This window comes from Clostridiaceae bacterium, assembly GCA_012840395.1.
Taxonomy (GTDB): domain Bacteria; phylum Bacillota; class Clostridia; order Acetivibrionales; family DULL01; genus DULL01.
In genome coordinates this window covers 1-57,671 of the sequence record DULL01000063.1, presented here as the reverse complement: position 1 = coordinate 57,671, position 57,671 = coordinate 1, and the positions used below count along the sequence as shown (strand labels likewise).

General features: G+C 36.8%; 50 protein-coding genes and 1 tRNA gene (1 of these 51 running past the window's edge). 18 read left to right on the top strand and 33 right to left on the bottom strand.

Annotation, left to right across the window (positions count from 1 at the left end; genetic code table 11):
* Positions 1-174, bottom strand: partial view of a helix-turn-helix domain-containing protein gene (locus GXX20_07740; protein HHW31546.1) — the 5' portion only. 375 nt of this gene lie to the left of the window's left edge; the window shows 174 of its 549 coding nt (coding positions 1-174); it begins with the start codon at positions 172-174; its stop codon lies beyond the left edge, outside the window.
* A 1,223-nt stretch (positions 175-1,397) separates the two neighbouring features.
* Here GXX20_07740 and GXX20_07735 point away from each other — a divergent pair.
* A complete protein-coding gene (locus GXX20_07735) occupies positions 1,398-1,826 on the top strand; it encodes an Hsp20/alpha crystallin family protein (GenBank protein ID HHW31545.1) in 429 nt (142 codons plus the stop codon).
* A 171-nt stretch (positions 1,827-1,997) separates the two neighbouring features.
* Here GXX20_07735 and GXX20_07730 read toward each other — a convergent pair whose 3' ends face one another.
* The 6 genes from GXX20_07730 to GXX20_07705 form a co-directional block, all read right to left on the bottom strand.
* Positions 1,998-3,080: an endospore germination permease gene (locus tag GXX20_07730; protein ID HHW31544.1), complete on the bottom strand. Its 1,083-nt coding sequence runs from the start codon at positions 3,078-3,080 to the stop codon at positions 1,998-2,000.
* On the bottom strand, positions 3,080-3,292 hold the full coding sequence (locus GXX20_07725; protein HHW31543.1) for a hypothetical protein: 213 nt from the start codon (positions 3,290-3,292) through the stop codon (positions 3,080-3,082). The genes GXX20_07730 and GXX20_07725 overlap by 1 nt, the downstream gene beginning before the upstream one ends.
* Before the next feature lie 4 nt (positions 3,293-3,296).
* On the bottom strand, positions 3,297-4,481 hold the full coding sequence (locus GXX20_07720; GenBank protein ID HHW31542.1) for a Ger(x)C family spore germination protein: 1,185 nt from the start codon (positions 4,479-4,481) through the stop codon (positions 3,297-3,299).
* Positions 4,478-6,052, bottom strand: coding sequence for a spore germination protein (locus GXX20_07715; protein ID HHW31541.1), 1,575 nt, complete (start codon positions 6,050-6,052; stop codon positions 4,478-4,480). Before GXX20_07715 ends, GXX20_07720 begins: the two co-directional genes overlap by 4 nt.
* A 193-nt stretch (positions 6,053-6,245) precedes the next feature.
* Positions 6,246-7,496 carry a hypothetical protein gene (locus GXX20_07710; GenBank protein HHW31540.1) on the bottom strand — a complete coding sequence of 417 codons (1,251 nt, stop codon included), beginning with the start codon at positions 7,494-7,496 and terminating at the stop codon, positions 6,246-6,248.
* A gap of 337 nt (positions 7,497-7,833) precedes the next feature.
* Positions 7,834-8,406: a TetR/AcrR family transcriptional regulator gene (locus GXX20_07705; GenBank protein HHW31539.1), complete on the bottom strand. Its 573-nt coding sequence runs from the start codon at positions 8,404-8,406 to the stop codon at positions 7,834-7,836.
* A 303-nt stretch (positions 8,407-8,709) separates the two neighbouring features.
* Between GXX20_07705 and GXX20_07700 the strand changes: the two genes are divergently transcribed.
* Together GXX20_07700 and GXX20_07695 are read left to right on the top strand one after the other, a co-directional pair.
* Positions 8,710-10,767, top strand: a complete 2,058-nt coding sequence (locus tag GXX20_07700; GenBank protein ID HHW31538.1) for an MMPL family transporter — start codon at positions 8,710-8,712, stop codon at positions 10,765-10,767.
* A 15-nt stretch (positions 10,768-10,782) separates the two neighbouring features.
* Positions 10,783-12,393: a hypothetical protein gene (locus tag GXX20_07695; protein HHW31537.1), complete on the top strand. Its 1,611-nt coding sequence runs from the start codon at positions 10,783-10,785 to the stop codon at positions 12,391-12,393.
* A gap of 132 nt (positions 12,394-12,525) precedes the next feature.
* Here the strand turns inward: GXX20_07695 and GXX20_07690 are convergent, their stop codons facing one another.
* Positions 12,526-13,335, bottom strand: coding sequence for an ABC transporter permease subunit (locus GXX20_07690; protein HHW31536.1), 810 nt, complete (start codon positions 13,333-13,335; stop codon positions 12,526-12,528).
* Positions 13,335-14,240, bottom strand: a complete 906-nt coding sequence (locus GXX20_07685; GenBank protein HHW31535.1) for an ABC transporter ATP-binding protein — start codon at positions 14,238-14,240, stop codon at positions 13,335-13,337. Before GXX20_07685 ends, GXX20_07690 begins: the two co-directional genes overlap by 1 nt.
* A 316-nt stretch (positions 14,241-14,556) precedes the next feature.
* On the opposite strand from GXX20_07685, the gene GXX20_07680 reads away from it, so the two are divergent.
* Entirely contained in the window at positions 14,557-15,249 is a 693-nt protein-coding gene (locus GXX20_07680; protein HHW31534.1) for a 2-phosphosulfolactate phosphatase, read from the top strand.
* A gap of 55 nt (positions 15,250-15,304) precedes the next feature.
* Here the strand turns inward: GXX20_07680 and GXX20_07675 are convergent, their stop codons facing one another.
* On the bottom strand, positions 15,305-18,034 hold the full coding sequence (locus GXX20_07675) for an ABC transporter permease (protein ID HHW31533.1): 2,730 nt from the start codon (positions 18,032-18,034) through the stop codon (positions 15,305-15,307).
* Positions 18,031-18,714, bottom strand: a complete 684-nt coding sequence (locus GXX20_07670; protein HHW31532.1) for an ABC transporter ATP-binding protein — start codon at positions 18,712-18,714, stop codon at positions 18,031-18,033. Before GXX20_07670 ends, GXX20_07675 begins: the two co-directional genes overlap by 4 nt.
* 270 nt (positions 18,715-18,984) lie before the next feature.
* Between GXX20_07670 and GXX20_07665 the strand changes: the two genes are divergently transcribed.
* The 4 genes from GXX20_07665 to GXX20_07650 all read left to right on the top strand — a co-directional run bounded on the left by GXX20_07665 (position 18,985) and on the right by GXX20_07650 (position 21,926).
* The gene (locus tag GXX20_07665) at positions 18,985-19,656 is read left to right on the top strand and encodes a response regulator transcription factor (protein ID HHW31531.1); all 672 of its coding nucleotides are present in this window, start codon (positions 18,985-18,987) and stop codon (positions 19,654-19,656) included.
* Between the two features lie 2 nt (positions 19,657-19,658).
* The gene (locus GXX20_07660; GenBank protein ID HHW31530.1) at positions 19,659-20,666 is read left to right on the top strand and encodes a HAMP domain-containing histidine kinase; all 1,008 of its coding nucleotides are present in this window, start codon (positions 19,659-19,661) and stop codon (positions 20,664-20,666) included.
* A gap of 238 nt (positions 20,667-20,904) precedes the next feature.
* Positions 20,905-21,597, top strand: coding sequence for a branched-chain amino acid transporter AzlC (locus GXX20_07655; GenBank protein HHW31529.1), 693 nt, complete (start codon positions 20,905-20,907; stop codon positions 21,595-21,597).
* Positions 21,594-21,926: a branched-chain amino acid transporter AzlD gene (locus GXX20_07650; GenBank protein HHW31528.1), complete on the top strand. Its 333-nt coding sequence runs from the start codon at positions 21,594-21,596 to the stop codon at positions 21,924-21,926. The genes GXX20_07655 and GXX20_07650 overlap by 4 nt, the downstream gene beginning before the upstream one ends.
* A 147-nt stretch (positions 21,927-22,073) precedes the next feature.
* Here the strand turns inward: GXX20_07650 and GXX20_07645 are convergent, their stop codons facing one another.
* A complete protein-coding gene (locus GXX20_07645; GenBank protein HHW31527.1) occupies positions 22,074-22,484 on the bottom strand; it encodes an S-layer homology domain-containing protein in 411 nt (136 codons plus the stop codon).
* An 88-nt stretch (positions 22,485-22,572) separates the two neighbouring features.
* On the opposite strand from GXX20_07645, the gene GXX20_07640 reads away from it, so the two are divergent.
* From GXX20_07640 to GXX20_07630, 3 genes are all read left to right on the top strand, one after another.
* Entirely contained in the window at positions 22,573-23,364 is a 792-nt protein-coding gene (locus tag GXX20_07640; GenBank protein HHW31526.1) for a hypothetical protein, read from the top strand.
* On the top strand, positions 23,361-24,899 hold the full coding sequence (locus GXX20_07635; GenBank protein HHW31525.1) for an S-layer homology domain-containing protein: 1,539 nt from the start codon (positions 23,361-23,363) through the stop codon (positions 24,897-24,899). Before GXX20_07640 ends, GXX20_07635 begins: the two co-directional genes overlap by 4 nt.
* A 97-nt stretch (positions 24,900-24,996) precedes the next feature.
* On the top strand, positions 24,997-25,152 hold the full coding sequence (locus GXX20_07630; GenBank protein HHW31524.1) for an S-layer homology domain-containing protein: 156 nt from the start codon (positions 24,997-24,999) through the stop codon (positions 25,150-25,152).
* 245 nt (positions 25,153-25,397) lie between these two features.
* On the opposite strand, the gene GXX20_07625 is transcribed toward GXX20_07630, so the two are convergent.
* From GXX20_07625 to GXX20_07595, 7 genes are all read right to left on the bottom strand, one after another.
* Complete coding sequence (locus GXX20_07625) at positions 25,398-26,618, bottom strand: patatin-like phospholipase family protein (protein ID HHW31523.1); 1,221 nt, start codon at positions 26,616-26,618, stop codon at positions 25,398-25,400.
* A gap of 135 nt (positions 26,619-26,753) precedes the next feature.
* Complete coding sequence (locus tag GXX20_07620; GenBank protein HHW31522.1) at positions 26,754-27,950, bottom strand: hypothetical protein; 1,197 nt, start codon at positions 27,948-27,950, stop codon at positions 26,754-26,756.
* On the bottom strand, positions 27,947-28,102 hold the full coding sequence (locus tag GXX20_07615) for a hypothetical protein (protein HHW31521.1): 156 nt from the start codon (positions 28,100-28,102) through the stop codon (positions 27,947-27,949). The genes GXX20_07620 and GXX20_07615 overlap by 4 nt, the downstream gene beginning before the upstream one ends.
* 191 nt (positions 28,103-28,293) lie before the next feature.
* Positions 28,294-29,415 carry an exo-alpha-sialidase gene (locus GXX20_07610; protein HHW31520.1) on the bottom strand — a complete coding sequence of 374 codons (1,122 nt, stop codon included), beginning with the start codon at positions 29,413-29,415 and terminating at the stop codon, positions 28,294-28,296.
* A 98-nt stretch (positions 29,416-29,513) separates the two neighbouring features.
* Complete coding sequence (locus GXX20_07605; GenBank protein HHW31519.1) at positions 29,514-30,380, bottom strand: carbohydrate ABC transporter permease; 867 nt, start codon at positions 30,378-30,380, stop codon at positions 29,514-29,516.
* A 16-nt stretch (positions 30,381-30,396) separates the two neighbouring features.
* Positions 30,397-31,362 carry a sugar ABC transporter permease gene (locus tag GXX20_07600; GenBank protein ID HHW31518.1) on the bottom strand — a complete coding sequence of 322 codons (966 nt, stop codon included), beginning with the start codon at positions 31,360-31,362 and terminating at the stop codon, positions 30,397-30,399.
* A 160-nt stretch (positions 31,363-31,522) separates the two neighbouring features.
* On the bottom strand, positions 31,523-32,956 hold the full coding sequence (locus GXX20_07595) for an extracellular solute-binding protein (GenBank protein HHW31517.1): 1,434 nt from the start codon (positions 32,954-32,956) through the stop codon (positions 31,523-31,525).
* A 600-nt stretch (positions 32,957-33,556) separates the two neighbouring features.
* On the opposite strand from GXX20_07595, the gene GXX20_07590 reads away from it, so the two are divergent.
* Complete coding sequence (locus GXX20_07590; protein HHW31516.1) at positions 33,557-34,615, top strand: LacI family transcriptional regulator; 1,059 nt, start codon at positions 33,557-33,559, stop codon at positions 34,613-34,615.
* A 226-nt stretch (positions 34,616-34,841) separates the two neighbouring features.
* On the opposite strand, the gene GXX20_07585 is transcribed toward GXX20_07590, so the two are convergent.
* The 7 genes from GXX20_07585 to GXX20_07555 all read right to left on the bottom strand — a co-directional run bounded on the left by GXX20_07585 (position 34,842) and on the right by GXX20_07555 (position 41,653).
* A complete protein-coding gene (locus tag GXX20_07585) occupies positions 34,842-35,060 on the bottom strand; it encodes a hypothetical protein (GenBank protein ID HHW31515.1) in 219 nt (72 codons plus the stop codon).
* The gene (locus GXX20_07580) at positions 35,057-36,163 is read right to left on the bottom strand and encodes an endospore germination permease (GenBank protein HHW31514.1); all 1,107 of its coding nucleotides are present in this window, start codon (positions 36,161-36,163) and stop codon (positions 35,057-35,059) included. Before GXX20_07580 ends, GXX20_07585 begins: the two co-directional genes overlap by 4 nt.
* 1 nt (position 36,164) lies before the next feature.
* Positions 36,165-37,352: a Ger(x)C family spore germination protein gene (locus tag GXX20_07575; protein HHW31513.1), complete on the bottom strand. Its 1,188-nt coding sequence runs from the start codon at positions 37,350-37,352 to the stop codon at positions 36,165-36,167.
* A gap of 16 nt (positions 37,353-37,368) precedes the next feature.
* Entirely contained in the window at positions 37,369-38,982 is a 1,614-nt protein-coding gene (locus tag GXX20_07570) for a spore germination protein (protein ID HHW31512.1), read from the bottom strand.
* 242 nt (positions 38,983-39,224) lie between these two features.
* Positions 39,225-39,318 (bottom strand) — tRNA-Ser (locus tag GXX20_07565).
* A gap of 162 nt (positions 39,319-39,480) precedes the next feature.
* On the bottom strand, positions 39,481-40,866 hold the full coding sequence (locus GXX20_07560; GenBank protein ID HHW31511.1) for a xanthine permease: 1,386 nt from the start codon (positions 40,864-40,866) through the stop codon (positions 39,481-39,483).
* Between the two features lie 292 nt (positions 40,867-41,158).
* Positions 41,159-41,653: a hypothetical protein gene (locus GXX20_07555; protein ID HHW31510.1), complete on the bottom strand. Its 495-nt coding sequence runs from the start codon at positions 41,651-41,653 to the stop codon at positions 41,159-41,161.
* Positions 41,654-41,936: 283 nt separating this feature from the next.
* Between GXX20_07555 and GXX20_07550 the strand changes: the two genes are divergently transcribed.
* From GXX20_07550 to GXX20_07535, 4 genes are all read left to right on the top strand, one after another.
* The gene (locus tag GXX20_07550) at positions 41,937-42,632 is read left to right on the top strand and encodes a hypothetical protein (GenBank protein HHW31509.1); all 696 of its coding nucleotides are present in this window, start codon (positions 41,937-41,939) and stop codon (positions 42,630-42,632) included.
* Positions 42,633-42,861: 229 nt separating this feature from the next.
* A complete protein-coding gene (locus tag GXX20_07545) occupies positions 42,862-43,659 on the top strand; it encodes a LysM peptidoglycan-binding domain-containing protein (GenBank protein HHW31508.1) in 798 nt (265 codons plus the stop codon).
* A gap of 394 nt (positions 43,660-44,053) precedes the next feature.
* Positions 44,054-44,674 (top strand): DUF218 domain-containing protein, encoded by a 621-nt coding sequence (locus GXX20_07540; GenBank protein HHW31507.1) that lies wholly within the window; start codon positions 44,054-44,056, stop codon positions 44,672-44,674.
* A 99-nt stretch (positions 44,675-44,773) separates the two neighbouring features.
* Complete coding sequence (locus GXX20_07535) at positions 44,774-45,277, top strand: hypothetical protein (GenBank protein HHW31506.1); 504 nt, start codon at positions 44,774-44,776, stop codon at positions 45,275-45,277.
* Between the two features lie 2 nt (positions 45,278-45,279).
* On the opposite strand, the gene amrS is transcribed toward GXX20_07535, so the two are convergent.
* The 6 genes from amrS to GXX20_07505 all read right to left on the bottom strand — a co-directional run bounded on the left by amrS (position 45,280) and on the right by GXX20_07505 (position 52,960).
* Positions 45,280-46,182, bottom strand: coding sequence for an AmmeMemoRadiSam system radical SAM enzyme (amrS, locus tag GXX20_07530; GenBank protein ID HHW31505.1), 903 nt, complete (start codon positions 46,180-46,182; stop codon positions 45,280-45,282).
* 80 nt (positions 46,183-46,262) lie between these two features.
* Positions 46,263-47,672, bottom strand: coding sequence for an AmmeMemoRadiSam system protein A (gene amrA, locus GXX20_07525; GenBank protein HHW31504.1), 1,410 nt, complete (start codon positions 47,670-47,672; stop codon positions 46,263-46,265).
* Positions 47,673-47,730: 58 nt separating this feature from the next.
* On the bottom strand, positions 47,731-48,555 hold the full coding sequence (locus tag GXX20_07520) for an inositol monophosphatase (protein HHW31503.1): 825 nt from the start codon (positions 48,553-48,555) through the stop codon (positions 47,731-47,733).
* Between the two features lie 95 nt (positions 48,556-48,650).
* A complete protein-coding gene (locus GXX20_07515; GenBank protein HHW31502.1) occupies positions 48,651-50,471 on the bottom strand; it encodes an ABC transporter ATP-binding protein in 1,821 nt (606 codons plus the stop codon).
* 137 nt (positions 50,472-50,608) lie between these two features.
* The gene (locus tag GXX20_07510) at positions 50,609-52,405 is read right to left on the bottom strand and encodes an ABC transporter ATP-binding protein (protein HHW31501.1); all 1,797 of its coding nucleotides are present in this window, start codon (positions 52,403-52,405) and stop codon (positions 50,609-50,611) included.
* A gap of 123 nt (positions 52,406-52,528) precedes the next feature.
* Positions 52,529-52,960 carry a MarR family transcriptional regulator gene (locus GXX20_07505; GenBank protein ID HHW31500.1) on the bottom strand — a complete coding sequence of 144 codons (432 nt, stop codon included), beginning with the start codon at positions 52,958-52,960 and terminating at the stop codon, positions 52,529-52,531.
* A 364-nt stretch (positions 52,961-53,324) separates the two neighbouring features.
* Here GXX20_07505 and mscL point away from each other — a divergent pair, with 364 nt between their 5' ends.
* Positions 53,325-53,741, top strand: a complete 417-nt coding sequence (gene mscL, locus GXX20_07500; protein ID HHW31499.1) for a large-conductance mechanosensitive channel protein MscL — start codon at positions 53,325-53,327, stop codon at positions 53,739-53,741.
* A gap of 40 nt (positions 53,742-53,781) precedes the next feature.
* Here the strand turns inward: mscL and GXX20_07495 are convergent, their stop codons facing one another.
* Positions 53,782-55,539 (bottom strand): hypothetical protein, encoded by a 1,758-nt coding sequence (locus GXX20_07495; protein HHW31498.1) that lies wholly within the window; start codon positions 55,537-55,539, stop codon positions 53,782-53,784.
* Between the two features lie 390 nt (positions 55,540-55,929).
* Between GXX20_07495 and GXX20_07490 the strand changes: the two genes are divergently transcribed.
* The gene (locus tag GXX20_07490; GenBank protein HHW31497.1) at positions 55,930-57,405 is read left to right on the top strand and encodes a hypothetical protein; all 1,476 of its coding nucleotides are present in this window, start codon (positions 55,930-55,932) and stop codon (positions 57,403-57,405) included.
* The last annotated feature ends 266 nt before the right edge of the window (positions 57,406-57,671 follow it).

The window sequence follows — 57,671 nt, the reverse complement described above, 5'->3', positions numbered from 1 at the left end:
ATCTTTTATTGCAATTTTGTATCTGCGTGTCTTTTTTCCAGAATCAATGCAAGGGATGAAACCATTTTTTATATAATATAGTGCTGTGTTTTTACTTATATGACATATCCTATAAAACTGATCTTTCGTTACAAATTCAGGATACTTACTTAATAGGAAGCTATAATCAGGCATTCCGAGCACCTCGCTTCACCATAAGCATGTCAAAGAGCTGCTCGTACTGTTTGGCTTGCTCTTTATGTATGCTTGATTTCCTTGTTATACTTCGATAGTATGTGCTGGTTAAAAAATCAAGAAATGCATCTTTCGTTATAAGAGACCCTTTACCTCGGTTAAGTGATTGTATCCGCTTATTTTTATAAGTAAGAGGCTTCAGTTCATTACGTAATATCCAATTGTTCACTGTCGTCTTTCCATACCCGGTAAAACGCACTATATCAGAAACCAAAAGCAATTGAGGAAAGTCACGTAGTTGCTTTTGATAATAATTGCGTAAATTTTTAACAAACTCATTTTCCAATTCACAAAAACACATCTTTTTATATTGGTATAGAAGGATGTCTGTAATCTTTATCCGTTGTCTTCTTCCTTCTGGTGTATTTACATATTCAAAGGGAATAAGGCCTTTTTTTGAATTGAGTAGGCAGTTGATGTGCAAATACCCAAGATTTTGCACATCTCTTTTTGCGTGACATATTCAGGATAATGGTCAATTACCGAACGACAATATTCATTATAATTCATTTACTTCACTCACTTTCTAAAATTTATCAACGGCAAGTGGTGAAGTATGTTTTAGTCCTTAAAGATTATAGAACTTTTGAGTTCTATCCGAGTTCTATCCAAAACAGGTTTCGGATAACAAATTTTTGTGATTTTTCGTCATGCTTGATTTTCATTGCAAGCACAAAGAAAACTCCCTGAGGCTCTTATCTACCAAGGTTTTCCGGTGTTTTTATCTACATGCATTTACTGCCAACCTCCACTAAGTTCTAAGTTTATCGGAGCTCTCGAAAACCAGTATACCGCAAGGTATCTAGGGTTCAAATCCCTAACCCTCCGCCATCATGGAGCTGATAATACTAAACATTAGCAGCTCCTATCTTTTTAAGAGGCAAAGACTTTTCCATAATCTTTGCTGTCCGATGTGAAAGCTATTATTTTTTATGGCTTAATTTTTTAAATAATTTTTAAATAATGACTTAGCCTCACAGAAAGGATTTGGCCAAAAACGTCTTCAATCAGTCAAGGAATGATTTATAAAAAAACTTTTCCAAAATTGTCTGTTAATACAATGATAATAGAGGAATAATTTCTTAGCCAAACTATAAAGAATAAAATTTTTTCGTAAGGAAAACATAAATATGAACACAAATCATATTATGGGGAGTGATGATATGAGTCTTGTGCCATGGAATCCATTCAGGGAAATTGACAATTTCAGCAGAGATATAAGCAATTTTACCGATTTTTCATCCTTAAGATTTTTGGGTGGGATGAGTTCACCGAGAGTTGATGTATTTCAGACAGATACTGAGGTAGTGGTTAAAGCTGAAATTCCTGGTATATCCAAAGAAGATTTGAATGTATATGTTGACGAAAACTCCATAAGGTTGTCGGGGCAGTATAAGCGAGACAATGAATTCAAGGATGAAAATATTTTCAGGTCGGAAAGATACTATGGAAAATTCTCCAGAACTATCCCTTTGCCTGTGGAAATAAAATCTGAGCAGGCAAAAGCCGAATATAAAGATGGTATTTTATCAATAACAGTTCCTAAAGTAGAACCGACAAAAGCTAAAGGAAGAAGAATTAATATTAATTAGTGTAAAAACAAACATGAAGCTATTTCCTTCGTTCAGGGATTCACAGGAAATATTAAAATCTGCGGTTTTTAGTGTATAAGTTAAAGCTGAATTCTATAATTCAGCTTTAACTTATTCTTGAATATACTGCCGTGTTTTTTGTATATTAAAGAGCCTTCTTCATCGTTTCAGTTATACATTCTTTCTTTTAGATGCTTTCTTTTTCTTTAATGATAAAAAAAGCAGTGCCAATGGAATCACAATCTGAAAGGGAATAGAATACAAAAACCATACCTTTTCAGTCCAAGTGAAAAGCTCAAGTACACTTTCAAATGACCATATTGAAAGTACAATACAAAAAATAGTGATTGCTCCGGTCAGTTTCCTATAATCACCAATTCCTGCGATCTGGCTTAAAGCTCTTGCGGCTGCGTATATGCAAACTGAAATTTTAATTCCTCCTCCAATTAACAGGTTTATGTCTACCAACGGCTCTACATTCAAACCAGGTATAAGCAGTGAAGTCAAATGAGGAATAAAAATAGAACGCTCCATCAAATCGCTTCCCAGAACAAAGATATCTCTAAAAAATGTGACAAGTACCAATAATATTGATATTACTGCCGATACAAACACAACTTTTTTTAGCTTTTCCTTTTTATTTAAATGTGGAAACAGCATTAGGAATGCAACGGTTTCCCCAAAGGGAAAGGATAAATAATCAAAAGAGGCTTTAATCACAGGTGTTATGCCGTTTCCCAGAACAGGAAGGAAAGCTGTGAAATCATGGGTAGTTATAAGCGACAGGCTTATAACGATTACTATTAAAGGTATTATAAGCACCAGCAGTTCGCCTAACCTTCCCATCACTTCTATTCCACTGTTGACTGCATATACCAAAACAACTGCAAATAATCCTATTACCACAACCATGGGCGTTTCCGGAAATGTCGTAGTGCAAATAAACTCGCCGAAATCCCTGAATACCAGGGAAGCAAGATGTATGAAATACCATATATACAAAAGGGCAAAAAAATTGCCGGCAACTTTTCCCATCTTTTCCTTCAAAATATCTACCAGAGTTTTTGATGGATTCAAGGATGTTATAGTGGCATAACACAGCATCAGCAAAGTGCCAGTTGCTCCTCCAAGGAGTATGGCCAGCCATGCATCATTTTTCGCTCCCTGTGCAGGACTCAATATTACCGTACTGCCAAAAAGAAAACCCGATAAAAGCATAGATAGCTGAATGCTAGATATTCTAACTTTTTCCATTACTTCAAAACTCCCATCATCTTTAATGCTGCTTCTATCCATTGTGGGGGACTTGAAGGTCTTATCCCTGCTGCCAGAAGCAAACTGATTGCCAGGCTTGTTGCTAAAAATAAAATATATATTACATATACCTTTGCCTGTTCCTTTTCCCGTATAAACCTTTGAAAGTCTTTAAAAACTAAAATTGCAAACAATACTATAACTACTATCATTATGTCATTCATCCTTATTTATAGGACATTTAATAATACCTGTCCGCATTATATTCGCAGTCACCTGAATATCTACAGGAAGCTTGCTAAAAATATCATTCCAGTCTTTCTCTACTTTTTTCCAATACTGCGGGTGGTATTTGCGCACATACACACCAAAACCAAATATATCGCTGGAATACTCTTTTTGGGCCTTCTCCACCGTCATCATTATTTCTTTTTTTATTTCTTCTTCCAGGTTCTTCTCCAGTACATAAAGCTTATCCGGAGAATCCAATTTTCCTTTTCCCTTGTATTCTCCTACACTGGCCTTAGTTTTCACCTTTACTGTGAGCATGTACGGTTTACCATTCTTAAATACCACATTGACTTTCCCTTTTGACCCTATAATCTCAATCGCTGCTTTGCCATTGTCTGCAGGAACATTAACAATGGCACTTTTCACTTTATCAGTTGCAAACATATATCCCATTGTTTCATGTTGTCCCAGCCATCCCGCCAGTCTTCCATCCTTAATGACAGCGATGCCTTCTGTCCTGACCTCTTTTTCCCCAGCTATAGATATTCCTCCAATGACAGGTACTATCCCTCTTTCGCCAATATCTTTAAGCAAATCAACCAGTATAGTTTTTTTCACTGTCCCACGTAAATTGGTGTTATCTATCGTTCCTTTTATATACAAGATAGGTATAGAATCTATATCAGTTTCTATTTCAAGAATTTCTTTCGGTGTTGCATCTTTTGCAACTAGAATGTCCATTCCGTAATCCATTTCATTCTCTCTCTGAAAAAAATCCAGAACCTCTTCAATGCCATCTTGCAAAAGCCTTTCTCCGAAAATAAGGACTTGGGCTGTGCTAAGAAACATCTTTTTGCCAGCAATAGCAAGTACACCTCTTAGAGCCTCAGAAACCGTTTCGCCTTCATAGGACACAACAAACACGGGCTTTTGCTGCGAACCATTGCCTTCTCTATTATTAGAAACTGTAGACTGAATTGCGGCAGGTTCCACTACCTGTATGGTCAAAAGTATTTTGCCATCTTCTGTCCTGTCTAGTCCCAGACCTGCCACAATATTTATATTAACCAGATCCCGATTGTTCCAGCAGCCGGTTAGCAGTGAAGGAAATATAAGCAGAAAGGCAACTACTGCCATTCCAGACCTTATCTTCCTCTTTATGTTCATCACTGTGGTTTTTTCACCTCCTGGCGTTTTGTCCCTTTCTTACTTCTTGAGTATTCCTGCCTCAATATTTTCGGCCTTGTAACCATGGCCCAGATGGGCACCACAACAATGGAATCTTTAAGATCGTTGGCTGTAAGCGGTGAAAAGGGAGCCATATAAGGAACTCCAAAAGAACGTAGCTGACAGAGGTGTATAATAACAGCCACACCCACAAAGGAAATTCCAAGAAAGCCTAAAAAATTAGCTGCAGCCAAAAATACAAAGCGCAGCAGCATGGTTGCCCGGATAAGCGGAGGGACAACAAAACTGCAAATGGCAGTAAGAGCAATTATGATCACCATTAAATTGCTGGCAATTCCTGCTGAAACCGATGCTTCACCCAATACAATTGCACCCACTATGCTTAATGCCTCTCCTATAGGTCTTGGCATACGGACACCCGCCTCACGGAGGAACTCAAAAGCTACAATCATTAATACTGCTTCAGTAAAAGGAGAAAAAGGAATTCCCTGCCGTGAAGCCGCAAGTTTTATCATCAGCTTAAAGGGAATTAACGTGTGGTGAAAGCCAACCAGGGCTACATATATACCTGGCAGCAAATTTGATACCAAAAGTGCAAGAAGGCGCAGCAAGCGCATAAAGGATGCAAAATAGGCATGGTCATAATAATCATCCGTATTTTGTATGGATTCTATAAAAAGATACGGGATAGTTAGGACATAGGGAGTACCATCGCATAATATACCTACACGCCCCTCCAGTAACTTCCCCGCCAGCTTGTCACTTCTTTCTGTATTCCCAACTGTAGGAAATACCGACAAGCGGCTGTCGGAAATGTATTGTTCAATAATTCCGGTATCAAGTATTGCATCAGTTTTTATCTTTTTAAGTCTCTCCCTCACTTCCCTGACAATATTCTCATTGGCGATTCCCTTTATATAGCAAATGCAAATATCAGTTTTTGTCTGCTTCCCGAGCTGCACTTTCTCCAGTTTAAGATTGGGATTTTTGATCATTTTCCGAATAAGAGCTATATTCGTATTCAGGTTCTCAACAAAGCCTTCCCTTGAACCCCTGATGGAAGTTTCTGTAACAGGTTCATCCACCTGCCGTCCCTTGGGTTCTTTTACTCCAATCATCAGAGCTTTATTTTCCCCGTCAAGAAAAAGCAGGGCTTCACCGGATATGATGCCGTCTATGGCCTGCTGCATATTATTGATTTCTTTTATGTCATTATTTATGACTATACATTCTTTTAGCATCTCATATATGTGTGCTTCGCACATTTCTGTATTTGACAAGAATTCAAGAATAGGATGAATTACATCCTGGTTTAATAGCCTTTTGTCAACAAAACCATTTATATATGCTACAAGTATTTTTGTCTGACTTTTTCCACTACATGAAATTTTGCGATGCATGAAATCATTACAGTCGGAAAATATTTCGCTAAGCCTGGTCTCAACAGCATCAACTGTATCGGGTATAACATCGTATGATCCGGTATGTATATTATCATGTTCAATATTTTGGTTTCGTGCTTTTCTTCGTTTTCTTCTTATTCTTTTAACCATTTCCTTATCACCTTGTTTTACATTATATCCATTATTAGCTTGTGAAATTCACAAAAAGAGCTTTCAAGAAATACGCCCATAAAAAAAGCTCTGAAATCAGAGCTTTATTATTTTTATTGTTACTTTTATATGAAATTGTGAACATCATGGGTATAAGCATAAAACTCAGTGAATGCTTATTAAGGATGCCTATTCAGATATTTTCTGACTCCTCCCTGGCAATCTCCGTCCAGCGGATTGCATTATAGGGATTACAAGCAAGTGTGCGGATGTCTCTCATAAGGAACTCGGCACGGCAGTTGTATTTATATACTGCCTTAAGGGTCTCTCTCAATTCCTTTCTGATATGGTCTTCATCGATTACAGGTACTGCAATGTCTGCAGGATTGACTTTTCTGCTGTAAATGTAATCTTTCCCAATTCTTTCAGCCATAGCGATTGCATCAGACCATGGTGATACACTCAACCTTCTCAGCCTGGGAATTCGTTTAACAATATCCAGGCGTTTGTCCAAAGGTTCGCAACAGCCATATATATTTAAACCAAATCTTTCAAGAATGGGCAATTGGTACGCAAAGACAAACTCTTCAAAAAACTCCGGTGAAACATTGACTGTTTCCTGACTTTCACTATACCCCCACATATCACACAATCTGACATGGGTTCCGTCAAAGTCAGGTTGCGGAAGTTCATATGACCAGCCATAACCACCTGTTCCAATGAAATCACCGCCATTGTTGAGCGAAAGTAATCCATTCTTTTCAAGAAAATCAAGTTTGGCCATGGTTTCATCCCGAAGGAAGGCCATCAGCTTGTGCAGCCCATCGGGTTCGTCATACATATCATACATGACCTGTTCAAAGCCCCTAAGATAAATGAGGTCGGTTGTCATCCCCAGGGACCACCACCAGGTACCCTCAAGCCTGACCTCTAAAATTCCGTCAAAAACCTCCTTGGCGAGTGCAACCAGCTTTTGGGTTTTATCGTAATCCACAATTATCTCATCGAAATGCATCTTATCAACATCACTGAAATCTCTGACAGGAGCATTCCAGGTGTATGCACCAATACCTTCGTCCCCAATAATCTTGGTATCCAGTCCCCTGCCACTTGTCTTATGCACATAATATACTTTGAATGTTGGTTCAATAACCCTGTCATCTTTTATCTTTTCAGCCCAATATATTTCCTTCAGGAGTTTGAATTCCCATAATCTTGCCAGATTTCCACTGCATTTTAATTCATCAGCTGTAATAAGTTCATACCAGGCGTGTTCAGGATCAATAAAAATCAACGGCCGGGTTTCCTGCAATGCATTGTGCTTCATCCATAATTGCTTCTTTTCTTCCTGTTGAGGTTGAGATGCGATTTCTGAGACCTTTTTTGCTAATTCCCGCAAAAACGCCTTATCTCTTTCAGAAATAACCGGTTCCTGCTTACCCACAACACTGCAATAACCTTGTGGCCATGAAAGGCCATTCCGGTCTCCAAGTCCGTTTCCCAAACGTGGATCTTTTTCTTCAAATTCAGAATAAGCCATCCTGTTCCTCCTTTTTACTAAATCATTAATTCTGTAAATGTGACTGCTAATTTCTGAAGTATTTTAATGAATTGATTTTTCAATATTATATCAGTTTTATCTTTGCTGATAAAGAAAAATAAAAATAATTCATGGCAGTAAAAAGGTGCGTGGACTTATGTGGTTCGATTATTGTATCGGTATACCTCATTATGAACGGTGTTATTACAATACATGATAATAAAATGCGGTACAGGATCGGCTACTTCACTAAATTTATCAAACCCATTGTGAGCTTTATAACCATTTCCGCCATGAAACGGGGGGATTTCTTCAAATCTTCGTCAAGCCACTTTTGTACTATACCGACGCATCCAGTTATAGCAAATGAGTAAACATACTCAGCATCTTCCTTGGTAATTTTGTTGCTGCCTGTCAATTCATTAATAATTGTATCATATACAAGAACCATTACCTGTTTTTGAAAATTTAAACCTCCCCGTTCACTAAGCAGCAGCTTGCACAATTTCGCATTATCCTTTATATACTCAAAAATCTTTTCTGCCAGCGATACTGCATCTACATTATTATTTTTATGGTCCAACTCTTTAAGGTGGGCCTTTATATTATCAAGGAATTCATTCTCTATTTTCCGGAGCAGGTCATATTGGTCACTATAATGGGAATAAAAAGTCGCACGGTTGATATCGGCATCTTCGCAGATTTCTTTGATGGTTATTTGGGATATATCTTTCTGGGAAAGTAATTTTATAAAACTTTCTTTTAACACCATCTTGGTATACTTTACCCGCCTGTCTACTTTAGTGTTTTCCATGTATAACCCTCCAACCATGTAAATTTAACAATAAAATTCAATTAAATAAACTCAGTTAAATAAATTCAGTCAAATAAATCCAGTCGCATAAGTTACAAAATTTATGAAATTATCTAATAACTATCAATTTTTAAAAAAATGTTATGTATTATGCACTTCTGCTTTCAATGTTTAACAACTAACATTTAAAAAGTATCTGTTTGTTGCATTATATTCATAGTGTTATTAAACTATACATGAAGAAATTTGTCAACACGACGTATAATAACTAGTAATGACCAGGGAGGAGATTTAGTGGAAAAAATCTCATATGCTTTATTGAAACACAAAAAAATTGTATTAACTATATTTATAACAGCAGCGGTATTGTGCATAATATTTTCTTTGCAGGTCAAGGTTAACTACAATATAGTGGATTATCTTCCTAAAGACGCACAATCTACCACCGCTATAAAGATTATAGAAGATGAATTTAAAGGAGAAATGCCTAATACTAGAGTAATGCTAACAGATGTATCAATACAACAAGCTTTAGAATACAAAGCGAAATTATCTGCAATAGAAGGAGTTACATCTGTAAGCTGGCTTGATGATGTAATTGGTCTGGGTACTTTAAAAACCACACCTCTTGAATTTTTAGATACTTCAATAGTAAAAAACTATTACAAAGATAATTGCGCCTTGATGACCTTGTCTATTGAAAGTGGAAAAGAAATAAGTGCAGTAAACGCCATTTACGAATTAATTGGAGAAAACAACGCTGCAGCAGGGGAAGCAGTTAATGCTGCGAAGACACAAGAAATGTCGGTTACAGAAGTATTAAATGCAATGGTAATATTGCTTCCGGTTATTGTAATCATCCTGATAGGTTCAACTACCTCCTGGTTGGAGCCCTTATTGTTCTTGTTTACTATTGGTATTGCAGTAATCATTAATATGGGAACAAACATTATATACGGAGAGATATCATTTATTACGCAGACTGTCAGCCCTATTTTGCAGCTTGCTGTATCACTTGATTATGCCATATTTTTGCTTCATAGCTTTAATGAGCATCGTCTGTCACAGGATCCACAAAAAGCAATGGTACTAGCCATGAAACAATCCCTGCCAACTGTGGCTGCAAGTGCTGCAACAACAGTAGTAGGATTTGCGGCATTAATTTTCATGCGTTTTGGTATCGGTGCAGATTTGGGCCTTAACTTGTTTAAAGGGGTTTTATTAGGCTTTATATCAGTTATTGTACTACTGCCTGTTATCACGCTTATGAGTTATAAGGCCATTGATAAAACCAGGCACAGGAAACTTATACCGGAATTTAAAAAAACATCAAATATATTAATGAGATCAAGAATACCCTTTTTGTTAGTTGCATTATTAGTTGTAATTCCAAGCTTTCTTGCCCAATCCAGGGCTCAGTTTTTATATGGAACAAGCAGTATTGCAAATGCATCGAGAGTAGAAAAAGACACACTACAAATTAAAGAAAAGTTTGGTGAAGAGAATATACTTGTATTGCTGTTACCAAAAGAAAATCCGGGTAAAGAGTCAGAACTCTGCCATTCACTTTCAAAAATCCCTCATGTAACAAGTGTTGTTTCTTATGTAACAGCAGTAGGAGCTGAAATACCTCAGGAATTTGTTCCGGAAGAAGTTGTCAGGCAGTTTTATTCAGATAATTATTCACGTATTGTCATTTACACCGATTTAGAAGAAGAAGGAGAAGACACCTTCAATGCCGTTCAGGAAATTCTAAATACTGCATCCATGTATTACAGTAAATATTATATGGCAGGACAGAGTGCTTCTCTGTATGACATGAAAAACATAATTACAATGGATACAAGAGTTATTAACCTGGTAGCCATAATCGGCATATTTCTAATTTTGCTTATTACTTTCCGTTCACTTACCATTCCATTGCTCTTGTTATTTACAATTGAAACAGCAATATGGATTAACCTGGCCTTCCCCTACTTTACTGACAGGCCATTAAGCTTTGTTGGATACCTAATAATAAATACAGTCCAGCTTGGCGCAACGGTGGATTATGCAATATTGCTCACCAATACTTATTTAAATAACAGGAAAACTCTTTCTAAAAAAGATGCCATGAGAGTAACGTTGGAAAACAATTTAGTGGCAGTCCTTATATCTGCCGCAATTCTTGCCACTTCAGGATTTGCATTGGCCTTAACTTCAAGCAATTCCATAATTTCTGATCTTGGAACATTACTTGGAAGAGGCACACTATTATCATTAGCCATGGTAGCCTGCGTATTACCGGCACTACTTGTATTGTTTGATAAAGTAATTCAAAAGACAACACTATCAACCAAATTTCATCATGAAAAGCAGTAAGGAGTGTAAATGGATATGAAAAAAATTAAAATGAAAAATGATAAAATGAAAAAGAACAATAATAAAATGAAACAATTGCTTACCTTCCTTGTAACATTTATATTATTATTTACCTCTTGTATTCAGGTTTCACCGGTTTTGGCCCAAGATAATTCTTCACAGAAAGAAGAAGTTGTCTATGGCATACTTAATCTGGATGGAAGCATAAATAATCTTTATGTGGTTAATATCTTAAACGGCGGTGAAATTGTCGATTATGGAAACTATTCTGATATCCGGAATATGACTACCGCTGAAGAGCTAAATAAAGAAGGAGATAAAATAACTATAAATACCAGAGCAGAGAGATTCTACTACCAGGGAACTCTTGAGAGTAAGGAACTCCCCTGGCATATAGCCATAAAATATTACTTGGACGGCAAAGAAATTCCGGGAGAAGAGCTCGGCGGAAAAAGCGGTACATTAAAAATAGGGATGTCAGTAAAACAGAATGAAAAAGTCAACCCTATTTTCTTCGATAATTACGCCATGCAAATTACATTTTCTCTTGACACCAAACTTTGCAAAAACATTAGGGCTGACGGCGCCACCATTGCCGAAGCAGGAAGCAAAAAACAGCTTACTTACACAGTTTTGCCAGGTAATAGTATTGATATTGCCGTTACGGCTGATATTCATGATTTTGAAATGGATCCAATAACAATAAACGGTATCAGGTTATCTCTAGATATAGATGTTGACAGTAACGAGTTAACAGAGAAGATATCAGAACTAATTGATGCCATAAAGGAACTGGACGACGGTGCTTCTGAATTACAGAAAGGTCTTAATCAGTTGTCAACTGGAATGGAAAAATACCTTGACGGTATAAAGGCTTATAAAGATGGCCTGGGGCAGCTAATCAGCGGAGCAGGCAGGTTAAATGAAGGGGCAGCATTATTAAATAGCGGGTTATCACAGTTAACAATGCAAAACGACCTAATAATAAACGGCGCTTTAGAAATACAGCAAGCTACCTTTGATTCAGTAAATGCGCAGCTTGGCAGCATGAAATTAGGATTACCTGTTCTTACACCTGAAAATTATAGTGAGGTATTATCCTCTATTTCTCACCTTGCTCCCCAACTTGCTGATGTCAAGAAGCAACTTGACGGAGTGGTACAGTTCGTCCAGGGATTAAAAAGTTATATGGACGGAGTATTGCAGCTCAGCAATGCCTCTTCAGATTTGGCAATAGGTATTTCTGAGTTTAAAGCTTCTTCCTTTATAATAGCAGAATCAGCAAATGAACTATATAATGGAGGGGCAGAAATAAATAGTGCAATAAAAAAACTGAGGGACGGCCTTTCTTCATATAAAGGAGGTATGAATGAATTAAGGAAGGGTACATCAGGCATGAGTTCAGAAATAGATAATAAAATTAATGAGATCCTTGCCGGAATTTCCGGTGGAAATGGTGAAGTAATCTCCTTTGTTTCTGATAAAAACACTTATGTATCCTCTGTCCAGTTCGTGCTAAAAACGGCTTCTATAGAGCCTCCGGAAATTCAGGAGCCTGATGCCCCAAAACCTGTTCGGTTAAATATCTGGCAAAAATTATTAAAACTATTTGGACTTTATAAATAAAAAGTATTTAACTCATAAAAACAGTAGTTGAATTGTTTATGTTCAACTACTGTTTGTTTTGAGTATACTAATATTCCTTTAGTATTATTGATAATCTCTGTCTGCCAGTCAATTAATATAATGCATGAAAAATCAGCATCGCAGATCTCTTCTTTTATATATTTCATGGGATGCAACAGAACAGATAAGGAAAGCCAATATCCCAATCACCCACTCCTCATTGCGGATTCCCTCTGTCATTAGTTTCTTGGTTTTTATCCAGTCCATTGGAGAAAAGTAGGTTAGAAAACTTAATTCATCGATTAATACCCCCATGATTCCTAGAATAAATGTGCCAAAAACAATAGCAATTACAACACCGGAAGATCCTTTGCTGCTTTTTAGCAAAGTAGACAGCAGTATTCCCAGGCTCATAAAAACAAGACCAATATATAAGACGGAGCCATAAAATATTCCTACTTCTTCTATACTTTCAGCGATATTATATTCACTAAAAGAGATATAACCAACTAATGTTATAACACTAAGAGCAGCCAGCAAGAGAATAAAAGATAAAATGTTTGCCAGCACTTTCTGTATTAATATTGCGCTTCTAGAGATTGGTTTACTATATAGGAATTCAATAGTTCCCTCTGTTTCTTCTTTAACAAGCATATTTACTGCTACTTGTGTAACAAACACCATAATAGCTAAAGTTATATATTGGAGTATATAGCCAAAGAAATTTGTAATTACTGTAAAATCCATAAGTTCTCCTAATCCCAGTGCTTCCAGTAATGCCGGATCGATTCCTTCCAACTTGGCACCGGCAAGTGCCTTCATAGATTCTGTTTGCATGGAGGGAAAAAAGGCAAGGAGCATAAAAGTAATAATGCAAAGAGCAATAGTCCATTTTAAAGTACCTTTCCAGTTATTTTTTATCTCTAATCTAAAAGCATTCATTACTGTTCCTCCTTTTCATAGAGATCCATAAAACGTTCTTCCAGGCTCTCGTTTTCAATGGTGAAATCATCCGGCTCAGCTTCCTGCAATAACTTCAATAAGAGATTACTATCACCCTGATATATGAAGCTACTCTTTGATCCAACTCTTTCCAACAACTTAAAAGCGGGGTGTGTGATTTCCTTTTTCCCCCAAATGCTTACTATTTTTCTGGGATTACCCATTTCCTTTAAATCTGTTACTACCAAAATTTTCCCTTGCTTAATAAAAGCAACTCTATGGCAGTATTCCTGCACCTCTACAAGATTATGACTGGATAGTAGTATAGAAACTCCGTTAGCGGATTGATTTTTTAATTCTATAAATAACCGCTTCTGCATCATGGGATCAAGTCCATTGGTTGGCTCATCCAATATCAATATTTTTGGTTTCGGTGCCAGAGCACAAACAATTGCTGCCTTTTTCTTATTTCCCATGGATAGTTCATAGAACTTTTTTGTTATATCCAGTTCAAAAAGATTACATAACCGCTCTGCTTCTTCATCAAATTCTTTGCGGTAAAACCTATTATTGATCTGAATTAATTCCTTTACTGTCAAATCTACATAAAATCTCACATCACTTGGAACATATCCTGTAAACTTTTTAATTTCCTGACTTTCTTTTACAACATCCTTGCCGCATATTACAGCATGACCTCCATCAGGAAAAATAAAATTCAGGAGTATTCTTATGGTAGTTGATTTTCCAGCACCATTTGGCCCAACGAATCCAAAAATTTCGCCTTCTCTAACCGAAAATGATACATCTTCAATCCCAAGATGTTTACCATAATATTTCTTCAGGCTGGTTGCTTGAATGGTATCCACTGATTTGTCTCCTTTGACATCTCTGTATCTTTCAATTTTTATACTAATTCATCGCATATAATGATTTATCACTTCTTAATACTTAATATACCACATATAGGTTTTGTTCGCAGAATATTTTTATAATGTTTTCAATCCATATTGTCAGCAAATGTGCAGCAGTAATATTATTGACAAACACAATATGCAAACTTAAAATGAACTATAACTAACTATGCTTAATGACAAACAAGATAGTAAAGAAAAAGGACCAAGAGACAGATTTCTTGCCCTATAGATGGAAGCATAAGAACCGTCCCTGTGCTTCCGAGAACGGTCTCCATGATTCTATAAAGCAAAGGAGCTCAAAATTATGAAAATTAATATACTTCAATTTATTGAAGGAGCAAGAGAAGCCAGAGGTTTAACCGTAATAATTGATGTTTTCAGAGCATTTTCTGTTGCTTGTTATGTTGTAAATAATGGTGCCAAAAAAATAATACCTGTAGGTAACATTGATATTGCTTACAGGCTGAAGGAAGAAAACCCGGATTATATACTTATTGGAGAGCGGAAAGGAAAAATTCAGCCTGGGTTCGATTATGGCAATTCTCCTACACATATTGAAAATATTGATTTCTCCGGGAAAACTATTGTGCAGACAACAAGTGCCGGGACACAGGGAATAGTTAATGCAATAAAGGCAGATGAAGTTATTTCCGGAAGTCTTGTTAATTCGAAAGCGATAGCCAGATACATTAAATCTGTGAATCCTGAAACAGTATCTTTAGTCTGTATGGGACTTCAAGGAAGATATTTGTCAGATGAAGATATTTTCTGTGCTGAATACATAAAGAGTTTATTAGAAGAAACATATTATGATATAAATACTAAAATTGCTTCGCTAAAAAACAGTAGCGGCAGGAGATTCTTTGACCCTGCCAATTCAGATTGGTGCCCTGAAAGAGATTTCTACTTGTGTACGGATATTGACAGGTTCAATTTTATTCTTAGAGCCGAGAAGAGTGAAGATGAAATGTACAGTCTTTATAGAGTAGATTTATGATTATTAATCTTTAACAGTTGAAGCATTCATGCTCAACTAAGGTCAGAGTGTTCATCTACAAATTCTCATTTCTCAAAGCATCAATAAGGTTGTCATTTTTTATTTTTCTCATAGAGTAAATCATGGTCGCAAATACCACAGCAAATACACTTAATATGGCTACAACAACTGCAGTCCACGGAAGATAAAATCCTGTCTCATAGCCTTCATTTATACTCTGATAAATAAGCCATGTAACACCAAATGCTACTGGTATGCCCCACAATAAAGATTTAAATCCATATAGAAGGCATTCAAAATTCATCATTTTGTTAAAGCTACCTGTCGTCATGCCTACTGATTTAAGCATTGCAAATTCACGGCGGCGCAGCATAATGTTTGTTGATATGGTATTAAATACATTGGCAAGGGCTATAAGGGAAATTAATGTAATAAACCCATAGGAAAACACTTTAATTATGGTAACCATATTACGGTCGGTTTCATTCATTTCATATAAATTTAATAATGAATATTTCCCTCTCTTAAGGTTGTTTTCCGTGAGATAATCGTCAATTTGAATATATGCTTTTTCAGGGTTTTTAGCCTTGAAAAAGAAGTTGCAATAATCTATATGAAATAACTTCTGATAGATACTTATAGGATACATAATTTTAATATAATAATTAACAGACTCATTCAAACCTAATACCAAATCCCCCTCTGTCACATCAAAGGTAAGAGGCTTTTTTATAATATACTCGCTATATTCGCTGTCATTGCCGGAGTTAAACACTCGTTGCCGCTCTTCCTTTGTAAGGGCATTAAGCTTTTCATAATCGTACTCCTGATAGTTGATGGACATAGAACGGTCTTTAAGAATAGGAAAATTAACGTACTTCCCCAAATTTTGGTCAAATTTGCTGAAAACTGCCTTTGCAATGCCTCTTGGATTATCTACATCCATATATACTGCCTCGCTGAGGTTATTATTTTTAAGATACTGTCTGTATACTTCGTCACCGACTCCATATACCATAACAGTAATTGCTTCTTCAGTCATTTCTTCATACAAGCCATAGTATTCAAGATAATTATCTGAAAACTTTTCAATAGGGACATTACATTCAAAACCTACTGATAAAGCATAGCTTAATGAAGTGACTTCGTCCAGGTCAGATAGCCCCCTGTAAATTGCCTCCAAATTGCCAGGACTTATATCCTCTTCATTTGCACTGGTAAAGTAATAAACAATATCATAATCAGTATCCTGGAATGTTGATGACACAGCGTCAGACAAATAGGTGCAAAAGCTGCTTGCAGAAATAAACAGAACAATACTCATGAAGAGTGAAAAAACTGTTGCACGGTATTTTTTTCTGTTCCGCTTAAAGTGTTTTCTGGCAATCATACCTTCCAATCCAAATAACTTATAGGTTAATTTTGATGTTTTGACACTTCGGGCTTTGACATTAATGTCGTTTGAAAGGCGTATCGCATCTATTGGTGCTACTTTCGCGGCTCTTTTTGATGGAATCCAGGCAGATATCAGTACGGTAACTAATGCCACAGTAGCGGCTATTACAATTGATGCAAAGGAAACATCCAGATCCAGTGTCAGGCCTTCAGTGCCATAAAAAGCATAGAACTTGTCTCCTATAAAGCTTAGAGTTACACCGATACCAAGAACTCCACTCAGTATTCCAAGAGGAATGCCTATACTGCTTAAAACCAGAGCCTCGAACAACACCATTTTTCTGCTTTGCCTCTTTGTTGCACCAATTGATGCCAAAAGCCCGAACTGCCTGGTGCGCTCGCTGACCGAAATTGCAAAAGCATTATAAATCAACGAAACAGAGCCAAACATTATAAGCCCGATAAGTATAGCTCCAAGGCTGTAAAGAACAGAATAAAAAGTGTCATACCGTGCAGCACCGCTGTACATAAGAACATCTGTATTTGTGGTTCCTTCAAAACCGCTTTGATTTACATAATCAAAAGTTTCTTTTGGGTTTTTCATTTTGAAATATACTGCAAATGATTCAAAATCATAAGCAGGATCCATTTTTGTAACTGCCGTATATCCTGGAGCTGAAAAATCCTCAAAAGACGGACGTTCATAAAAACCTACAACTGTATATGTCCTTGTTTCTTTTATAGTTAATACTTCACCTTTTGTTTGTGAGTTTATATTTGAGTTTATGCTATTATCTGCCTTATTATCTGCTTCATTTCCCATATCATTTTCTGTATTATTTACATCATCACTTTTAATATCATCAGGATGTACATATGGATTGTTCTGCATTAACTTATATCCTTCATAATACCTGTCTCCAATATCAAGTTTTACAATATCCCCTATTTTATAGGATACGCCGCCGTTATATGCAAGATGCTCAGGCAGGATTATTTCTTCAGGTGTATCAGGAAGTTTTCCATCAATAAGATGGATGGGCATCCTGTCCATGAACAAATCATCAGCTCCCATAATAAACAAGTAGGGTTTATACTCATTAGAACTGCCAATATCCGCATATCCTAAATTATGGGCATAAGCGGCACTTTCAATTCTTTTATTCTCTCTGAATCTTTTGGCTGTATTGCTGTCTATGTCATAAAATGCACCATGCCAGTCACCGTTATTATAAATGGCATTATCCAGCATATAGTCCTGCAAGCTTGATATAAAAGTGGTTACTGCCGTAAACATGGCAGCAGACAGAATTATGCCTATAATTGTTACTATGGTACGGGTTTTGTTTTTGACAAGAAATTTTATTGTTACTTTATTTAAAATGTTCATCTATTTATCACCTCGTCACGGGTGATTTTGCCATCTTCAATAGCAATTATGCGCTCTGCCTGCAAAGCAATGTTTTCATCGTGGGTAATAATGAGCAAGGTTTGATTATACTTCTTATTTGAAAGCTTCAAAAGTTCAATAATTTCCTGGCTGTTTTTTGAGTCAAGATTTCCGGTAGGCTCATCGGCAAGCACTACTGCCGGCGCATTCATTAATGCCCTTCCAATAGACACACGCTGCTGCTGCCCCCCGGATAACTGATTGGGCAGATAATTTACTCTATCATTTAATTTTAAAGTAGAAATTAATTCATTAAACCTTTCCTCATTTATCTTTCTGCCATCCATCAAAACAGGCAAAGTAATGTTCTCTTTAACGTTAAGAACAGGAATAAGATTATAAAACTGATAAATAAGTCCAACCTGCCTCCGGCGGAAAATAGCCAGCTGCTCATCATTTTGTGCATACACATCTTGTCCGTCCAAATAAACCTTACCGGTAGTAGGCCTGTCCACACCGCCCAGAATATGTAAAAGGGTGGATTTGCCTGACCCTGACGGTCCTATAATTGCAATGAATTCACCTTTTTCCACTGTAAATGACACACCATCCAAAGCTCTGACCTCATTTTCACCTTTACCATAGATTTTTGTTAAATTTTCAACTCTTAGAATTTCCATTTTTAAACTCCTCTAATTTATGGTTCTTTACTATTAGTAGCAAACTTTGCTTTCCATAACAAAAGCAATGTAAGTTTGTTTAGCAAGGTACTTCAAGGCTCCTTAATAATTTATACTTATATTATATTTTGTAAATGTGATATTCAGGTGACACCAATATTACAAAAACGTCACTTATCACCTTAGATAGCTAGATAATATGAATAATATGAATCTTTTACTTTTTTGTGGTATAATTACAGCATCTTAATTCTCGTGGGGGCAAATGGAATGACCAGGATATTGCTTGTTGAAGATGATGATAACATTATTAATAACCTGTCTGTTTTTCTAAAAAACGAAGGTTTTGATGTGGATGTGGCTACAGGTCAGAAGGCTGCAATGGACAAATTGAGTAATTCTTCCTATGACCTCTTGCTGCTGGATATATCCTTGAAGGACGGAAATGGCTTTTCTGTGTGTTCTGCGGTAAAATCAAACTTCAATATACCTGTTATATTTCTCACAGCCTCTGATGATGAATATAGTGTGGTTGCCGGTTTTGATTTAGGTGCTGATGATTATATAGGGAAACCATTCAGACCAAGAGAACTGATCTCCCGTATTAAAAATGTGTTGCGCCGCAGTAATAAGTTTGGTTCAACCATTGAATATAAAGGAATTACCATAGATACTGAAAAGGGAATCGCAATGAAAAACGGCAGGGATTTATTTCTCTCTGCCCTTGAATACCGCTTGCTTTTAGTATTCTTTTATAATAAAGGCGCCGTACTCTCAAGAAATAAGCTCCTTGAAGAAATCTGGAATATCGCAGGAGAATTCGTGAACGATAATACTCTTACCGTTTATATTAAAAGACTTCGCGATAAAATTGAAGATGACCCGCAGAATCCTTCTATAATCCGGACAGTCCGCGGCCTTGGCTACAAGGTTGGTGACTAGCTATGGATTTTTTCCGAAACCCTGAAATACGAAAGAGTGCATGGCTCTGGTTCCTGCTGAATATAAGTTTGATCTCTATTTCTTCAGTCATAGATATAAAATACGGGATGATAGCTGTCTTTTACTGCATAATATTTGACTTTGCTCATTTTATTTCTACATTTAAAAGATACAGGCATATTGCAGAGTTGAGCCATGAAATTGATAAAATACTACATGATAGCAGCAAATTTGACCTTAATCGTTTTGCAGAGGGAGAGCTTTCTATCCTGCACAGTGAAATTTATAAAATGACTGTGCGGCTACGGGAACAGGCAGATGCACTGAAAAAGGATAAAACCTATCTTGCTGACTCCATTGCGGATATCTCGCACCAGATCCGTACGCCCCTCACATCTATTAATTTGATTGCTAATTTTCTTACTGATGAGGATTTATCAGATGAGCGCCGTATTACACTGGCTAAAGACCTGCTGCGTCTACTTTCCCGTATAGACTGGCTGATCTCTACTTTGTTGAAAATATCAAAGCTTGATACAGGGACAGTCAGGTTTGCTAAAAATCCGGTGAATGTTTCCGACCTTATCCGAAAATCCGCAGAACCTCTTGCCATACCAATGGATTTGCGTAACCAAAAGCTGATAGTCAAGGCAAAAGGCGATGAGCATTTTATTGGTGATTTTTCATGGACAGCAGAAGCAGTTGAAAATATTCTTAAGAACTGTATGGAACATACACCACCCGGAGGCACAATTACAGTGAAAGTAAAAGAAACGCCGATTTTTACTGAACTGACCATAACCGATACCGGGACTGGCATTGCGCCTGAAGATCTGCCCCATCTTTTTGAAAGGTTTTATAAAGGTAAAAGCTCAAAGGATAGCAACATTGGCATTGGCCTGGCACTTTCAAGGATGATTGTTACAGCTCAAAATGGAACTATTAAGGTGGAAAACTGTAATAATGGCGGCGCATGTTTTACTGTGCGTTTTTATAAGTGTACAGTGTGAAAATAATAACAACATAAACCTATGAGGTATATATTTTTATCTCTGTATGTATTGCTGCATGATGTTGACAAACAAAGTTTGCCAACTTAAAATAGATTTAATTATGGAGGGACAAGAGGGCAGGTTCCTTGTCCCGTAGGTGGAAGCACGAGAACCGTCCCATCGCTTCCAGGAGACATGACGCGGAGACGTGCATGAAACAGGTGGGACGTGTGGTGGCGCGGATGGAGGCATAAAATTGAGTATAAAGCAACAAGCACTTAAAGCAGCATTTCCACATACATTACCAATACTTACAGCTTTTATTTTCCTGGGAATGTCCTACGGCTTTCTCATGAGCAGCAAAGGCTTTCCAATTATATATCCTGTTTGTATAAGCATATTCGTTTTCGCCGGCTCCATGCAGTTTGTTGCGATGAATCTGTTATTATCCACTTTTAATCCGGTCTATGCTTTTTTATTGACTTTGACGGTAAATGCCCGTCATATATTTTATGGTATTTCCATGCTGGAAAAATTCAAGAATACTGGAAAGAAAAAGCCGTATTTAATATTTGGAATGTGTGATGAATCTTTCTCCATAAACTGTTCGGCAAAAATCCCCGATGGTGTTGATAAAGGCTGGTTTATGTTTTTTGTCACTTTATTAAACCATGCCTATTGGGTAATTGGCACCACATTAGGTGCCCTGCTTGGGAATATTATTAGGATAAATACCAAAGGCTTGGATTTCGTATTAATTGCATTATTTGTGGTTATATTTCTAAATCAGTGGATGGAAACCAAAAACCATATTCCTGCGTTGGTAGGAGCTCTATCCTCGGCTATATGCCTGCTGTTATTCGGGGCTGATAACTTTATCATTCCCTCTATGGTATTAATTCTTATTAGTTTCATTATTCTTAAAAAGAGGGAGGAGAGTAGGCAATGATTATGACAACTCAGCAAAGTATCATAACCATCGTGGTTGTAGTATTAGGAACGATGATTACAAGGTTTTTGCCATTCATCCTTTTCCCGGCAAAGAAAATACCTCCCAAATACATTCAGTATCTGGGACAGGTTCTTCCTTATGCCGTAATAGGGCTTCTCGTGGTGTATTCTTTAAAAGATGTTTCTTTTATATCCGGAAATCACGGCCTTCCGGAACTTATATCTATTCTCGTTATTATAGTTTTGCACATGTGGAAAAAGAATACTCTATTAAGTATCGGTGCAGGAACTATTATCTATATGATATTGGTTCAGACTGTTTTTTGATATATCATGGAAGCGCAGGGACTGCAGACTGCACTAAAACAGCCAGAAGCGCAGAGAGTGTTCTTCAGCTTCCGTTTTGACGGAATCTGAAAAACCCTCCCTGCGCTTCCAATGAGGCAATAAGCATATCTCCCGCCTTGTTATAATCTACTGAATGCTCTTTAACAATCTCAAAAGCGTTGCAGCTGCTTCCGCACTAGTCATAATATCATCAGGCGCCATAAGCTTATTGTCTTTTCCTTGAAAAACCCCAAGTTTTATCAGCAACGCCGCATCAGATTTAAGCTTTTCATCAATTCCTTCTAAATCGGAAAAATCTTTTATTAATGCACTTTCTTCTTCTGCGGTAAGGTCAGCTCCAAAGCCGGCTAATGTCATGACATCTGCCAGTATGGACATGGCCTGGCCTCTTGTAATAGGTTCTTCAGGTCCAAATGGAATAGTTTTTTCCGTATAAACAAACAGGTCATCAGGGGTTATTCCTATGGCCCTTTGGAGAAGCATCAAAAAGTCAAGCCCCATCATTTTATTATCAGGCTGAAACTCTAGAGAAGTCAAACATATGTGACACAACCTCTGAAAAAATTTCGTTAACAACCGCCAGTTATTTGCCACCATGTACGACCCAAATTATTGTCAGGTAGACGTGACCAATTTCGGGGATGATAACATAAGCCCTGTTCCAGTCTATCAGGGCGGATGGGGAAGCAAATGGCAGCTTACAAGAAATCCCTTTGAGAACAACAATGAACAGACCGTGGCTGTGGACTCAGCTGGCAATGTGACAATCGTAAACCGCAGATATAAAACCGTGGAAGACGGTGACGGCACAAAGGAATCGGATGTCTCCGACCTCATAGTCCGCCGCTTTGAACCCATGTCTACTCTTTCAATCGAGGATGCGGATATCCAGATCTATCCGGAATACCCGATGCCGGGAGAGAATGCGGTTCTTACCATCAAGGCGGTAAATGCCGGATTTAAACCGTCGAAGCAGGTCACCTTCCAACTTGACCTGGTTGACGATACTAGCGATGAGGAAGGTAATTATCCTGATGATGATGAGGACTATAATCTTGATGAAGAAGACGATTATCCCGATGAAGATGAAACTGCCGTACCTCTCTGCGACTATATCGTAATTGACTCACACATCTCATCTGGAGCTGAAATAACTGCAACCACTGAATTCGTGGTGCCGGAGAATTTTGCTGATAAACTGATCAGAATCAAGGCGTTGGAAGAAGATATGGAGAACACTGCCACGGTGAAATATTATAAAATTCCATTAAACCATAATCTCGTTATCGAAAACCAGAGGGGATACTTCTTCTCCAACGACACCATACGCTTAACCGCCACTGTACTTAATCTCGGCAACACAACGGCAGAAAATGTAAAGCTCACCATTGAAAATCAGATGAGGATGCCATTATGAGGGCGTTGATTAGTGACGAGAATCCGCCCGAACCCGTAATTCTTAAGACAATTGAATTCACTTCAATGGATGCCGGGAACAAATTTGAAATTGACGAGCTCATCACAGTTTCAGAAGAGCTTTTCGATGATGACGGAGACATTGAGTTATCAATAAACCTGAAGATGCCGGTTGATGTCGGCGAGGGCGTGACAAAGGAAACAACGGTATATACCAGGCAGGTAGTACTGCACAAGGACGAAGCGTCCGATATTGAGCTTACGGATATCTGGGTGGAGGCGGAAACTGTCTCCATGTATCAGGGAACAGAGTGGCAACCGGATATTAGCACCGTCCCACATGAAGCGGGAAGATCCTATGCTCTGCACTACCGTAACCGGAATCCGGAAATTGCCGAAGTGGATTCTTCCAGCGGCATAATCAAGGCAAAGAGGCCTGGTAAGACACAAATCATTATTGAGGCTGTGAAACATGAAAACATATATCTAATGACCGCAGGCAACCGCATATACCGGCCAGACGGCACCCTTACGGAGTTAGAAGCTGACGGAACACCGATAAACCTCACCAAGGGAGATGAAAGTTCCAAAGTTGTGCTGTCAAAAATCATCACCGTATATTTGTTGGGTTCCTATGAGGACGACACGGTCCCCGAAACGCGGCCTGCTCCCGGGGGAGGAGAGAAGTCCACGGATCAAAACAAAGAGGACGGCTCCCTTGACTCAGACGTTAAGGTAGTGACCTTAGATGAGCTTAAGGAAGTACTTAAAGATTCAGGAGACCCCGGAGAATCTCTTGAACTGACCGCACAGGGTGGCAGCATCGGATTTGAAAAAGCAGCGCTGGAGGAACTTGCCGATAGCGGATCTCAGTTGCGCCTTTCTCTGGAAGGCGGAGAAATAACTCTCCCACCGGAAGTTTTAAAGAACATCACGGCAGACACTGAAGGCGATACCATATTCAGCCTGAACAAGGCCGGAGACCTGGACGGCAGGCCGGTCTTTGAAATAACTATCACCACGGGCGGCAAGCGGATCACCAATTTCGGCGGTGAGGAGCTCTTCATAAGGGTACCCTACGTTCTGAAGAAGGACAAAGATCCGAACGCTGTGGTGGTATATTACATCGACGCCGGCGACGACCTCAGGATGGTCATTAATGGTGAATACCGGGACGGCTATGTCATCTTCCGGACCAATCATCTATCAAAATTCGGTGTCGGTTATAACAAAAAGTCATTTACAGATGCAGCAGGCTGGGCTGAGAGTTTCATTAGCTATCTTGCCGCCAGAGGCATTGTGAACGGTATAAGTGATAGAAGGTTTGAACCAGACAGGCATGTAACCAGAGCCGAGTTTGTAAAAATGCTGGCCATGATGTCGGGCGAACCCATTCCGGAAGACAGCATAACAACTTTTGAGGACGTCGACCCGGATGCCTGGTATGCTACCTATATAGCATGGGCGGCTGCCGGAGGCTACGTCCTTGGAGTGAACGAAGAAAAAACATTCGAGCCAAACGTAAACATCACCTGAGAGCAGATGGCAACGATTCTTGCCCGTTTTGCTCAGGCCAAGAACATATCCCTGAGTAAGGACGGAGAGTCAGGCGACTTTTTTAGACCAGGCGGATATCAGCCCCTACGCCTTAGAGGCGGTTAAAATGATGAAAGAGGCCGGTATTATATCAGGCAGGCCCGGCAATATATTTGTACCCCTTGACAGCGCTACCAGAGCAGAAGGTGCAAAAGTGATCGCTGCGTTCCTCTCTGCCATCATCCGCCGATAGCTAAAGCCTACTCCTTTCAATCCTGCCCGTCTCTCCTTTACGGTTGGTTGGGCATGTGAAAATGTTAAAGGGTATCTATAATGAGTATCTAAAATGCATCTTTAATAAAAGAAACCTCTGTAATTCGCTATTATTAATAGCTACAGAGGTTTCTCTTATCATTTGCCATTACTATTTGCCGTTACTATTTGCCATTATTTTTTGCCGTTATTGTTGCTTATTTGCCGCTAAAGTCATGTTAAAACTCAGCCTGCACCTGCTAAATCCATAAATAATTCGTTTGCTATACTTCCCAGAATCTTGTCTCTATTTATTTTTGTCACAATATCAATACTCATTAAAAATCCAGGTATCTCGTTTAAAAAGTCAGTTTTAACCGGCACATACCTTCTTGTGATTTCAGAGATCAAATCTGCCAGATCATATATTTTAAATCTCTCAACACCTGAAATATCTGCAATTTTTTCTATTAATGCAATGGATATGTCTTCATAGGAAGCGTTTTCAGATGCTCCCAAAAGGCTGGCAATTTTGGGTATTATGTACTCAAACAGCACTCTTTTGCTGGAAGATTTCTCAATACCAAAAAGCTTGCACAGCTTTGCAATTTTCTCTTTGCTTAAGCCCATCAGATATTCCAGGAAAAAGTCTTCATCATTGTAGGGTTTTATATAATATCTTTTACCTTTCAGTCCTTTAAAAACTCTAATAGCGTCGTAATAGCCAAGCTGAAGATTGATTTTCGCCCTTTCGTTGCTAAAATCCAGAATAGGTCCTAAATTCTCCGCAGGAGCGATGTATGTAATATTTAATTCTTTTTCATCAAATTTTTTTCTTCGGCCTATTCCAAATGTCCTGACAGCAATAATATTCTTGTATCCCTTATTTGACATTAAATTAATAGGAAGCACATTATATATTCCCCCGTCAGCATATAGTCTGCCGTCAATTTCCTTGGGTTTAAATCCGGGAAAAGTAGAACTCGCGATCAAGTAATCCACCAATTTACCTTCAGGAATATCTTCTTTATACACTTCTACAGGCTTTACACTGGTAATATCGAAAGCCACAATACCAAAATCCAATCTTGATTTTCTTATTTTTTCTTCATTAATAACACTTTTAAGCAAATCTATCAGAGGTCTTATATCTATTCCTCTTTCTGCTATTATTTTTTTAAATCTGTTGATTTTGTAACTGAAACCGGCAAAGCGAATTCCTCCGTGTCCTAGTTCCTGTACTTCCTCATCTGTAAAATTAATTATTTTGTCAGGACTTATGATACTCCAAAAATCATAAGCCTCTTCAAGGTTATCCTGTACTATCATAGCACCATTAAGAGCACCTACAGAAGTACCTGCCACTCCGCTAAACTCAATACCCATTTCTTTCAATGCCTTGCATGCACCTATTTGATATGAACCCCTGGCTCCCCCGCCTTCCAGCACAAGACCAATACCATCCATAATTTGATTATCACCTTTCTTATACAAAAGCTAAGTAAAGTAAATTAAGTAAAGCAAATTCTATTGACTCATAATATTCACTCATAATTAATTAAAATCATATGATATATTATTTATTTTATAAAGCATGGCTGATTATAAAACAGGGCCGAATTCTTTCACTTTTTCTTCTATTTTTAGTATCCTTTCAAGTTTTGCGCCGGGAGGAGTTGTATCGGCTATACTGAAAATTAAGTGATCTCCTCTACCAATACTCTGCAACATATCATCAAGGTATTTTTCAAACTCAAAATCACTCATTGAATTCTCAAGGACTGAAGTGGAAGGTATTCCTCCCCAGACTGTAATCCTGCCATCAAATACCTTTCTGACTTCTGCCAGAGTTAATCTGGTTAGCGGATAAGGGCAAATTGAATCAGCCACATCAATTTCTGAGTCAACAAAATGCTCTAATAGCCCGGTATTCTCACCATCAGTATGAGTAACAAGAAATTTACCTTTTTCATGAAGAATTTCAGACTGCCTTTTAATTTCAGGGGCAATATATTTACCAAAAAACTGAGGGGTGGTAATTGAGTTGTCGTAATTTGCTCCCGAGAGTATAAGCTCTGCAGGGCAGTTGGCCGTAACATCAAAAATCTTTCTGGCAAATGGCATAAGTCTTTCTGACAGCCATTCCATTTCTCCCGGATAATCAACTAAAGTGAAGAAAAAGTCTTCCACCGACATTAATTCCTTTAGCAGATAGTACATTGGTGAAGCCCAAAGGCTGCAAGTGGCTACCGCTACTCCGTTTTCGCCCACTACTTCTTCCTTGAACTGAGCATAATATTTATAGTTTGGCTCAATCTCAACATTTTCAAAAATATAAGCAAGGGCTTCAAAGTCTTCTATTCCTTTTACTGCATGCTCAAGAGTAACAGGAAGAGTAGCACCTGATTTTCTCATTTCCTCATCATATTTGATGCATGTTTTTATAGTCCCCTTTGGTGTTATGTACTCTGATTTCAGCAATCCGTCAGGAGTCCTGGTTATGTTTTGCTTTATATTATGAAAAGTAATTTTATACGGCAGTGCCCTGAAACGGTGTATACCCAATCCCAGGTCACGGTCTCCTTCTTCTCCCCCATAATCCCTGAAATCAGGAACAACTGCATGATACCCAAGGTTAAGGTCTTCTGTTATTTCTTTAAAGGTTGCATTTTTATATTTTTCAGGAAGAGTACCGTTGCGTTTGTTAGCATTATACCAGATGTCAAGCCTTGGTATAAAAGGTATTCTGTCGACAGGTTGCCCATTTATTACTGCTAATATCCTCTCTTTATGAGTCATTGCCCTCCGCTCCTTTCGATATCCGATTTAGATATTATCCAACTTGGATTTGCCTGCTCCTTATGATTCCAGAAAACTTTGAGTTTTAAGAAAGAGAGTTCAGCGTCAAAACCATGCATATCCAGATCAAACCCGTACTCAACTTTACTCATTTTACCCTCAGGATCTTTCTTATCAAAGTTTTAGTTTATCAAAAAAAGTATTAGTATATCAAATTATAGCACATTTCCAGCATGCAATAAATGGCAGAAGCACAGGGAAGCACAGGGACGGTTCTTCTGCTTCCATTTTGGCGGAAGCAGAAGAACCGTCCCTGTGCTTCCCTGTGCTCCTACTTCATTTATCATTCCTGAAGCAATGTTGCTTCAATTTTTCTAATGCCATCATCACCTGAAATATAGTAAGCTACCATTATAGTGCCATCCGGAAGCTGTACTGAGTGAGTATAACCTAAATCACCATTTGGAGCATCATCACGAAGAATAATTTCAGGCACCTCGTTAATGTCCGATAATTCCCCGTTACACAAACGGGCACGAATTCCAAAGGGTTTGCGGCGATAGCCGTAAGTAACAAGCACTTTACCGCTTCTAAGCTTAAGTGCATGGAATGGATTAGAGCTCCATAGCGTATCTACTTCAAAAACAGGCCCAAATGTTTTTCCGTTATCTTCTGAGACAGATATATGTAGATTCAGGTATGTTTGTTCAAAATCAACACCCTTTTTCAAATAGTCACTCTGTGTACGGTGCAAGCCTATAAGACGTCCGCTATCCGTACGAAAAAGCATGGGCTCAAGAAAATGCTTTTCGCATTTCGGGTCAAAAGCCATTTCACTGAAGTAGTACCAGCTTTCTCCCCTGTCATCTGACCTCATCAGACCTGCTCTGCTAAGTTCATTGAAATTCTTTATCCCATAAAAAGGAAGAAGCAGTGTCCCGTCAGGCAGCTCCACTATATTCCCCCGAACCGCAGATCCCTTTATATAACCTTCAGGTGAAATAACAGGCATATGTCTCCAGGTCTTTCCGCAGTCATCTGAAATGCTGCAGGTTATACCATCGGAAAAACAGTCATATTTTCCAAACAAGGTACGTCCAAACCGTCTGAAGAAATCTTCACCCCAGGTTTTAGCTCCTTCTCCTGCAGGAACCAGAGCCCATCTGAAATATGTGGCTATGATCCGCCCATCAGATAAAACGCTGACAATTGGATCCTGATTGCTCATATCAGCATCATCGATAATAACATGAATCTCCGGCAAAAAAGTTTTGCCATTGTCTTCTGAAATAACAAAAACACATTTTGCAGTGGGATCTACATGAGTTACCCTCCCGTATTCCTTCTGACGTTCCTTTGCATGGCGGAAAGCACACATAAGGCGTCTGTCAGGCAGGAATGCAAGATTGGGAAAAGCAGCATACTCGCCATCGCGATATATTGTCCTGTGTTCCAAAATTCGCATATCATATTCTCCTCAGTAACAATTATTGATATAAAATAATGAAATAAAAATGAGCTGTCCTGCAATATTCTTACAGGATCAGCCCACTTTTCATTCTCTTAACCCTTTATTCCTGTTGTAATTATTGACCGTACAAAACTCTTTTGAGCCACAAAGAACAATATGATTATTGGAATAAGCATACATACGTTTGCTGCCATTATTGCAGGATAATTCTGAAACTGATCATCAGCAAAGTATTTTACTGCAAAAGGCAGTGTAAACAGTTCTCTGTTGCGCAGGTACAGGAGAGGTCTTTCATAATCATTCCAAATTGAAATAAAGTACAGGAACAAAAGTGTAGAAATAGCTGGTCTCGCACTAGGAATTGCAATATTCCAATATATGCGCGGATGACTTGCACCATCTATCCTGGCTGCCTCAACAAGCTCGTTAGGTAGCGATACAAAAAACTGTCTCATAATAAATACACCCATTGCTCCGCCAAAAGTCCACGGAAGCCATAATGCAGTACGTGTATTTATAAGTCCGAGTTTTGAGTATATCATAAAGGTCGGCAGTATTGTAACCATTGAAGGTATCATTGTTGTTGACAGTTTAAGAAGAAATATCTTATCCCGTCCAACAAAGTTTATTTTTGCATATGCGTAACCGGCCATAGTACAGGAAAAGAATGTACCGGCTAGTCCTAAAACAGCAACTATTATAGAGTTCTTATAAAAAACAAGGAATGGAACTTTCCCACTGAACAAAAGCTCATATCCTTTTGTTGTTATTGGGTTTGGTATCCATCGGATCGGAAATTCAAATACATCATTTATACCCTTGAAAGAGGCCGAAATCATCCAAAGAAACGGAAATATCATTACAAAACCTGCCACAATTATAATAACCGAAAGTAAGATTTTCCAAGCCTCCCGTAATATCTTATTTACTTTGCCATGTTTTTTTCTCCTGGAAGTCATCGTTCAATCTCCTTTCTTAGTAGTTTACCCATTTCTTCTGGCCTCTCCATTGGATCAGCGTAATTGTAAGAATCATTATGCATAGTAGCCATGCCAAAGCGCAAGCATAACCTGTACGGTAAGTGATAAAGGCACTGCGGTAAATATAAAGCGCCAGTGTATAGGTAGCCGTTCCCGGACCCCCGTCTGTAATGATTTGCGCTATTGTCCACATTTGAAGACTTGAAATTATTCCAAGTGTTGTTAATAAAAACGTTGTTGGTGTAAGCATGGGTACCGTAACGTAAAAAAACTTTTGGATTGCATTTGCTCCATCTATATCTGCAGCTTCATAATAATCACTTGAAATATTCTGCAATCCTGCACTATACATCAATATATTATACCCAAGGTCTTTCCAGATAAGTATTATCATAAGAGCAGGCAATGCCCATTTCATATCGGAAAGCCACCTTGGGAGATTATCCTTTGGAATACCAATTGCCGTTAAAAAATTATTAATGGGACCTGACGTCGGATGCAGTAGTGCCTGCCATACTGTGGCAATAGCTACTACATTAGTTACATATGGCAGAAAAAAGAGCGATCTTGCGAGCGAACGCCCATAAATTCCGAAGTTCATAATAGAAGCAAAAATTGCCGCTAAAGCAACTGTTATGGGAATAACAAGCAATAACAATAAATTATTCCTTAAAGAAGCACCTAAATATACATCCCCGAACATACTTTTTATATTATTTAGTCCTACAAACTGGGCAACTTCAAATCCCTTTACGAGATTCCAATTTGTAAAGCTCATATATAGAGAAAAAACTATACCGAATACTGTAAAAACAGAAAAACCAATCAAGTTAGGCAAAATAAAGACATAACCCCAGAAATTATCTTTTGCTTTCTGGGTTCTTAAGCCGGATCCTTTTTTCCTTTGGGCATTATTATGCCTATTAACTTTGCCATTGAGCACATATTCATTATTTGACAAAGAATTTCCCCCTCTTTTAATTCTAGTAAAACAATATTACTATTGTTCTATATTGGGGTATAGGAGTGAGCGGTTTCAGGCCGGCTCACTCTCTATTCCAATTACTTCTCTGTATTTATATTACAATTACTTCTCTGAAATTATCTTAGCATATTTTTCATTAATTTACATTAGCAATTTCAGCCGCTCCAAGTTTCTGCATATTCTCAACAAACTTCTCAAGAGTTACTTCACCGGTCAGGTAAGTAGTGTACTGCTCGTTAAATAATGTATACAATGCAGGAACATATTTTGCAAATATTGTCGGGTCCATCTTCCAGTAGCTTATATGGGATTCATTGGGAACTGTAACAGCTTTAAGAACAATATCATAGGGATAAATATCTTTATGCAGTTGTCCCTTTGAATCTGTAAAATTCAATAATACATCTGTTGCTGCTTTCATATCGGCACCTGTATAAGCAGGCATGTAAGTACCCTTATCAAAGTTACCATTACAAATAAAGCGGGCTAATTTGTATGCTTCATTTATATTAGCACATGTTTTCGGGAACCAGAAAGCACCAACAAGTGAAAGGAATGAAGCGTTGTCTCCTGCTTCTTTAGTAATATACGGAAGGTCTGCTATACCAAGTTCAAAATCAAGTGGTCCTGTACCAGGATCATTAAACATATAGGTTTGTAAGAATACCAAAGTAAATGGTCCATCTACGATCATTGCAGTCTGTTTATTTGCAAGTGCAACACGGCGGTTCAGTGATTCTGCCTTGATTGTTGCAATTGAAGGTGAAACTTTATGAGTCATTCCGAGATCGTATACCCATTTCATACTTGTTTTGAATATTTCATCATCAAAGTTTGGTACAAACTTTCCTGATGCATCCTTCTTTGCCATAGTCCAGCCTGCTACTTCTGCAGGTGCGTAGCAAAGATCCGACCAAGTAGATGGGAATATACAGCCCCATACTTTATTATCAGGATCATTAAGCTTCTTTGCGATATCTGTGAATTCATCTATGGACCATTTTTCAGGTATTGTGATACCCTTTGCATCAGTCATGGTCTTGTTGTAGAAAACCTTAAATGTATTATTGGCATAAGGTACACCATAGATATTGCCATCAACAGTCAGCATGCTTTTTGCAAGACCAGTGTAATCTTTTTCAAAATCATGACCGTTTTGTGCAATTGCATCATTAATTGGAAGTGCTGCACCATTAAGTGCTCTTACAAGTAAATCTGTGACGCCAAGATATGTCAGGTCGATTTGCTCTCCTGATGCAATCATAACATCGAGGTTCTTAAGGTATTCATCATTAACTAAACTTCCAAGTTCTGTGTATTCAACTTTTACATGCGGGTTTTGAGCTTCCCATCTTTGAATAAGTGTATCAGCTTTTTCACCTGCAAGCCAACCTGCGCCAACCCATTTAAGTGTTACTGGCTCAGGTTCTTTTTCTGTCTGCTTATCCCCTTGATCTGCAGCAGTTGTTTCTGTTGTCTTCGTGTCGCTTCCCTTTTGTTGATTAGATGTACATCCTACGAAAGCGACTAGCAATGCAAGCGTAAGCAGAATTGCGATTACTTTCTTCATTTTTAAGCCTCCTTTATAATTTTGTTATTTATTGATGAAGTGATATTACTTCATCCAAACCTAGAAACACCATAAAAAGTTTTACTCTTATAAAACTACAAAATAGAATATTAATTCAACTTTATACTTCTCAACACTTCCCGGTATTCAAAGGGTTATGCAATCGTTTCAGCAACATATACGTTTCTGAAACATATGCGGTGCCGGGGAATAGTTTCAAAGATGTAAAACCACAAAAAGTAAGGTTGTGCTTTTCAAAATGATCATGTGCATTTGCTACATCTCTAGTAACTTAATCTGCGTATTTATTTTATCAGGAAAAATGTCAACGTTGACACAAATTTATTATATTACTACTTTTTTGATGAGTCAATAGAAAAAAACAAACCAGAATATTATATTTTTGTAACTTCAAACATTTTGTTAAAATCCTCAAAATGCCTCTAATAACAGGGATTGGGTTTATTTTTGTAAACTGCTGCTAAATGACTTAAAATTGTATTAGTTACGTGATTGACACCTTAAATTATTAATGCTATATTGTGAAAGTGAATGCTATATAATTAAAGTAATCGTTAACGCAAGAGGAGCAAATGCACCGTGAAGAAGGCTACAATTAAAGATATTGCACGGGAACTGAATATATCAGTAGGCACAGTTTATAGGGCGCTGAATAACAAAGGACGAATAAAGGCGGAAACAAAACAAAAGGTTATCGAAAAAGCCAAAGAGCTTAATTATTCGATTAATTCTATAGCCAGGAAGTTCGCTCTTCGAAGCAACTTTAAGATTTTGGTTGTAATGCCTGAGGAGCCTGAATTTTTCTGGAATGATGTCCATAAAGGACTTAAATGCATTGAAAAGGAACTGGCTGATTTTGGTACTGAAATCATAACCTATTTTGTAAATGTCACATATAACCCTGATATACATCTTGAAATAATTAAAATTCTTGAGGAAAAACAGATAAACGGTCTTGCAATAGTGCCTCTTCATATTTATAAATTAGACCAGCTTATAGAATATACCAAAACACACTCCATTCCCACCGCAATTGTCAGTGCACATTTTGAGAACAGCGATGTACTTTTTTATTACGGTCCTGACGATAACCTCTCCGGCATGATGGCAGGTGAATTACTGTCTAAGTTTATGAATCATCGCGGCAACATCTGTGTTATGGTGCGTAAGGTAGATCTTATATACTTTTCTGAGAGGCTTCAGGGCTTTTGCAAATATATACAGAAAAATTCTCCCTACATAAACATATCCGATATTTACACCTATGAGGTCGATCATGAAAATGAAATTCTGGAAAAGGCCCTATCTCAAACATCATTAAGCGGTATATATGTTATGGACGGCGGAGGCGCCGGCATATTTGGCAAGCATCTTAAGGAGATGAACATTGAAGAAATAGTACTGATTGGCCATGAAATTAATGCACTTTCAAAAGAACTACTTCTTGAAGGATATATTACTGCACTGCTCTGCGAGGAAAGGTTCTGCCAGGGTTATTATCCTGTGAAGCTACTTTTCGAATACCTTGTGGAGGGTACTCTTCCATCTGAAAAAAAGATTTACACAAATATAAATGTAGTACTCAAAGGAAATGTTCATTATTTAGATTATTATAATGATGGCAGAGGCTATAGATAGTATTTTCATTTGATGACTTAGAAGACCTTTTGTATATGTAAGAAGAGTTCTATTAACAGAATCATTTGTTGTTTATAAGTATGCGTTAACGTTGATATTTATAAACTCAAAACAGAGACAATGTTTATAGTGTAGACAGCACATTTCCAACATGCAACAAACTCGCTTCGACCGGGGATTAGAATAAATACGTGAATCTCAATTCCTACCTGCTAATATCTATCTGCTACTGCGGGTATTTTATACCTAATATATCAGCAATAAGATGTTGCAAGCCTTTCATCGGACTTGGTATAGGTACGTCAAGAACATATAATATACCTAAGATAAAAGCAAAAACATATAGAATGAGAAAAGCCGTGAGTTCTCTCCATTCCTTTCTCTTTATAAGGCCTGGAACATTTAATATTAAAATTAAAGCATAAATAATTAAGAGAAATATCATGCATCTTTACCCCTTTCATGCTTTGGTAAACCTCGTATTTTGGCAATCAATAACGAAACCGGCGGAATAATAAACATAAGTGGAGCAGAATAAATAATACCCGCATTTTGCGTAATGACAGCATGATCAACCGGCGATTGGAAAACAGTGGCAGCAATTATGACCTCGATGCCGGCTAAAGGTAAAACCAAAGGCAAATATGACTTTAAACCAAACAACTGAGAAATTGCTGTTACTAATGCATAAAAGAAAAGACTGCATTTTAAAAAAGTTAATAGTGTCTGTGCAATGCCGATTACAAAATCCATCCTTGTTAATACAGTCCCAATATCAATTAGCCTGATTGACTGAAAGGACGTAGCAGTCCATATGGTTTGTGTCCTACCTAATACCGCTGTATTTTTGACAGCTACAAGAAGAAGGCTTAAGGTGCCAATTAATAGTCCAATAAGAGTATTTTTAACTGCATGTTCAGTCTTATTTAGAGATCCCATAATCATAAGAAAAATAATCGTTTCTCCAAAAGGAATAGCCATCATGATATGAATTCCCTGTAATATTTTTACCGATGGCAATTCAAAAAATGGCAGAAAATTGGAGAAATCCATTTGGTCAATCAAAAGTATGAAGGTAATAACCGGTGAAAATATCCCAACAGCCACAAACAAATGGCTCACCCTCGCCAATACTTCTATGCCTTTAATAACTGCATAGGAACAAGTTGCCGCAAAAACTGCAAGCAAGAATATAAAAGGTGTATCCGGCATTAAAAAAGTTACATACAATTCACCTACATCACGAATATTAAAAGACAAAGTCATTAAAAAAAAGAATATGTAATATATAGATACGGCTTTGCCCAGAAAACGGCCGTATATTATATCGTTAATTTGAATTACATTCATTCCAGAAAACCTTTTTGCTAGCGCTACATAGGATATAATAATGGGAGCTGCCAAAACCAATCCTGCTAATACAATCATCCATGTCTGGTTTTTGGTTATTCCTACAGTAAAATCTATTAATAAAGCTGAGCCCTGTACAAAACCAGTAATTAAGAAAAGTAATTGTGAAGTTGTGATTTTCCCTTTCTCGATACTCATATTATTTCTCCTCTACATCTCGTGATGCAGTTTTTTTTAATAAATCAGTCTTTTGTATCTTTGTTTCAACGTTAATATTTAATTCTATAGTTGGGTATATTTCATCCCAATTATCCTTTAAAACTTTCCATTCATTTTTATATTTTTTATGCACCATTTCACCAAAACCAAAAACATCAGCGTTTAATTCCTTGGATTTATTAAAGGATGCCATTATTTCCTGCCGGATAACTTCATCCTGGGCTTTCTGTATTTTTTCAAAGGTCGAAATATCTGCCAGGTTTTCGGTGGTAGTTTGTTCTGAAAGGCTAGACTCCACTTTGATTTTTATATGCACTACTATTTTGCCATCATTTATTTCTGGTGTTACTTTGCTTTTAGCTTCTAAAATTTCTAAAGCAACATTTCCTTGTTTATCGGGAGAAGAAACAAGTACTACACCACTTTTCACTTTACCTAATGCCCATAAAACTCCCCGGGATTCCTCCTGGCTTAGTTTGCCTATCATTTTGTCATTTTTGAAGACAGCCATACCTGATATATAAACATCCTTGTTCTCCATGTCCCCGAATATACTAACTAATGGTGCTACCGGAGATGTAGTAGCACTCATTGTGCATGAAGTAAAATCTTTCATGTTCACTTTATAAAAATAGGATGTAAATCCATAGGACTTAACCAGTTTTGTAATATTCATTGCAGGGAGCCTCTCGGTTTCCGGTTTGGCATTCATAATATCTGAAGCCTTATCCTCGGCAACAAGGATCAATGTAGTAGGCCTCATTTCGTGGGCTCGTAAAAAAAAGTCAATATATTTTTGCAAACCTTCTGAGGCTATATCATTACCAAATATTACAGCCTGATTGTGTGATACAAAAAGCCTGTTTCCTGTCTTATGTGTTACTTGCCTTACTGCATCAAAAATAGTTTTTCCTGTACTTGTGACATTCCAGTAGGCCTTACTTTCTTCTCCGCCTCCACCGCCTCCTGATATTTTCCCCATTTCCCCTTCTTTAACTATCTGTGCTGTTAGTAAAATATTTCCTGTGTCCATATCTTTATCAATTCCCATTCCTATGACGATTTCCAAATCATTTATTTCTCTTGCTCCTAAACATCCGGATAGAATAAACGACATAATGAGGTACAAAATTAATATTTTAACTGCTAAATGCATTTTTTTCTTCATTATATCCTAACTCCTTTTATTTGGAACCGTCGTAGTCTTCTTTATATGGTGATGGCATTAAACCCGGACTTTGGAGATAGGAGTTGCTATCACCCCAAACTATAGCCCTAGGACGCTTCTGCATAGTCCAAAGAGGCATTCTTATAAAAACATCCTTCAAACCGGAAATATTAAGGGGTATAATAGGCCATAAATATGGCACTCCGAAAGATCTTAAAGAGGCAAGATGCAACAAGGTTACCAAAAGTCCCATAATTATGCCGAAGCCACCTGCAAGCCCTGCAAGTGCAAGATATAAATATCTTAATACCGTTCCTGAATCGGTCTGTGCCGGTACAGCAAAACTCGCGATAGCAGTTGAAGATACAACAATTACCATGATTGGGCTTATAAGGCCGGCCTCAACTGAGGCTTGACCCAATACAAGAGCTCCAACGATACCTACTGTTTGTCCCACCGCTTTCGGTAACCGTACTCCTGCTTCTCTTAAAATGTCAAAGGTAAAAATCATCAATAAAGCTTCTAATAATGCTGGAAAAGGCACTCTTTCACGCCCTGCTGCAATAGATATCAACAACTGGGTAGGTATTAGCTCCTGGTGGAATACAGTTAATGCTACATAAATAGCTGGACCCAAAGTGCTTATTATATAGGACAAAAACCTGACTATACGCATAAAGCTTGCAAGAAAAGGCCTGGTATAATAATCCTCGCCACTTTGGAAACTTTCAATAAAAAGCATGGGCACTACCAAAGCGAAAGGTGTACCGTCAACCAAAATTGCAGCTCGGCCTTCCAGTATTTTTGCCACAATCTTGTCAGGTTTTTCACTGTTTGAAACTGTAGGAAAAATAGAGAATGGAGCATCCTCTATAAACTGTTCAATATAGCCTGATTCCAGAACCGCATCGATTTTTATTCTGTTCAGCCTTATTCTGATTTCTTCAATCAGTTTCGGATTAGCAACGCTTTTCAGGTATACAATATATACATCTGTTTTTGATTTTTCACCTATAACAAATTTTTCTACGCATAAATCAGGAGCTTTTATTTTCCGGCGGATAAGTGAAATGCTTACATTAGCATTTTCATTGAAGCCTTCCCTAGGCCCACGTACAACTGCCTCTGTTCCCGGTTCCTCTATACTGCGGGATTCCCGTTTTTCGGTGTCAATAGCTAAAGCCTCTTTTGCTCCATCTACCAATAGAATGGCTGCTCCTGTTAATAGATTATCAATCAGATCGTCCAACAGTGTCACTTTTTTAGTATCTGTTACAGATATTAAGTTCTTTTTAATATTATCAATGTTGGTAAAATCCATATCAATATCCTTTTTAAGCAGTAATGCTCCATACATCAAAGGGTTCAGGATATTTTTATGGATTTTTTCTTTATCTACCAAGCTGTTGATGAAAATCAGTGCCCCTTTAAATTTTCTGTCATGCCCAAAGTTAAACTCATGAATTATCACATCACTGCTTTCGTTAAAAATACCTTTAATAATCTCCAGGTTTCTTCTTAAATCAGGCAATACTGGTCCATAATTATTTTTACCTGGTGGAGTATTTTCATATATATTTTTACTTTTTTGAGATAACTGGCGAATTTTTTTTGAGATAAATTTAAACATGTATAATTCTTCCCATAAGTTTTTATTTGTTTCTTAGTTTTTATTTATTTTTTACATACAACGGCAATTTATACATAAATTATGAAAATGCTGAGAAAACCCAGCCGAAAGCTTTAAGAAGCATAGGGACGGTTCTTCTGCTTCCATTAGAAGGAAGCAGAAGAACCGTCCCTATGCTTCACACAGTTTTATCCTCTAAAACGCTGAAAACCCTGATTTCATCAGGGTTTTCAGACAAATTGTGGCGGAGAGAGAGGGATTCGAACCCTCGGTACCCTTTTTATGAGTACACACGATTTCCAGTCGTGCGCCTTAGACCAGCTCAGCCATCTCTCCACATGGTCACAAAAACAATATTACAAGAATTTTATTGAATTGTCAATGGTAAAGCAGCAGTATATTATCATCAATGAAGATATAGAAAGCTTGCAGCCGTGATCTGCAAACTTTCTATATCTTTATATTTTATTATTAATTTGCTATATTAATACCTTAATACTATTTAGCTGTCTTCTTATTTCCAATGCTCAAAATTAGGTTGAGAATAATTCCAAATATTGCAGCTCCGGCAATACAAGGTACTTCTATTCCGAAGAAAGGAATATTGCCTCCGAATGCATACTGACCGCCGAGACCGATAATCATAATGGTTGCAATAGTCGCAATAACTTTTGAACTGAACAAATCTACTTTCTTCTCAACCATAATTGCAACACCTTGTGCTGCTATAGCACCGAACAAATATATTTCCAGGCCGCCTATAACTGCTGTCGGTATTGCATAGATTGCATTTACCAAGGGAGTAAAGCAGGATATTATCATAGCAATAATTGAAGCTGCGATGAGAACCGATATGGAGAAAACTTTTGTAATTGCCATAGCACTGATATTTTCTCCATAGTTTGTACCTGCAGGTCCTCCAATAAAGCCTGAAACTATGTCTCCGATACCATCACCAATTAGGTTAAGCCCCAGCTTGTCCGCAATATTATAAACTTTGCTTGAGCCTTTTTTCTTTGCAAAGTCATTAACATATATATCAAGTTGGTATACATGAGCTGTTGATTCTGGAATAGTTGCAATTGCTATCGGCATGATGGCCGCAACTGCTGCCCAGGATGGCCTGGGTAAAGTAAATATCGGAAGTGCGAAAATCCCACTTTTTGCGGTATCGGGAAGAACCCTAAAGAGATCAATTCCTGTTGCAAGTTTAATAATAAATGCAACAATACATCCAACAATTGGTCCTAAAATTAATGGAAGCTGCCCTATTACGCCTTTTAAATATACTGAAAATAATATAGTTGAAATTAAAGTAACAAGGGATATTATCCAAGCCATATTTTGAGCTAAAGCTACCTGGGATTCTCCAACAGTAACCGTACCCAAAGTGTCAATTGCAATTGAAGAAGCATCTTTTAAAGCTGTTCCTGCAAGGGTAAGTCCAATTACCATTGCTATAGGGCCGGTGATAGACGCAGGAAGAACTTTCTCAATTGAATCTTTTCCAAAACGGTTAATAATTAGTCCTGCAGCTATTGATACAAAACCTGACATGACTATACCGAATTGTGCATAAGATATCTTTTCATTTAGTGTATAGGCTGCCAGTGATTCTGAAGCCATCAAGCTTCCTATTGCTGCAATATAAGAAAAACTCGAGCCGTAATATAATGGTATTTTTCTTCCTGTAACAAAGATAAAACATAATGTGGCAAAACCACTTGCAAAGATTGTTGTTGAAATATGAAAGCCTGTTATAATTGCGACAGCAACTGTTGCAGGGAACATTACAATAACCTGCTGAATTGCATATAATAGTAGTTGCCATATTGGTGGTCGTTCATCAGGTAAATAGCCGATTACTTTTTGAGTTTTTTCCATAAAAACACCCCTTTGCACATAATAAAATCTTGTCTGATAAATGCAGACAAGATTCGACCTTAATACTAGGCATAAAGTATACACACATTACTTTATACCTAAATTTCAGTACAATATCTTGTAGGCATCACGGTACCAAACTTAAAGATATTATTTACTATATTTTTTTGTCTGTGATATTCTATCATAATCAAGTTGCCATAATCAAGTTGTTTTTTCAACATTTTTTACTATTTAAAATTTAAAATCGTTTCGGGGCAAAAAGTTTTAGTTGTCTGAAAACTCTGGCATTTTAATTAATTATTGTAGTTTGCAAAGCTGCCTTCTTTCTTTGAACTTCCTTGCACATTTTTAATAGCTGTTCTCCATTGATACATTCAATTGCATTTTTAAAGCAAAACTTTATAGTATTCTGCTTATAATCACCCAGTGTAATTAATATTCCCCTGTAAATTGAATTTGTTTCCATACAATGTAATAGCTTTAAAGCAGCCTCTATTTCTACCAGATGATTCAGGCCGTGTTTCCATATTTCTGCATACTTAATATTATTAATTATATATCCATTATTATATTCTCCACACTTGTCTGTAAATTTTACCTTATTCCCTTTTCTTCGAAGAATTTCCACCACTATGTTTTGGAAATCCATAGTATGTAAATATAGCAAATCTTCCAGTGAATTTATTTCTTCAAGAAGGCGATTTATTTTAGTCTTGTAACATACGTAATATACTACTAAAAATATGTCATACAGCAGCATTGCGACCAGAAACTGCACTATCAGCAAAAGTATCATAATTAAATCATCTCCTCTATTTATTCTGCTTAGAAATGATATTAAATAAACAGGTATGAAGCATGGAAAATAAAAGAAGTATGAAAAATAATGAGCAAGATTTTAAAAAATAATCCCCTGTTAAGTGATAAAATTATCACTTGATTTAATTGACAAAATTAACTTTAAATGGCTTATAATCATCAACCTGCATATTTGTGTATAAAAGTTAAATGAATATATAATTGTTTTTTGTAAACTTTCAAATTTTCTCAAAATAAGGAGTTTATATATGGGAAAAATATATATCGAAATTGAAGAAGGCAATCCTCGTTATGTTTGCACCGATTGTTCCAATTGTACCAGTACCTTTGGAATAAGCCTTTGTAGCATAAAGAACAGAGGCTGTTGTTTCTATTTCCCTGAATTTTCTCTTCTTGATATACAAAGAATGGTTAAAACAACTGAAGGGCTTATAGTACTTGATACTATCCTCTCACATCCTGGTACAACTACTCAGCCTTATTGTTTGCAAACAAAGGGTTTCTTTGACGAGTCTTTATATAATGAATATAAGAATAATGGAAATCTGCCGGAATTAGATAACATAAAGGACTTTACAATATTCTTCAGAGTATGTCCATTTGTAAAAAGCGGTTATGGATGTACCATTCCTCCCCGTTACAGAAATATAATATGCAACACTTTTGTTTGTGAAGAACTATATAACAGAGCCGATTCATCGGAAGTTTCAAAACTTTACATTGATGAACGTTCCAGATACGCAAGATGGGTAAATTGGGAAAATACCAATTTAAAGCATATACTTATGGAGTACAATGTAAACCTTGTATCGGATTTTAACAAAAGCATACAGATATTGCAGGAAATACCTTTGAACAATTATCAATTCCCTGAGCTTAAGCCTTTAATAACAAAATACTGTGACAATTTGTATCCAGAAGAGACTGATCTTATTGCGGGATAAATATATTACGGGATATATACCTAATGAACCCCCTTTTCTCCATCATATGCCTGCATTTCCACATATTTAGCCTGGAGTTTACCCATACCCCTATGTTAAAATACACAAAAAATGCCGAATCTCCACATACGGAGTACGGGGGATGAAATAAATGGGGTGAATCTCTTTTGAGTAGGGGTCCTCAACCCGAACCCGTCAACTAACCTCGGAGGCAAAAGGGGGAATCAAAATGTTTCTTACTAATAGGAAAAAGGCATCAGCCTTTATTATTGCCATATTATTATTTTTAACGCTGTCTTTCCCAGCGTATGCGGGCTCTTACACTGTGGTGAAGAATGATTCTCTTTATTTAATAAGTCAAACATTCAACACCAGTGTAGCTACAATCAAAAATACCAATAACCTTACAAGTGATATAATCTACCCGGGCCAGAAACTGAAAGTCCCTGCTACAGATTATACTGTTAAAAGCGGAGACACTCTGTACCTTATTGCAAAAAGGGCTGGTATCTCTCTCTGGTCACTGAGAAAAGCAAATAACAAGTGGGATGATATGATTTATGTTGGACAAAAACTGATTATACCGGAAGTAAACGGAGGAAATACCTCAAGCACAAATAGCAGCACGCAAACCGGTTACACTGGCAATGCCGTTATTCCTTATTCTTCATATGAATTGGATTTACTTGCAAGGTTAATAACTGCAGAAGCAGTCAGTGAACCTTACCTGGCTCAGGTAGCAGTTGGCGCGGTTGTAGTAAACAGAGTGAAGGATCCGCGTTTCCCAAACACCATTACCAGTGTCATTTATCAGAAGGATAGTAAATTCTATCAGTTTACACCTGTTGAAAACGGCTGGATAAACAAACCCGCAACAGATACAGCAAGAAAAGCAGCGCTTGAAGCTTTAAACGGTCATGACCCTACTAAAGGTGCAATATATTACTTTGATGACAGTGCAACAAACAAATGGCTTTGGTCAAGACCTATAGCATTAAGATCAGGCAAAATGGTTTACACTTATTAAAGGTTAGACTTATTAAAGGTTAGACTTATTAAAATGTATTACACCTGTTAATAACTTTTTGGGGAAGGTATCTTTAAAGAAACCTTCCCCTTGTTTTAACCAAACATCAGTTCAGCTATCGCTTATATAAGCGGAGCTGAATTGATGCGAACTATAATAACAACCTTGTTCAGTGGGGGATTGCAAGGTGCCCTCTGAACCAGCAAGCGAAGCGAGTTTGCATAGGCTGATGCTCAGGTTGCGCTTGACTTGCCTGCATACTAAATATAATATTAAAGCAACAGAATATTAATATTATATTGGCATTATGGACAAAGGAGCTGCTTTAAATAATAAAATGGTAAGACATAAAAGAAGAATAATTATTGCCATATATATTCTAGTACTATTTTGCATGTCAGTGTTTGCATCAATAGTAATTATAAATAAATATATTAAATCATCAGTTGAACATAGAATCATTACTGTAGATGAAGCGGCTTCTATTGATGCTGATTGCATTCTTGTTCTTGGAGCAGGCGTTTGGGATGGAGGAAGACCTAGTCATATGCTTGAGGACAGGCTGCTTCAAGGTATTGAATTATATAAAAGAGGAGCTTCTGATAGGTTGCTGATGAGTGGTGACCATGGCCGCAAGGAATATGATGAAGTCAATGTTATGAAAAAATTTGCTATTGAAAGAGGAATACCTTCACAACACATTTTTATGGATCACGCTGGTTTTTCCACCTATGAAAGCATTTATCGTGCAAGAGATATTTTTCTGGCGAATAAGATAATTATAGTAACACAGAAATATCATTTATACCGGGCTCTGTATACTGCCGAAAAACTAGGCCTTGATGCCTACGGCGTAGCCTCTGATCCACGGCAATATATCGGGCAGGAAATAAGAGAGTTAAGAGAATTACTTGCGAGAGTAAAGGATTTCTTTTATGTGATTATAAAACCAGAACCTACCTTTCTTGGTGAAACAATACCTGTAAGCGGGAACGGTGATCTTACAAACGATTAGTGGCATTATTACAGTAGCATTATTATAGTGGCGTTTTTAAAGTGGAATTATTTTTGTTGAATTATTAAAGGTAAAAATAATTAAAAGGAGAAAAATATCATGAAACAATTAAAGCTATACAACGTGATTTTCCCATTATGGTTTATTATGTTCTTTCCACCGGTTGTTTTCATAACCCTTGCAGGTAACTTCATTATTGATTCTCTGGTTATTGTGGCTTGCTTTTTTATTTATAAACTTGCTGGTACCGGAAACAATTTAAAAACATTCTACACTAAAAGTGTATTTCAAGTTTGGATATTTGGATTTATATCAGATATAATTGGTGCTACCATATTGTTTCTGTTTGGTATGTTTGGAGACTACTTCGGCCTTCCCTATGAAATGGCAAATGGAATAAACTTTGATCCCTATAGTTATCCCTGGGCAATAGTAATCATAGTATTATCAATGCTCATTGCAGCAATCTTTATATTTATCTTTAATTATAAAATTACCCTTAGAGAAATGGATGACAGGAAATTAAGATTTAAGGTGGCAATTACTTTAGCCATTATTACCATGCCCTGGACATTTCTATTACCAACAAAGTGGTTCTATTAGCTCTACATATTGCCTGCAAATACATATAAAAGATATTCTGAAGCTATTGATTTTGCTTTTAGTATGGTTTCTCTTGGAGTAGGATTTATATCCCTCATATTATAATTCGGAAAAAATCTCGTTAAATGGAGCGGTATTTTATTTGAAATTGAGGAAATCCATTTAGAAAGCTCAGCAATCTCTTCAAGAGAATCATTTAAATCTGGTATAACAAGAGTAGTGATTTCCACGTGGCAATTTTCTGCTGCCAGTTCCACAATTTCCTTTACATTTAAAAGCCTGCCCTTACAAATTTTCTTGTAAAAATCCTCGGAAAAGGACTTAACATCAATATTCAAAGCATCAATATAAGGAATCAGTTCCTTTAATGGCTCTTTTTCTATAAATCCGTTTGTTACAAGAACATTGTCAAGTCCGTTTTCTTTGGCCAGTTTTGATGTTTCAAGAACATATTCAAACCATATGGAAGGCTCATTATAAGTATATGCTATTCCAATATTGCCATATTTTGTACTTTCTTCTGCTTTTTCTACTAAAACCTCTGGTGGAACAAAAACAGTGTCGGGTTCTACCTGGGATATACTCCAATTCTGACAAAATGAACACTTCAGATTACAGCCGAAGGTTCCTGCCGATAATATCATGGATCCTTGCCTGTACATTTTCAGAGGCTTTTTTTCAATAGGATCCAGCGCTATTGAAGCAATCTTGCCGTAATTCAATGAGTAAAGTATACCGTCAATATTCTTTCGAACTTGACAAATACCAACAGCTCCAGGTTTAATTAAGCAATTATGAGGACAAAGAAAACAGCGCACACTGCTTTCGCCAGCTTTTTCAAAATATCTGGCTTCCTTATATCCTGTATTGATAGTATCAGCTCCCAGATAAAAATTTTCATTCATTAATCACATATTTTATTTACATCTATACTTACATCGTTACTTACATTATTACTATATTATTTATATTATTAATTACATCTTTATTTATATCTTACAACTTCAAACCTCTCCATATCAAATTTTTCGTGAGGCTTTATACCCGCTTTTTTAAGAGCTATTTCAACCTGCTCCTCAGGAGTGTTTATGCCTTCTAAATTCGGCAACAGGAGTCCCGTCCTATAGCCGGATCTCACAATAACTCCATATTTTTTAACATCCAGTTCATCTATGGATCTGATTGGTTCCGGTTCCTTTAAAATGTCAACCGAGTATATCAGTTTGTCCAGTTCTTCCTCTTCAACCGGATAAAATCTCCCGTCACGGGTTCCGGAACTTATGGCGTTGTAAATAATTTCTTCAGCTATATTTTTTCTCGTAGGAGCAATTGTGCCTATGCATCCTCTTAACTGTCCCTGCTTCTTTATAGATACAAACACACCTGCTTTTTCATTTAACAATTCATCTGGAATCCAATCAGGTATTTTTATAACCTTTTTGTTCCTCACATATTCTTCAAGAGCTAATCTTGCCAGTCGTACCCGGAAATCCTCCGCTTCCCGGATTTTCTCAATTTCATGGAAATACTTCTCTCTCACTCTTTTTAAAACACTATCCGAATCATTTTTCCCCAATACATTGAAGCTTGCCACTGAATATCCTACTCCAAATGGTCCTTCATAAGAATAAACTTCAGATTTTAATTCGTATCCATCCAGGGCTCCAAACATCATAAGAAAAGACCTTAAGCCACATTCTCCTGCTTCTTCACAAAAACTTTCTTTTAAAGTTAATAGTTTTTCCACATCCAGATTTTTAAAAGCTTCTACAACCAGATTATCAAATTCCCTTCCCTTAGGGCTGTATTCATAAGGAGAATCCTTTGACAGGCGGTGAGAAAGATCACCACTGGCAATAAATACTGTTTTCCCCTCTGTTTCCTCCGCAGCTTTTCCTATACATATTCCGAATTTATAGAGTTCTTCAAAAGGAAGGCCTGCAATAGATATTTGCACCAGCTTCACATTTTTTAGTACATTGCTTACAAAATACAAAGGAACTAATACTCCGTGGTCTAATTCTCCAGAAATATGAAATTTCCTGGCAATGCTGTCATCCAGACCCCCTGCAGGTAAGCCTTCTTTCTGAGCGCGGTTTATAATTCTCTGTACCAGATCCAGGTTGTTTTCAAATTCCAACCTTGTATTCCTGTCTCCGAACCTGCTCAAATCACCAGCTAATCTTTTTGAAGTGTTTATATATATGAAGTCCTGGAATACAGGCCCATGAGGTGTAGTGACAATAATTGTATCCGGGTTGTCTTTTCTAATAGATTCAGCAGCTCTTACCATTGCATCTATTGTTTTTTGAGCACCTTTCTCACTTCCCTTTCCTACTCCGGGTACTGCCAGAGGAGGATGAGGAAAAACATAAGCAGCCGCTATTCCACCCATACAACCGCCTCCTTACTAAGATTGGGGTAAGTGCATTCATTATGAGTTAACGTGCACCTTATATTTTAAAATTATTCCCTTTATTATCTTTTCTTAATGAGTATTTCCTAATGTAGCTGAGCATATGCTCATGAATAAGTCCGTTGGTAGCTAGGATACTGCTTGGTTGTAAATTATATAAGTTATTATTTTCCCAATTAGTAATCTTTCCACCAGCTTCCTGGATTAACAACAGTCCTGCTGCATAATCCCAGGGTTGAAGTCCCATCTCAAAAAATCCATCCAGTCTGCCACACGCCACATAGGCAAGATCAATTGATGCCGCACCACCACGTCTAATCTCCAGGCAATCCACAAATATTTTTTCGGCTAATTCAAATGTACGATGAGCCTGAGTCCTGTCATAGGGAGTGGTTCCAAAAGCAATAAGACATTCCTCAAAACGGCTCCGTGTCGTAACTTTCACCTTCTTGTTATTCAAGTATGTACCTTCTCCAGCCTGAGCCGAAAACATTTCATTTAAGTATGGATTATATACTACTCCTACAAAAGGCTTTCCTTCAACAAATAAAGCAACGGAGATTGCCGACCATTTATAATCTCTCATTAGATTAGTCGTGCCATCCACTGGATCAATAATCCACGTAGGTTTATTTGTATTCAAAGTATCACTTACAGATTCTTCTCTTAAGAAACTGCATTCAGGAATTATTTCTTTCAGACTTCTGCTAAGTACCTTTTGTACCTCCAGGTCTACATGAGTTACAAAGTTTTTTGAGCCTTTTTTTTCAATTAACTTTTCATCCAGTTCTGTTTCCAGGATTATTCTGCCTGCCTCTTTAACAGCCCTTTCTACTTCATTTCTTATGCTACTCATATTCAACAGTCACTGCCTCTCAAGATGTTTAATGTTAAGGGACATCCCTTGCTCGGACAAGGAGAGTTTCTTTTGCGTTAAGGAATGTTCCTCTGTTTATTTTAAGTTTGATACTGAAGCTTATATAAATTATAATATATACCTTCTTTATCAAGCAATTCCTGATGTGTTCCGGATTCCCTGATTTCTCCTTTATGTATTACAAATATCTTATCAGCTTTCTGTATTGTTGAAAGCCTGTGAGCTATTGCAATGTTTGTTCTTCCCTCCATCAGCTTGCTCAATGACTCCTGTATGAGAATCTCACTTTCTGTATCGATATTGGATGTAGCTTCATCCATGAGAAGTATCGCAGGATCTCTGGCTAAAGCTCTTGCAAATGACAATAGCTGCCGCTGTCCTGATGATAAAGTTGTTCCTCTCTCATTTACCGGGCTGTCATATCCTTCAGGCAGTTTATTTATAAAATCATCAGCACCCAGATACTCTGCCGACTTTTTTATCCGACTGAAAGACACCTCATTATCAAATAACCCTATGTTAGTTTTAATGTCGCCGGAAAAAAGAAAAACATCCTGTAAAACCAAACCAATATTCTTTCTCAGTTCTTTCTTTCTCAGGTTTTTTATGTTTATGCCATCTATGAGTATTTCTCCTTTCTGGTTTTCATAAAAACCGCAAAGAAGGTTGATTATACTTGTCTTTCCTGCTCCGGTGGCTCCAACAAAAGCAACTGTTTCACCTGGTTCAATTTTAAAGGATATATCTTTTAAAACCCAGTCCTCACCGGAATAAGCAAACCATACATTTTTAAACTCGATCATTCCGGAAGCTTTATTAGTATTGAATTTATATTCCTTCTTCTTATTTTCCTCAAAATTTTGGCTATCCATAAAATTTATATTACCCTCAAAATTTATCCCGGGCTCCGATTCTGGTTTTTCCTCAAGAAGCCTTTCAATCCTTTCAGAAGATACCAGAGAAGACTGGAGAGTGTTGATTTGATCCGTCAGATCCATTATCGGCTGAAAAAAACGGTTAATGTAATTAATAAAGGCATATAGAGTGCCTATTTCAAGTTGCCCTTTCAAAATATTTCTGCCCCCGTACCACAGAAGAACTGCCAAAATAAACGATGTAATAAAATCAATGGCAGGCCTGAATATGCCAAACAGCATAACCTGCCTGTCATTGGCAACATAGTATTCTTTATTTATATCCTCAAATTCTTTTTGTGTTATTTCCTGCATATTAAAAACCTGTATTATTTTCATGCCTGATATATGTTCTGAAAGAAATGCATTTATTAAAGCCAGCTTTGTTCTGATTACATCGAATATTTCCCTGGCCTTTTTCCTAAATTTTATGGTAACCACTGCCATCACAGGCACAAGGGTAAGACTTATCAAAGTAAGCTTTTTATTCATCTTAAACATTGCAAAAACTATTCCTGCCATAATAAATATATCTTGAATAAAACTAATAAGAACATTAGTATACATTTCATTAATAGCGTCTACATCATTGATGACTCTTGTTACTATCCTTCCCACGGTATTCTTATCAAAGAAGGTGATGGGCAGTTTCTGAATATGGCTGAAAATCTTTTCCCTCATTTTTAATATGATCTTGTTTCCTGCTGTATGTAATATATATGTCTGAGCAAAGCTGAATACAAATTCAAATATCACCAGTATTCCAAAAAAAATGCTTATAGTTTTCACGCCATTTTTAGCTGCCTCAACACTGACTGTTCCCTCGGCAGCTTTATGTATATAATCATCAATGGCTACTTTTATAAGATAAGGACGCATAAGATTTGATGCAGATATAGCCAAGATTAACAGCAGTGATAATAGAAAAAGATGCCAATATGGGAATGCATATTTCATTAAATTGAATATTGTGTCCTTTCCCGGCATAGTATTATCCTGTGCCGAATTGTCTCGTTCTGTCTTATCCTGAACTGTTTTATCATGACCAGTTTTGCCCTGTTCTGTCTTGTCCTTATGGGCTTTGTATCTTTTAGGCATCAAATTTCCTCCCTTAAGTGCTTGTGCTATAAATTAATCACTTTTTCTTCCAGAAGTTGCCTCAGGTACATTTTATAGTAGATTCCCATTTTATCAATAAGTTCCTCATGAGTTCCTCTCTCAGCAATTTTTCCTTTTTCAAGTACTATGATTTCATCTGCATCCATTACGGCAGATATTCTATGAGCAATAATAATGCAGGTGCGTCCCTTCATTATACTTTTTAAATTCTTCATTATTTCTTTTTCTGTATTGGTATCAACAGCAGACAAACAATCATCTAATATCAGTATAGATGGATCCTTGATTAGTGCCCTGGCTATAGAAATCCTCTGTTTCTGGCCTCCGGATATATTTATTCCACGTTCTCCAAGAATGGTATCAAACTTGTCATGGGTGTCCATTATATCATCATATATTTTACTTATCTTGGCAGCCTTTTCTATCTCCTTTATGCTTGATTTCTTGGGGGAAAAAGCTATATTGTCTTTTATTTTCCGGGAAAACAACACGTTATCCTGGGGTACATAACCTATACTGTCCCTGACTACCTTGTGAGGTATATCCTTAATATCTTTACCGTCTATAAATAGCTTTCCCCTCTCTTCAACTTCATAAAGTTTTAGCAGTAGATTTACAAGTGTAGTTTTTCCCGATCCAATTCTTCCAACTATTCCCAAGGTTTTTCCCGGTTCAATTGTGAGATTTATATTTTTTAATACTTCCTGTCCTCCATTATTATATCTGTAACTTAGGTTTCTGAACTCTATCTTTCCTTTCAATCCTGTAGTTATATTCTGCTGATCTCCCTTGTTTTGGTTATTATGTAAACATTCCTGCTCATCAATGGTTTTTTCACTGAGAAGTTCACTTATCCTGCTGTAAGAAGCTCTTGCCCTCTGTATAATAGACACTAAAGCCCCTATATTTCTTACCGGCCTTAAGATGATTGCAATATAGCTATTAAATGCCACGAAGTCTCCTATGGTAATTGTTCCTTCAATGGTCATAAGCCCTCCATAATAGAGGACTGCCAGATACGACAGGTTAAGTATCAGCTGTATAAATGGTGAAAATGCACTTTGCACTTTTACCAGATTCATATTTATTCTGTAATTCTCATTGTTCAGCTTGCTAAAGTTAGATATTTCAGCCTCTTCCTGTACAAAAGCCTTTATAATCCTTATACCTGATATATTTTCCTGGACTTTTCGTGTAAGTGCTGCAAAAGACTCCTGTACCTTTTTAAATCTCTTGTTGATTACTACACCTGTTTTTAAAATTATTAATATCAGTAATGGAAAAGGAGCCAGTAAAAATAATGCCATTTTTAAACTCATGGTTTTGCTCATAATTATGACACTTGCAGTTGAGAGTACTATAGTATTGATAGTAATTATTATTCCTCTTCCCAAAGCCATTCTTACGGCTCTTACATCATTAACAAGTAAAGCCATGAGATCTCCGACACCATTTTTATCAAAAAACCTCTGAGGTAATAATGTGAGATGCATGAACATTTTATTTCTAAGGATGAAATCAAACAGGTTTGAAGCTCCTATCAGCTGTATTCTTGAGAGGTATTGCAGTACAAATGCCAGTAAGGCGATAGCAATTATTATCCCAGAATAAGTTAACATGTTCTGGTTTCCGCCGCTGTAAACCATACTGTTCACTGCATTTCCTGTAATGCGCGGAAGCATAAGCTGTAATATGTTAACTCCAATTAAAAGTATTATGCCGCTTAAATATCTCCATTTATTTGTCTTAATGAAGGAACTGAAGAACATTCCGCTGCTCTTTTTTCTTTCTTTATCTGTCAAGGAATTCCCCCCATTATTAACTTCCAAATATATTAAGTGTATATATTTCGTTAATAGCAAAAGCGTACATTTATATGCGTATATGCGGCTGATAAAAGCCGGATAATTCAAGAAATTCAATAGTCACGGCATTATATAAGTTTGAAAAACTTTGATAATTTCTAAAAATCTCTCCATATCTTCATATGGTACATATTTAAATACTTCTTTTATAAATTCCTGGTGACTTGAAATTGCCATCTCGCGGATATTTTTTCCGTTTTCTGTAAGTCTAACTCTGGTTATCCTCCTATCTTGAGGATCGTTTGCCCTCATTATTATTCCTTTTTCCTCAAGATAGTCTACCAGAGGTGTAACATTACTGTTTTCTTTGAGAGCCCGGGAACTTAATTCAGATAATGTAATACTCTCACCTGGCATAATGTTCTTCATTATGTTATATTGGCCCCATGTAAAACCCAATTCACTTAAGTTCTGGCGTGATTTCCTGATAATTTTCCAGGCTAGTTTCATAAGTTCGCTATGACACTCCAGTCTCAGATCATTATGACTCATAATGCGGCTCTCCTTTCAATTTTTGTGGAAATTTTTATGTGATAAAAATATTGATAAAATTATTACACGGTGCTTTTTTCAAAGTTATATTATTATATTTCCATGAAAGATTTATATAATATAAAATTTATAAATTATAATATTTATATTTTATAAATATTATAATTTATAAATTTATTGACTTCAAGTTAAATATGCACCTTGTTATGAAAAAATAGCATGAATTGCGTCACATAGTCTATCGACATGTTCTTAAAACATTGATAAAATAATATTAGAAATAGTAAACAACTAATGTATTTACAGATATTATATCCTTATCTTAATACAGCCTTTAAAATAATATAGTGAAAGAGGTATCTTTATGTTTAAGGAATTTAAAGAGTTTGCAATAAAAGGCAACGTTATTGACATGGCAGTAGGTATAATCATAGGAAGTGCTTTCGGAAAAATAGTCACCTCTCTTGTTAATGATATTATAATGCCTGTTTTCGGATTTGTTTCAGGCAAAATAGACCTTACAAACCTTAAGCATGTAATAAGGCACGAAGATGCTGAAAAATCAATAACTGAACTGTCTATAAAATATGGCCAGTTTCTTCAGAATGTTATAGACTTTTTAATTATTTCATTTTCTATTTTTCTCATAATAAAGCTATTAAATAAAGTGCGCAACATGAAAAAAGAGGAGCCGGTGCCGGTAAGACCTGCCGAGCCTTCAAAAGAAGAAGAGCTTCTAAAAGAAATCAGAGATATACTTAAAAACAATTATAGTAAATAGTAATTATAATAATAAACAAATAATATTTATTCGTCTATAACTACATTCCAATTCCAAGGGCATCAAGAATAAATTCAATGACCTGCCTTTCCTCCTGCCGGTATCTTCCGGATTGAAGTCCTTCTTTAAAATAATTAATCGTAGCTTCATCTCTATTAGCTTCCAGAGCATAAACAATATAAAAGCTGATGAGTTCTCTCTGGTCTTCATCGATATTCAGCAAAGCTTTTATAAATTCCGGCTCGTTTTTTATAAAAACATCTTTTAGCATAAAACTGAATGCTTCTGCATAAACTCCATCAAGGCCATTTGTACTAATCAGTAGTACAGCCAATTGATCCGGGTTATCAAATTTATAATTACTCAACCACTGAACTAAATTATTAAAACTATAATTGCTAATACCTGCAAGTTTTACCCAGTCCAGGTATGGAAGCAATGAAAGTATTTCTTCTATTTTTTCCGGTTCAGCATTTTCAAACATTTCGTGAATTTTTTGTTCGACATCTTCATCTGTAATAATAATTTTCCTCATATAATCGAATATTTCTCCAAGTTTTTCGCTATCCGTCACCTTTAGCCTAAAATTATATGCCAGGTCTTCATTCTCCACGGGAATATATGCAAAGTATTCCTGTATATATTCGATATTTTCCTCTATTTCTTCTTCAAGTCCTTCCTCTGTATTATCTTTTATCTCATCTTCAGGCAAGTCCAACCATAAGAGAAATACTTTTCCTTGGCCTAGTTTTGTAGGCCCCTTATACCTTAAATCTTCAAACTGCAAATTCTCAGGCAAAGCAAATTCATATTCACCCTGCTGTCTTTCTATCAAGCCAAACCATCCAATTTCATTACCTTCTGAATCAATAATTTGATACTGATAAATCTCCTTTAATTCTTTATTTTTTTGCTGTTTAAATTTAAAACCCTGAGACATTTCCCAAGCCGATCTCACTGCTTTCATTCCTTCAATTAATGGAAGAGAGATTTCCTGATTTTCATCTGAATTCATATTGGGAATTGTTATTACATCTACAATATTATCCTCTGTTTTGTCTCCATCACTTACATTTTTATCCCCATCTTCTGTCTCTTTTGTATTTTGATTGCCGTCTTCAACTACTTCCTCCACGTTGTCAGGGGCATCCTTCCCTAATTCAAATTCTACCGTTCTTAACAAAACAAATTTGTTATCTTGCCATTCGTATGTTACTTCAACATTATTTCCGGAAAAACTGTTAAAATAAACTGTCTTAAATCCCTTATTACCGTATTTTTCAAATTTTCTGGAATATCCTTCATAGTAACTGGGAATACTGCCAACTTCTACAGGCAGTAATTCTATTATTCCATTACTTTTTATTGTAAACAGATAATAATAGAACATATTATTTGATGAAAACTGTCCCAAGGAAAAATCATAATTTCCGTCTCCATTATAATCATCAAATTCCAATGTAAATTTTCCATTAAAATTCATTTTACTAATATTAAGTGCTTTATTTATATTTAGTGTTGATATTAGATTATCCCTGCTGTCAAAGAGCTGAAGGGAAAACTGCCCTTCCCAGTTCCATGCTGTTTGAGAACCGGAGTCATCAGTAACCTGATATTTGCCATCCGCCATATAAATTAAAAGCTTTTCTATACGGGAATCACCATTAAAATCAAGGTTATTATATGATACTATTTGGTTGCTGTCCACATTACTGCAGCCAGACAAAGTGGTAGTGAGGAGTATAATAAAGAGCACCGCTTTTAACAGAACCGTAAAATTCATTTTTACTTTCTTCATTTGAGTTTTCCCCCCAAAGAATACCACATGCAATCATATTTCAAAAGCACAATTATATAGTCTTGGTAAAAAACCTTACTATATAAAAGACGAATTTGTTTGAAATTAGTTTCATATATTGTAAATATTTATTGCCTATTTCCTGAAAAAGTACAACGCATTTACTAAGAATTATATAACTCTGTCTTATAATATTATAACTCAATAGTCCGAAAAAATAACATTTATAAAAATATTTTCTTCTCCTTGAACATATTTAATACATTTTGTATTTATTATGCTAGAATTATATTATTAATGTTGACAGGTCTGGCAATGACTGTTGGCAAAATAGTAAAACATACCATTAAACCTTTATTAAGAAAACTTTATTAAGGGAGGCATAGTATAATGGGTAATTTAAAAATTGGCTGGGCAGAAGAAACTATAACACCAAATAAAAAAATAAAACTTGCAGGACAGTTTGTTGAAAGAATTTCAGAATACGTTGAATCTCCTGTAACAGTAACTGCAATGGCAGTTGAAACAGATCAAGACCATATGGTTATATGTTCCTGTGACTTGGTATCTATTGGTGAAAACCTGTTGGCAAGAGTCAGGGAAATGCTGAAAGACTTTGATTCAAGCTTATCCCCTGAAAAAATTATTATAAGTGCAACTCACACCCATACATCCCATGTTTATAGCAGAGAAGGGACTGACCGTATTTCTTCCCTTGAGGTATTAAAACGATATTTACCTGAAGGTAAAGAATATAAGGAGAAAGTTACCGGTGACGTAATGACATCAGATGAAGCACTTCACTATTTGGTTAATCAAATTACCAAGGCTGTAAAAGCTGCATGGAACTCAAGGAAAGAAGCATATTATGCCAATGAATTCGGCCGTGCTGTTGTTGGGATGTGCCGCAGAGCTTGTTATGATGATGGAAGCGCAAAAATGTGGGGAGATACAAACACCGCTAATTTTACACACCTTGAGGGTGGAAATGATTCTGGTATTGAGCTTTTGTATACTTTCGATAAAAATAAAAAACTGACAGGTGTTGTTGCTAATATAGCCTGTCCTGCTCAGGCCGTCCAGCATAGGAGTTTTATCTCCTCTGATTTCTGGGGGAAAATTAAAATACTGCTCAGAGAGAAATTTGGCGAAGATTTATATGTTTTAGGCTTATGCAGCGCAGCAGGTGACCAGTGCCCGGTAGACCTAATCAGATGGGTGGAACCTGAAACTCCCATTGATGATCCGAATATAAAAAGAGAGCATGTAATTGAAAGAAAAGCAGACCCTTCCATGTTTGATATTAAAGGGGCATGGAAAGTAGGAAAGCGTGTAGCAAATGAAATTATTGATGTTTATGAAGAAATAACGGAATTAAAAGATGATGCTTTCCTAAAACATCATGTAGTTAACCTGGACTTACCGGTAAGACGTGTAACTATCCAGGAATATAACCAGGCTAAGAAAATCCTTGAAGATTATGTTAAGAATAGCTCAAAAAATGAATTTAATTATGAAGACAGCGCATATATGCATGTTTGCGCCGGAACCATTGCACGTTTTGAAGAGCAGCAGACAAAGGATATTCAGACTATAGAAATGCATATAGTCAGATTGGATGATGTGGCTATTGCAACCAATCCCTTTGAGCTCTTTTTAGATTACGGCAATCAAATCAGAGCCAGAAGCAAGGCAAAACAGACTTTCTTAATTCAGCTGGCTTGTGGCAGTCAGGGATATTTGCCCACTGAAAAAGCAGAAAAGGGAGGCCACTACAGTGCATATGTTTCCAGTGGCATAACAGGACATCAAGGTGGCGAACTCTTGGTAAGAAAGACCGTTGAGACAATCAATAGCATGTGGTAATAAAGAAGTATTTCCAAATAAAGAAGCATAAATAAAAAGTAAAAATTTATAAGCATGTGATAGTAGAGTTGATTCTATAAAAGCATGAAAAAGGTGGCCCAATGGCTGCCTTTTTTATGTTTGGTAAAATGGTTTTATGGTTAGCGTAAAATTACTGTAGGGATAGAGGGATAAAATTCCAGTAAATTGGAAAAGAAGATGGCATCCTGTTAAGATATAGTTGATTAAAAAAATATTTAACAGAAAGGATGACATCTTCTATGTAT

Coding starts and splice junctions, on each gene's coding strand:
- GXX20_07675 (HHW31533.1), bottom strand. CDS start 18,034: ATGAACATTTTAAATAAAGTAACAATAAAATTTCTTGTCAAAAACAAA.
- GXX20_07605 (HHW31519.1), bottom strand. CDS start 30,380: ATGACTTCCAGGAGAAAAAAACATGGCAAAGTAAATAAGATATTACGG.
- GXX20_07635 (HHW31525.1), top strand. CDS start 23,361: ATGAGGGCGTTGATTAGTGACGAGAATCCGCCCGAACCCGTAATTCTT.
- GXX20_07575 (HHW31513.1), bottom strand. CDS start 37,352: ATGAAGAAAAAAATGCATTTAGCAGTTAAAATATTAATTTTGTACCTC.
- GXX20_07695 (HHW31537.1), top strand. CDS start 10,783: ATGAAAAAAATTAAAATGAAAAATGATAAAATGAAAAAGAACAATAAT.
- GXX20_07505 (HHW31500.1), bottom strand. CDS start 52,960: ATGAGTCATAATGATCTGAGACTGGAGTGTCATAGCGAACTTATGAAA.
- GXX20_07580 (HHW31514.1), bottom strand. CDS start 36,163: ATGAGTATCGAGAAAGGGAAAATCACAACTTCACAATTACTTTTCTTA.
- mscL (HHW31499.1), top strand. CDS start 53,325: ATGTTTAAGGAATTTAAAGAGTTTGCAATAAAAGGCAACGTTATTGAC.
- GXX20_07665 (HHW31531.1), top strand. CDS start 18,985: ATGACCAGGATATTGCTTGTTGAAGATGATGATAACATTATTAATAAC.
- amrS (HHW31505.1), bottom strand. CDS start 46,182: ATGAATGAAAATTTTTATCTGGGAGCTGATACTATCAATACAGGATAT.
- GXX20_07545 (HHW31508.1), top strand. CDS start 42,862: ATGTTTCTTACTAATAGGAAAAAGGCATCAGCCTTTATTATTGCCATA.
- GXX20_07540 (HHW31507.1), top strand. CDS start 44,054: ATGTCAGTGTTTGCATCAATAGTAATTATAAATAAATATATTAAATCA.
- GXX20_07670 (HHW31532.1), bottom strand. CDS start 18,714: ATGGAAATTCTAAGAGTTGAAAATTTAACAAAAATCTATGGTAAAGGT.
- GXX20_07650 (HHW31528.1), top strand. CDS start 21,594: ATGATTATGACAACTCAGCAAAGTATCATAACCATCGTGGTTGTAGTA.
- GXX20_07595 (HHW31517.1), bottom strand. CDS start 32,956: ATGAAGAAAGTAATCGCAATTCTGCTTACGCTTGCATTGCTAGTCGCT.
- GXX20_07585 (HHW31515.1), bottom strand. CDS start 35,060: ATGATATTTCTCTTAATTATTTATGCTTTAATTTTAATATTAAATGTT.
- GXX20_07615 (HHW31521.1), bottom strand. CDS start 28,102: ATGAGTAAAGTTGAGTACGGGTTTGATCTGGATATGCATGGTTTTGAC.
- GXX20_07715 (HHW31541.1), bottom strand. CDS start 6,052: ATGGTTAAAAGAATAAGAAGAAAACGAAGAAAAGCACGAAACCAAAAT.
- GXX20_07680 (HHW31534.1), top strand. CDS start 14,557: ATGAAAATTAATATACTTCAATTTATTGAAGGAGCAAGAGAAGCCAGA.
- GXX20_07625 (HHW31523.1), bottom strand. CDS start 26,618: ATGGATGGTATTGGTCTTGTGCTGGAAGGCGGGGGAGCCAGGGGTTCA.
- GXX20_07705 (HHW31539.1), bottom strand. CDS start 8,406: ATGGAAAACACTAAAGTAGACAGGCGGGTAAAGTATACCAAGATGGTG.
- GXX20_07620 (HHW31522.1), bottom strand. CDS start 27,950: ATGACTCATAAAGAGAGGATATTAGCAGTAATAAATGGGCAACCTGTC.
- GXX20_07535 (HHW31506.1), top strand. CDS start 44,774: ATGAAACAATTAAAGCTATACAACGTGATTTTCCCATTATGGTTTATT.
- GXX20_07730 (HHW31544.1), bottom strand. CDS start 3,080: ATGGAAAAAGTTAGAATATCTAGCATTCAGCTATCTATGCTTTTATCG.
- GXX20_07560 (HHW31511.1), bottom strand. CDS start 40,866: ATGGAAAAAACTCAAAAAGTAATCGGCTATTTACCTGATGAACGACCA.
- GXX20_07570 (HHW31512.1), bottom strand. CDS start 38,982: ATGTTTAAATTTATCTCAAAAAAAATTCGCCAGTTATCTCAAAAAAGT.
- GXX20_07515 (HHW31502.1), bottom strand. CDS start 50,471: ATGCCGGGAAAGGACACAATATTCAATTTAATGAAATATGCATTCCCA.
- GXX20_07725 (HHW31543.1), bottom strand. CDS start 3,292: ATGATAGTAGTTATAGTATTGTTTGCAATTTTAGTTTTTAAAGACTTT.
- GXX20_07495 (HHW31498.1), bottom strand. CDS start 55,539: ATGAAGAAAGTAAAAATGAATTTTACGGTTCTGTTAAAAGCGGTGCTC.
- GXX20_07735 (HHW31545.1), top strand. CDS start 1,398: ATGAGTCTTGTGCCATGGAATCCATTCAGGGAAATTGACAATTTCAGC.
- GXX20_07610 (HHW31520.1), bottom strand. CDS start 29,415: ATGCGAATTTTGGAACACAGGACAATATATCGCGATGGCGAGTATGCT.
- amrA (HHW31504.1), bottom strand. CDS start 47,672: ATGGGTGGAATAGCGGCTGCTTATGTTTTTCCTCATCCTCCTCTGGCA.
- GXX20_07550 (HHW31509.1), top strand. CDS start 41,937: ATGGGAAAAATATATATCGAAATTGAAGAAGGCAATCCTCGTTATGTT.
- GXX20_07490 (HHW31497.1), top strand. CDS start 55,930: ATGGGTAATTTAAAAATTGGCTGGGCAGAAGAAACTATAACACCAAAT.
- GXX20_07690 (HHW31536.1), bottom strand. CDS start 13,335: ATGAATGCTTTTAGATTAGAGATAAAAAATAACTGGAAAGGTACTTTA.
- GXX20_07660 (HHW31530.1), top strand. CDS start 19,659: ATGGATTTTTTCCGAAACCCTGAAATACGAAAGAGTGCATGGCTCTGG.